Here is a 41,670-nt window from a genome sequence, read left to right on the forward strand (position 1 = left end):
TCACGCTCATTTTCCTCGCCGCCCCGAAGGACAAGGCCACCTCGTCGGCCAATCGCGCGCCCCCTTGCGCGGCGCATAGCCGCCGGGCAGGTCCGAGCGGTCGAAATGATAGCGGTTGCCGTCGTCGCCATTGGCAAAGCCGATGCCCCGCTCGGCGTCGAAATAGAGAACTTCCCCCTGCACCGTCCGTCCTTTCAAGGCCTGCCGCCCCGAGGAGGAAAATCCGGCGCAGGACGGGTCCTGTCAACCGACCTCCGGCCGCCGGCTTACAGAAAGCCGATGAAGCGGCCGGCGACGAGGGCGGCCGGCCACAGGACCAGCGATGCGACCGCCGAGAGACGTTCGGCGGCCGAGAAGCCGTCCTGGCCGGCAAGGCCAGAGTGACGGGGGGCGCGCAGGAACAGCGCCAGATTGACACCGGCCAGCGCGATGAGCGCGAGCTTGACCTGAAACGCCGGATTGAACGCGTATTCGCTGGCACGGATCGAAAACAACGCGACACCGGTCAGGACCGCGCCGAAAAAGGCGAAGCCCGCAACCGGCCTCATCGTGGCGACGAAGGCGCGTCCGTCGAGCCGCGAAAGCCGACCGAGCACCCGCAGGTCCATCAGCATGACCGCGGCGACCAGCATGCCGATCGACAGGATGTGCAGAGCGTTGACCATCGGATAGGCGACGAAGGACGTGCGCAACGCGACCGCCGGCGGCAAGCCTTCGATGGCCCGCAGCACGTCGAGGAGCGGCATCGCATCCAAGGCCTTCGTCCCGCCTCCCCCCCGTCGCGCTCAGGACGGGGCGCGGTAGGGGTAGACGTCGTAGGTCTGGCCGTTGACGATGAGACGCACCGCCTTCATGCGGTTCTCGCCCTCGTCCTGCGAGCGGTTGCCGATGGCGGTGACCTCGTCGCCCACGCTGGCGACACCCTCCGCAAATCCGGCGGCGATGGTGCGCGACGGCGGCGCCAGCTCGACGCGCCAGATGTCGCCCTCGACGTCGACGTCGATCGTGGCGTGCGGATTGCCGATGTAGATGTCGGCGATCACGCCCTCGAGCTGGAAGAAGCCGTCCTGTGTCCACGACCAGCCGTGATGTGCAAGCGCGGCCACCGGCGCCAGCGTGGCGAGGACGAAACCGGCCGCAAGGCCACGCAGCCGCCAGGATGAGATGTCGATCATTGCCGTTCCTTCCCGAAGAGAGGTTTCCCCCTGCAGATGGGTCGTCTTGCCGGCGGGTCAAATCACGCCGGGTTGATGACGGCGCTGGCCTGGCCCGGCGCGTTTGCATCTTGAAGGGCGCATCGCTAGATCGGACGCGACCCGCGCGAAGGGCGACAGGGAGCGTTCGGACATGATTTCACGCGAAACGGTGACGGCGCAGGCCGAGCGGCTGGGGCGATCGGCTGTCTTGCTGGCGAACCGAACCAGGGATGCCGCCGCGCCGCGTCTGAAGCTCCTCGCCTTCAACACGTCGGCGGCCTTCCGTTTTGCCCGCCGCCGGCTGGAGGCACGGCCCGCATTGCGCGACCGCCATGAGCCGTGGCGTCGTTTCGCGGTGGTGACGATCGCCCTGGTGGCCTTCGCGGCCGCCTATTTCGATCCCGTTTTTGCGGCCGTGCCGCGTGCATGGCGGAGCCCCGTCCACGGGCTCGGCCAGACGATCACCGATTTCGGACTTTCGGGGCCCTACCTGATCCCCCTCGCGATCTTCCTGATCTGGACCGCGACCGTCGACTGGTCGGCCTTCGCGCGGCGCTCGCGGCTGCACCTGTTCAACGGGACGGCCGCGGCCTGGTACGCCTTCATCTCGATCGCCGGATCGGGCCTGCTGGTGACGCTGCTGAAGCAGCTGTTCGGCCGCGCCCGGCCGAGGCTGGCCGGTGAGCTGGGCGCCTTCCATTTCGACCCCTTTTCGTTCGATGCCGCGCATCTGAGCTTCCCGTCGGGCCATGCGACCACGGTTGGCGCGGTATGCTTCTGCATCGCGATCCTGTTTCCGCGCCTGCGGCTGGCCGCCATCATCGCCGCGCTCTGGTTCGGGTTCTCGCGCTCGGTGGTCGGCGCCCACCACCCGAGCGACGTGGTCGCGGGCCTCCTGATCGGCGGCTGGTTCGCCTATTGGGTGGCGATCCGCTTCGGCAAGGCCGGGCTGGTCTTCCTGCTGCCGGAGGGACGCTTGCCGCAAAGACGCCGATCGTTCCACCTGCTGCCGCTCGACGCGCACCGGAGGTTCAGGCGGTTCGTCCACCGGACGGAGGCGCAGGCGCACCGCCTGTCGGGAAAGCGTTTCGACGGGCTCTGATTGACTTTGCGGCACGGTTGTGGCTATGAGCAGCACGTTTGCGGAGCATGACATGCGCGGCCTGACCATGGCGTTTCTTTCCTTCGGCCCGACCGGCTTCCTTGCCGGCTTCGGCCGCATGCGCGCGCTCGTCTCCCCCACCAAAACCGCGGCCAAAACGACGACCACCACGGTCTGACCACCTCGGCCTGCTCGCCCCTCTCCCGGGTCCGGCCCGGGGAAAATCCGCCAAGGCCGGCGGGTTCACCAATCCAGGCGAGAGGCGAGGACAGGAGTTTCCAAGATGGGTTTCAAGATCGCAGTGGCCGGCGCGACCGGCAATGTCGGGCGCGAGATGCTCAACATTCTCGAGGAGCGCGGCTTTCCGGCGGACGAGGTCGTGGCGCTGGCGTCGCGCCGCTCGATGGGCACGGAAGTGTCCTATGGCGACAGGACGCTGAAGGTGAAGGACCTCGCGAACTACGACTTCTCCGACACCGACATCTGCCTGATGTCGGCCGGCGGCAACGTCTCCAAGGAATACTCGCCGAAGATCGGCCGGCAGGGCTGCGTCGTGATCGACAACTCCAGCGCCTGGCGCTACGACCAGGACGTGCCGCTGATCGTGCCGGAGGTGAACCCGGACGCCATCACCGGCTTCACCAAGAAGAACATCATCGCCAACCCGAACTGCTCGACCGCGCAGCTGCTGGTGGCGCTGAAGCCGCTGCATGACGCAGCCACCATCACGCGCATCGTCGTGTCGACCTACCAGTCGGTGTCGGGCGCCGGCAAGGACGGCATGGACGAGCTCTTCACGCAGACCCGCGCGGTCTATGTGGCCGATCCGGTCGAGAGCAAGAAGTTCACCAAGCGCATCGCCTTCAACGTCATCCCCCACATCGACGTCTTCATGGAAGACGGCTACACCAAGGAAGAGTGGAAGATGATGGCCGAGACGAAGAAGATGCTCGACCCGAAGATCAAGCTCACCGCGACCTGCGTGCGCGTGCCGGTCTTCATCGGGCACTCGGAAGCCGTCAACATCGAGTTCGAGAAGCCGATCTCGGCCGATGAGGCACGCGAGATCCTGCGCGAGGCGCCGGGCTGCCAGGTGATCGACAAGCACGAGGACGGCGGCTACATCACGCCGGTCGAATCGGCCGGCGAGGATGCGACCTTCATCTCGCGCATTCGCGAGGACATCACGGTCGAGAACGGCCTGTCGCTCTGGATCGTCTCCGACAATCTGCGCAAGGGCGCGGCCCTGAACGCCATCCAGATCGCCGAACTGCTGGTGGCGCGCGGCCTGATCCAGCCGAAGAAGAAGGCGGCCTGACCGGCTGCTGGCAGGGCCGGACTCCACCCTCGACATCGACGCCCGAGGCGGGGCAGGCGGAACGCCGCCTGCTCACTGGCAGAGCCGAAAGCCGCTGCGGCGCGCGGCGACGTCCAGGTGCAGGTGATCGTCGTGGAAGGCGTCCGATCCCGGACCGAGCACGGTGGTGAAGTGCAGGCAGGCGCCCGCCTGCACCGTGCGCTGGAAGGCTTCCTCGATGTTGCCCTGGCCCTTGCGCGGGACGATCGTCAGCGGCTCGTGGCCGTCGAACAGGAAGCGGCTGATGTCGATGGCGCCGCCCGTTGCGTGTTCCGATATTCTGGCACCCGGCTGGCCGTTGCGACCCCGGCAGACATAGGTCGAGGCGTGCGCGAGACCCGTGAGCGCAACGCCTTCGCCGAGCGCGCGTGCGGCCGGCTGCGCCACGTCGCGCACCCAGCGCGCCGTGGCCAGCGCGACCGGGCAGGTCACCTGCGTGTCCGGCTCCAGCGTGACGCCGGGCGCCGGTTCCGGCAGGTCGTAGGGCTGCGGCACCCCGCAGCCGCCCTCCCCCTCGATCGGGTCCAGCCGCATGAACACCGCGCCGAGGCGGGTGAGTTCGGCTTCGCAGGCCGCGAGCTCGGCGTCCGACAAGGGTTCGGGCGGCGGCGCATCGGCGATCGGGTCGGGCTTTTTCTCGGCTGCGTCGGGAACGGCCTCGTCATCCTTTGCCTGATCGGCTTCGGCCTCGTCGTCCGGCGGCGTGGTCTCGTCCGGGCTGGCCGGCGCGGCGGGACCGGCGTCCGGTTCGGCTGGCGAGCGCGCCTCGGCCGGTCGCGGATCGTCGGTCGGCAGCGGCGCCTCGTCCGGGAGGTCGACGGCCGCCATCACGAGGAGAAGTGCGGGCAGCAGGAAGAGACCCTTGGAAAACCGCATGATCGGCGCCCCCCCCTCGATCGGATGTGAGAAGGCAACGCGCAGGGACCGGATTGGCTCCCGCGACGGCGCCTGCAACGCCGATCGACCGGCCGGGCGCGTGAAGCCTCAGAAATCGAAGAACGCGCTGCCGAGCCAGTAGGCCGCGACGACGAGCAGGAGCGGCAGCGACAGGTCGACGATGCGCCGCCCGAACCCCTTCAGCGGCCTGTTGGCGGGCGCAGCCGGCCGCTCCGGTTCCCAGCCGATGTTCTTGGTCATGCGACGGCCTCCTCTGGTGGCTCCCCGTCATTCCTGCGATGACGGTAGCGAAACCGGATTAACCATTGCTTGTCGGGACCGCGCAAAACTTGCCGACGGGCCGACGAGGCCCGAAATCCGGCGCGCGGGAACTCAAGCCGGATCAGACGCGCGAGGGAGAGGTGGTCGGGCCGAAGGCGCCGACGCGCTCAGGTGCCGATGTCGTCGTCGGACCGGCGCTTGTGGGCCGCCAGCGCCATCAGCCGGCGATCGCGCCAGACCTGGCGCTCCGCCAGGCGGTCGGCCGGGAGTTTCGCGCGGCGATCGGCCTCGACCGTCTCCAGCACGGGGCCGGCCCAGTCCACCCGCCGCTGCATCTGGTGAAACATGGTCTCGTAGATGCCCTGGTAGCGCTCGACATAGTCGCGCACGCCGGCCGGCGCGTTGAGGTCGATCGTCTCGAACGGTCCCATGAACGACCAGCGCAGGGCGAGCCCGTCGCGGATGCCGATGTCGACGTCCTCGATGCTCGCATAGCCGTCGCCAACCAGCCGGAACGCCTCCTCGAGCAACGCGCCCTGCAGCCGGTTCATGATGAAGCCGTCGAGTTCGCGCTTCATCACCAAAGGGGCGTGACCGGCAGCCACGAGCAGCGCCCGCGTGCGCTCGACAGTCTCGGCCGAAGTCCAGGGCGATGGCACCACCTCGGCCGCCGGGATGAGATAGGGCGGGTTGAGCGGATGCACGACGAGGCAGCGATGGCGCCCGGCGAGATGCTCGGTGAAGCTCGACGGCAGCAGCGCGGACGTGGAACTCGCGATCACCGCGTCCGGTGGAGCCAGTCCGTCGATCAACGAGAAGACCTCGCGCTTGACGTCGCGCTTTTCAGGCGTGTTCTCCTGGACATGGTCCGCGCCGGCCAGCGCCTGGCCGATGTCGGACGTGACGGATATCCGCGAAAGAACCGCTTCGGGCGACTGCCCGCGCAACAGGTCGTTGCCCTGCAGATCGCCGAGCACGCCCTCGATGAAGCCGAGCGCACCCTCGGTCGCCGCAGCGACCTGGTCCCACATCGCCACCTCGTTGCCTGCCCGCGCGAAACTGATCGCCCAGGCGCGCCCGATGAAGCCGCTGCCGATGATCGCAATTCTTGCCATGAAAATCCTCCCCGTAGCATGCCCGAGGTAGCGCGGCGGCAGCCCCGTTGTCGACCCGCTATGGAGCGACCTTGGCCCTGTTCGTGGCGTAGTCGAGAAAGCCCTGCACGATCATGTGCTGGTCGCGGGTGGCCAGAAGCGGCGGATGCTTGCCGGCGAGGCTGTCGAAGACCGTGATGTCGCGCCCGCTGTTGCGCAGCATCTCGATCGTCGCCGGATCGCGATGCCAGCTGTCGACGCCGTAGAGCATGGCCACGGGGCCGTTCATGCCGAGGATGTTGTCGGTGAGATCGAAGCGGGCGCCGGAATTGTCGCGAATCACGTCGGCGATGACCGGATCGATCTTGAAACGATAGCGCGACCCCTCTTGGCGGACGTAATTGTCGCCGAAGAACGCGGCATCCAGGCTGGCCGGAAGGGGACCGAGCGTCCTGTCGAGCAGGGCATGTCCCCAGCGCCCGGCCTCGTCCAGGCTGTCGAACTCGGCGTTGCACATCTCGATCAGGTGGTCGCGGAACTCCAGGTTGGCGCCGCTGCTGGTGGCCGGGATGTCATTCAGGATCAGGCCATCGAATTTTTCCCGGAAGGCCTGGACATACATAATCGCCATGATGCCGCCCCATGACGTGCCGAGCAGGAACCGGGGCCGGCCGGGGAACGCGCTGAACACGGCGTGCAGCGCATACATCATGTTGCGCGGCGAATAGACCTCCTTCTGGCCGAAATACGTGCTCTCGCCACGGCCGATCAGATCGGGCACGACGACACGGTAGCCGTTGCGGGCCAGATGTTCGGCGATGAAGCCGTACTCGCTGCCGATGTGACCGATGAAGCCCGGCAGGCAGAACAGCACCGGCGCATCGCCGGACGGCGACCACACCCGAACCCTCATCGTGCCGACGAGGGAGCCGAAACGGATGGCGATGTCGTGCTGGGTCTTGCTGATCACGGGACGGACCTTATGACCTCGGAGCGCCCGTCCGGGCTCATCCGCTTCCAGTAGACCGGCAGTCCGTTCGACCGCGTCTTCGCCTTGCGGATCAGAGGCAGGATCAGGCTCGGCGAATGGACCGCGATGATGGTCACGACGATCGCCTCGGCCTCGACCGCCGGCCGCAGGATGCCTTCGGAGGTCTTCCAGTCTTCCACGATCTGGCGCGACGTCAGGATCCAGCCCATGTAGCCGGCCAGTCGCTCGCGCTCGATGGCGAAGAGGCAGGTATTCTGGTCGATCTGGAACTGAACGCTGCGAACGATGCGCTCGAGCTCGAAGTCCTTGAAGGGCGGCGTCGCGGCCAGCAGGTCCATGGTCGAGGTGAACAGGACCGGACGCTCGAACGCTGTGTTGTCTACGATGTCGGCCAAACCGATCTCCAATCCGTCAACGGAACCCTGTGTCGTCAGTGCAGCGGCCTGAACCGGATGCTTTCCCAGGTGGCTGGATTGAGCGTCAAGCCGTAGTCGAATGCAAGCCGCGCGATCGGCTGTTCGATCTGGAAATTCTCGGTCAGGTGAAGCACGGCCTCGCGAATCTCGTCCGCCGCCAGCCGGGCGCCCGCACAGGTGCGCGGGCCATGGCTGAAGGGGATGAAGGCGCCGTGCCTGTAGGTCTTCTCCCGGAACTCCCGCCGGCGATAGTCGAACAGGAACGGGTCGTCCCAGTTGCGCGCATCGTGATGGACGCCGATGATCGAGATCATGACCGGGCGCCCCTTCGAAAAGCGCCGCCGACCGATGGTCACGTCGGCTTCGGGCGTGCGGACCAGCAGCGGAACCGCCGGGAAGCGCCGCATGATCTCGTTGATGAAGACGCCGACCAGTTCGCGCCGTTCAGCCCGATCCTGCTGGCGCAGTATGGCCTGGTACTGAGCCCCGCGTCCCAGCAGTTCCATGCACCAGAGGATGGTCGAGGCCGTCGATTCGACGCCTCCGAAGAGCAGCATGGCGAGTTCCTCGAGGGTCTTGCGCTCGTCCCCGAGGCGCTCGATCCCGGCGGAGACCATCGGGAAGCCGGCCGGAAGGATGGCGCCGAGTTCGTCGAGCAACGGATCCTTCCGCGAGGCGATCACGTCCGCGCCCGGCGCTCCCGCCAGCGTGAGGAGCTGCAGTTCCTGGACGAAGACCCGAATCCGCTCGACCCAGTCGACGAAGCCCTCGGGAACGGCATCGCAGCCGAACATCCGGAAAAGATTGCCCGCGGCATAGGAAATGACATGGCCCCGCAGGCCCTTGCCGCCGAAGTCGACGTCGCGATGAAAGGCGCCGGCCGCGGCCTTGCTCATCTCGTCGGAGAAAGCGGCAGCCTTCACGCCGCCGAAATAGGGCTGCGAGAGGCCACGCCTCGCGTGCCAGTCCTCGCCATCCGTGTTGAAGCGGCTGAGCGTGAAGTCGCTGATCAGTCCATAATCCTTGCGGAAGATCTCGCTGCGAACGATTTCGGCGACGATCGCGTCGTCGGCGACGATGTCGCCATCTGCTTCCCCGGCGCGGCTCTGCCGCTCGGCCTCTGCATAGAGCCGGAGAATCAGTTGTTCGGTGATACGCATCCAGGCCCCGGCTCACCGTGAGCGGCCATCGCGAAGGAAGCGATGGCCGACGTCGGCGGGCATCGATTAGCGCAGGAATCGAGGGCCAGGCAATATGAAGCCGCACGCTTGTTCCGCGGCTGTTGCACTTCCGCCACGCCCCGAAAATTTTCATCGGCCCATCCTCGCCCGACGCGCACGGGACTTGTGTCCTCTTCGGACGGCGCGCATGGTCTGACCACAAATCTCTGATGCGGGAAGAGAATCATGGAACGTCGCGACGGCATGTCTGGAAGAACGATCAAGCTGGTTGCCGCGGGTGCGGCCGTGGTGGCCGGGCCGGCCGTTGCTTCTGCGGAAAGCAGCTATCCTTCTCTGGAAATCATGACCGAGGGCGGGTTGACCCTGTCCGACTATTCGAAGGCGATCGGCAAGGTGGGCGGCGGCCCGCTGTCCTTCGACAACGACATCGGCGGCTATGGTTCGATCTCGGTCGGCCGGGCGTTCGATGCGACCTCGCCCTATGATTGGCGCATCACGGGCACCGTGACGCAGTTCCTCGACAACGACGTCAGCTACAGCGACTCCTTCAACGGCGGCGTCGGGTCTGCCGGACTGAACACCGGTTTCGGCATGCAGACGCTCGACTTCGACATCGGGCGCCGGACGAAGCAGGACAATTTCGAGGCTCGTTTCTTTGCCGGCGTTCGAGGCATGCATCTGAAGCAGGAACAGGGGCTCTCCTTCTCGGCTTTCGACGCCGACAACTCCTACGCCACAAGCAAGGTCGGCACGACGGAGTTTCTCGGTGTCGGCCCGCGTGTCGGCGTGGATGCCCGCTATGGCGGCACCTGGGGCGTGGTCGGCGCGGTCTCCGGCTCGGCCATCTATGGCCGCCGCAAGACCAGCCTCAGCTTCGAATACCAGGCGAGCTACGAGGATGAGCAGTACGGCCCCTACCAGTTTGGCGGCAGCGCCAGCGAGAACGACTGGCTGGCGGAGATCACGGCATCGGCCGGCGTGTCCTACAAACCCAATGAGGGGACCGAGGTGATCATCGGCTATCGCGGCCAGCAGCTTTGGAACGTGACGTCCGAGAACTTCGGGGAAGACGACATCCTCATCCATGGTCCCTTCGTCGGCCTCAAGCTGAAGTTCTAGCGGCACCTTTCGCCCGGAATCGATGGTGGCTTCGGATCGACGGGAACATCGTTTCCAGAACCGCGGCACGACGGTAGCCTACAGGACCATCGGCGACGGTGGTCCTGTTTTCGTTTTCCTGCATGGCTTCCCGGACTTCTGGGAAAGCCTGATGCCCCTTGCCGAGCGGATCAACCCGACCGGTACGAGCGTGTTTCTCGATCTGCGCGGATACAACGCGGCCGGACAGCCCGACGAGCCCGGGGCCTACGGCATCGTCGCCGTGGCCAGCGACGCGGCCGCATTGGCCAGGGCGCTCGGCCACCGCGACATGATCTTCGTCGGCCATGACTGGGGCGGCGCCGTCGCGTGGTGGCTCTGGATGCAGGGCGCCGCCGGGTATCGCGGCTACGTCTCGATCAGTGCGCCGCATCCGTCCGCCTTGCTGGCCGGCATGCAGGACGACGGGCAATGGCAGGCATCGGCCTATGCGCGCGCGATCGCCGCCGACGGCGGACGCACCGGTTTCGACCGGATGCAGCTGGCGCAGTGGTGCGAGGATCCGTCCCACCGGGCACGGCTCGTCGCTGCGCTGGAGCGGTCGTCCGCCTTCGCCATGGCCAGCTATTATGCCCGGAACTACCCAAACGCGCGTGATGCGCGACTGGATGGACTGCCGGCCGGGCGAACGCCATTCCTGCTGGTCTACGGCGCGACCGACCCTTACATGATGGCCGACACCTTCGAGCGGTCGAGGGCCCTTGGTGGAGACCGGGTCTCGGTCGCGGCCGTCGAGGGAGGCCATTTCGTCCATTTTTCCCAGACCGCGGCGGTTTCGGAATCCATCAAGCGCTGGCTCGACCATGTCTGACAAAACGCCGGAAATCTCGTTCGTCACGACCTGCAAGGGTCGGCTCGAGCACCTGAAGCAGACGTTGCCGCAACTGGCGGCGTTCGACGGCTGCGAGGTCGTGGTGGTCGACTTCGATTGCCCGGACGGCACGCGCCATCATGTCCGGGCGAATTTTCCCGCGGTCGAAGTCGTGGAGATCGACGAGCGCCCGCTCTTCAACGCGTCGCAGGCACGCAACGCCGGCGCCGCCCGCGCCCGCGGCGCGAAGCTCGTCTTCGTCGATGCCGACATCGTGCTTGCGCCCGAATTCGTCGACATGGTGGCGCAGATTCCCGCCGGGCGCTACGCGGAGTTCGATTTCCGCAACGACGTGCGCGGAACCTGCGTCATCGACCGGACCGCGTTCGACGAGGTGGCGGGCTATGACGAGGTGATGCAGGGCTACTGCGGCGAGGACGTCGATCTCTATCATCGGCTCCATCTGATGGGATACCAGCGCCATGTCCTGCCGCAGGCGGGCATTGCCCGGGTGATCGAGCACTCAAACGACGAACGCGTCGCCAATTACGGGGTCGGGCGGAAGCTCTCCTTCGCCAAGGGTAAGCTCTACCGCGAGATCAAGAGCCTGCTCATGCGCTTCGAGATGAAGGCCGACATCGACATTCGCTTCCGCCGGGAACTGTGGAAACGCGTCGACGACCTGTTCCGCTCGAAGGACGTCTTCAGCGACGGCGCCTTCATCGAAATCCCGCTGCCCAAGATCGAATCGCCGCCGTTCATCGCCAACTGTTCCTTCGAGCGCTCGCTGCGCTTCACGGTGAAGGTCGACCTGAGTTGACGCGTCTCGACATACACCAGCTGGTCTCGCCGCATTTCGACAGGGATGAGGGACCGGCGCGGAAGGCCATCTATCTGTGCACCACGCCGCGCACGGCCAGTTTCACGCTTTGCCGCTACATGGTGGGGCAAGGCTGGGGCATCCCCAACGAGTACTACAGCCCGCATGTCGCCAGGATACTGGCCGCGCGGTGGGGTGTCGCCGGCGATCTGCGGACCGACGAAGCCGCGCGCGTCGCCTATGGACAGGAACTCCTGCGCCGTCGCGCCGCCGGGGGCTTCTTTGCCGCGAAGCTGATGGCCGCCCAGACGCGGTTCTTCAACCAGGTGCATCCCTATGGCTTCGACGCGACGGTGGAGAACCATTTCATCCATCTACACCGCGACGGCTTTGCCGCGCAGGTGGCCAGTCTCGTCGCGGCGGCGAACACCAACCGGTGGTCCTTCTCCGACGCGAAAACGAGTGTCCGCATTCTCGACCTTCGCCTCGATCGCGAGTCCGTCGAACGTGCCTGCAGGCTGGTGATCAACAGCGAGCGGTTCTGGATGATGGCGTTTGCGGAGCAGGGCATCCGGCCGCTCGAGGTGTCGACCGAAGCGCTCGTGACCGATCCGCGCGGGGTCGTCGAATCGATCGCCGAGCGGATCGGCCGCCCCGTCAACGAGGCGGTCCTCTCGGACCTGATCGGGCAGGAACGGGGAAACGCCTATCCGGTGGACCGCGCGCTCAAGCAGGACATCATCACGACCTATGGCGACGTGCTGGAGCGTTTCGCAGCCGAACGCCGGGCTGCCTACGAACCAGGAGCGGCGGCCCCGCGGCCGTAGGGCTATTCGCCGAACACGGCGGCGTGCAGGCTGGCCTTCTGCCGGTCGACATGGCGCCGCAGCCGCGCGGTCACGACCGCCTGGTGATTCGTGTCCCCCACCGTCTCGAGGCATTGCCGGGCCAGGTCCTTCACGGTCTTGTCGCTGGACGAGGTGAGATGGATGATCTCCTGGTGCACCAGATTGCGGCGCGCGAAATGCTGGCTCATCAGGATTTCCTTCTTCTTGTCGGCGAGCGTCGTTTCGGTGGCCGCCGTGCCGCGCGCAAGGCAGAGCAGCGGAACACCCTCGCGCAGCGCCGTCACCGCGACATGATAGATGTCGGTCACCACGAATGCGGCGCTGCGAATGTCGAGAATCTTCTGGTCGATCTCCAGCGGCTGCGTCCGGTCAAGCCAGCCCAGATCATGGGTGCTTCGCCCGGCCATTCCCGCGAGCAGTTCGGTGAACCCCTTGTAGAGCATCGTCGAGCCCGAGCGGCCGAAGGCGTGGACGACGCGCCCCGACTGCTCGTGGCGCTGCTCGCCCGCCGCCTCGCGCGTCTTGAGGAAGAAGGCGCAGTCGCACCCCAGATAGTCGCGACCGTCGCCGACGAGCTGCGCGGCAAAGCCTGCCGACAGGACGTCTCGCAGCCGAACCAGCCGTGCATTCGCGTAGAGCGCCGAGAGCGCGGCCGTGTAGCGGGCATCGACGAGATCGGTGCCGGTGAGCGCATAGACCGTGGAGCCGAAGATGATCGACTTGCGCTGGAGATCGACCCGACCCTCCAGCATGATCCGCTCGTACCAGGCATCGAGCACCGCCGAGGGGGCGCTTGCCGCGCCGCTTCTGGTCATTCGTGGCACGACATCGCAAAGAATGTAGTTCTTCCAGTGCAGGAAGTCGCCCCAGAACAGGATTCGGTCGTAGCCGTCGAGCCGGTCGGCGCGGTCGAGGCGATTGTAGTCGATCGAGATGTAACCGAGGTCGAGCGTGAAGGCCTTCTCCAGGCAGAAGAAGTCGATGTCGCACGCGACGCCGGCGTCCTGGAGGACGTCGACCAGCGCCCGGTCGACGGTGATCATGCCGGGATTGGCCAGGAAGGGAAAGGCCGAGACGACGGCGATCCTCATGGCGCGTCTCCCGCAGCGATGCTTGTCCGGGCGGTCGGCCGACGGAGCCCGCGTCCCCATTCTGATGTCAGTCGTTGCATGTGACGCCGAGTTCCCGCACGGGCGAGCCATCCTCGAAGGAGGCGCCCGCCAAGCGCATGCTGCCTTCCCCGCGCGCCGCAGACAAGCGGTATCGATGGCGCTTGGCGGCGGGGCCGTGGGGCGCAACGCGAGGCGGCTTCGTGCCGGCAAGTTCGCGGGCGAGGCCGGAACCGTCAGCCGGCCACGGGTTGGCCTTCGATCATGGCAGAAGGTCGCGTCGACGGGTCCGACCCGGCAACGGTCCCTTCATGGACGATCTTCTGGATGAGGATCGCCGTTTCGGGGGAGGAAACGGCATCGCCGTGGGTTTCGCCCGACATGACCACCCGCCGGTTGGGCAGCAGACGGTTGATCGGGTAGTCCGGATCATCGAACGGCGCCGATCGCGCGAGGCTGGAGATGAAGGTGAACGGATAGTCGGACGGGCTCGGCGCATAGGATCGATAGGCGAGCTTGAGGCTCGCGGACGTGACCGCCGCAGCCTCGCTCGCGTAGACATCGGCCATCGAAGCGGCGTCCATGCCCGGCGATCCCTGCTCCGGCGAAGCGTCCAAGGCCTTCAGCTTCGAGGCGGCGCGCTTTTCGTTGCGACGGCGCATCCGCGAGACCAGATGGCGGTGGACGGCTGGATCGTCGAGCGCCGCTGAACCATCGACGTGCCGGAAACTGCCGGTGCTGACGAAAAACCTGATCCGACGCGTGAGGGCGCGCCCCGCATTGATGAGGCCCACGGCAGAATCCGGAAGCATGGGCAGCCGCAGCGTTCCGATCCGGGGCCGCTTCAGGCTGTAGTCCTTGCGCATGCCCAAGGGAAGATTGGTATCGACGAGGACGACGCTTCGCGGCACGAGCCCCTGGCGCTGCATCTGCTTGACGAGCTCGACGGCAATCCAGCCGCCAGCGCAATAGGCAACCAGGTTCCACGGTGGCCCCGGCTGGATTTCCAGGATGGAGCGGAGATAGTCCGCGGCGATCTTCTCGACGCTTCCAAGCGGAGCGGCCGTCCCGTCATAGCCCCGCGCCTGGAAGAGGTAGACCGGCTGTTCGGGATCGAGAGCGGCGCGGAAACGCGGCTGCAGGAACACGATGCCCGCCGCGCCATGGATCATGAACAAGGGTGCGCGCTTCCCGCCGGGATTGACCGCGATGACGTTGGCGGGAAGCTTCGCGCCTCCGGCCGCGTTCGAGGCGACGAAGCTCGCCAGGAGCCTGCGCGGCGTGCAGAGATCGGCCAGCTGGCTTTCGCGGAGCTTCACGCCGAAGGCGGCATGCACGGATGTGACCATCGTCGTGGCCAGGAGCGAGTCGCCGCCGAGTTCGAAGAAGTCGTCGTCGAGCCCGACGCGGTCCAGATCGAAGACCTCGGCCCAACAATGGAGCATCCGCGTTTCCGCTTCCGAGGATGCGGCCACGTAGGGAGCCGACAGCTCCATCGATTCCCGGTTCATCTGACGTCCCACCCGCTACCGCCCGGAGGCGGACGAACCTGCCTGAGCCTGGCACAAGAAAACGCGGCACCCCTGCCGGTCCAAGTTTCAATCCCATCAGGGGAAACACGTCGACGATCGTTCGTCTTTCCCCTGCCCCCGCTTCGAACGATAGCGGCCACGCATGACTGCAACAACCCGTCCCGTGACGTTTTGGTGGTCATGCCATGTACAAAACACATCTTTCACGAGTGGAGAGCCCGAATGGGTCGCGTCAATTTCCCAACCGGAAACCCATGTCCATGCCGACGCGGCGACCGCCGACATATTCGCTCTATTCTGACTGGCCCTGACGACGAGCCATCCCGGCTTCGAAAAACTTGTCCTCGTCGACCGATTGCCTCTGCCAGGGCACGACGATATGGGTTTCCGGTTCGTATCGTGTCGGTCAGACCTCATTGATCGGAGCATCCATTGCCAGGCGCAGTCGCGAAAGCCGTCATCGAAACATTGTCTGGCGATCTCGATCGGCCGGTCATTTCCGGCGAGGTCGATCTCACCGCCGGCGAACTGCTGCGCCGGTCGGCCGGCTTTGCGCGAATGCTCGAAGCCCACGGCTGCGGTCAGGACAGCCGCGTGGCGCTGTACCTTCAGTCGAACGTCGACCTTTTGGCCGGCATGATCGGCGGCTGGATGGTCGGCGCCTGTGTCGTGTTGATGGATTTTCGCACGCCCGGTCCCCAACGATCGGCAGTCGCCAAGTCCATCAACGCCACGCTTTCGGTCGAAAGCCGACGCATGCCCCGGTCGGCCGACGATTATCCGACTGTCCTGTTCGACGATGCGTGGCGCCAGCCCGCGCCGTGGGCCGATTTCGCCAACGGCCCCGCAAGCCCCGGCTCCTTCGCTCTCTGCGCGCTCTCGTCAGGAACGACGGGCGTGCCCAAAATCTACCTGATGAGCCACGAGGTCACCATGAGGCGGCTGCAGCATGGCATCAACACGAAGATGTCGGCGAACAGCCTGTTTCTTGCGCCCATGAGCCTGTCGATCTCGGCGACCCGCGCCCGCGTGCTGAGCTTCCTGATCCGGGGTGGACAGATCCGCTTCATGCCGCCCCTCGCTTCGGCCGGCGAACTGATCGAGACCCTGTCGGCGACCCGGGCTGCGGCAACGGCCTTGCCGCCGAGCATCATCGCCACGATGGTCCGCGAGATCGGCGTGCGACCCGAACCCTACTTCCCGCATCTGAAGATGCTGCGCAGCACGGGCGGCCCGGCGCTGCCCGAGGACAAGATCGCCGCCTACCACAACCTGACCCCCGGCTACCGGATGGCATACTCGTCCAACCTGACCGGAACGGCGACCATTCTGGCTGGCGAAGACGTCCTCAAACGCCCTGAGAGCGCCGGACGCGCGGTCAGCGGCGTCACGATCGAGATCATCGACGCGCTGACCGGCGCGCGACTGCCGAACGGTCAAGCCGGGCTGATCAAGGCCACCACCCCGTATGTCGGCGACGTGACGATCGAACCGGCGGGTGGGTCCTACGGTGGCGGCGAGCAGCGCGGCGACGACTGGGGCATCCCCGGCGATGTCGGCTTCCTGGACGACGAAGGCTACCTGACGATCGTGGGACGCAGCGCCGACATGATCATACGCGGCGGCGTCAACGTGGCGCCGCAGGAAATCGAAGCGGTCCTCGTCCAGCACCCGGCGGTCATCGACGTCGCTGTGACTGGGATCGACGATCCGATCTACGGGCAGGAGATCGTCGCCGCGATCGTTTCGAAAGACGGAGACGAAGACGAGTTCCGGGCCTTCTGCATCCGCAACCTGGCCCCGGAAAGGCGCCCGCGCATCATCCGGATCGTCGACAGCCTGCCATACAATGCCGGCGGAAAGCTGCAGCGCTCCAAGGTCGCGGACATGCTGTCAGAAGGCTGACCCCGCCGCTTCGAGCAGGCTTCGCGGCCAGGGCGTGGAGATCAGCCGGTCGAAGACCAGGTGGACGATCAGGGCGACCGCGGCACCGGTGGCTGCCGAGCGCACGAGGCTTTCGCCTCCCCAGCGCATCATGCCGGCGACGATCAGGCCGCTGGTGGCAAGAGGACCGACCAGGAAGAGACCGCCGACGAAAACCGGTATTCCCATGACCATGGCAGCGCGGGTCGGCGTGATCAGGGGATCGGCCGGCGGGCCGGCGCCATCGTACGCGACGCCTGTGTTGCCGGCCGGCAACAGTCCCCGGACGACCATGGACGCGGCGATGACCAGCAGGAAGGTCGCCGTGATCGATGGGAACAGGGCGGCCTCGGCGGGCAGCGACATGCCCGTCAGGAGGATGAAGCTCGCGATCGCGAACACAGAGGCGGGGCTCCAGATGTCTCGCGCCTTCGACGGCGCCGAAGACGGCCCCCGCTTGCGCCGACCAGCCAGATACCAGCCGATCTGGACCGCCAGCAACATGGCCACGAAAAGGAAGCTCGGCCGCAGGAAGGTCGACCAGCCGAAAATCTGCCACGACAGGAAGAAGTTCCGCTCCACCAGTTCGCCCAGCACGAAGCCGAGCGCAAGCGCCGGACGCGGCCAGTCCCGGGCCTTCATGACCATGCCGACGACCCCGAACCCGGCCAGGACCACGAGATCGTTGACGCTCGCGGACGACTGGAAGGCACCCAGGATCACGAAGACCAGTGCGATGGGGGCGATGATGTGCGAACCCACCATAGTGATCCGCGAGAGGGGATTGGAAAGGGCGAGGCACAGGCCGGCGCCGACGACGTTCGCCACCGCCAGGCTGAAGATCATCGCGACCGTTACCGGTGCATTGGATTCCAGCATGTGCGGGCCTGGCACGACGCCATGGACGATCAGCGCCCCCAACAGGAGGGCCGTGCCGGCGCCACCCGGGATGCCCAGCGCGATGGTGGGGATGAGGGAGCCGCCCTCGTTGGCGTTGTTGGCGCTCTCGGGCCCGATGACGCCACGAATGTTGCCTTGCCCGAACTCCGGGCCGTCGCCGCGCTTGCGCCTGGCGAAGCCGTAGGCGATCCAGCTGACCACCGAAAGGCCAACGCCCGGCAGGGCCCCGAGAAGCGCGCCGATGCCGCTGCACTGCAAGACCAGGCGCCATTCGCGCAGCGTGTTCCTGATCCCCTCCCCCACCCCGCCGGCCACGGCCCCGCGTTCGGCGATCGCGGTCCTCGACAGGATCGAGGCCACTTCGGGAATTCCGAAAAGCCCGAGAAACACCGCACCGAGCGGCAGGCCTTCCCACAGGTAGATCTGGCCGAAGGTCCAGCGATGCGCGGCGGTCTGGTCGTCGACGCCGACGAAGGACAGGATGATGCCGATGCCCGCGGCGGCCAACCCCTTGAGCGGGTCGCGGCCGACCAGCAGCGCGACGAGCGAAAGGCCGAGCAGCGTGATCGCCAGGAAATCCGGCGTTCGCAGCATGAGGAGGAGCGGTTTCAGCAATGGCAGACTGACCGCGAGCACGAACGCGCCGAACAATCCGCCCAGCAGGGAAGCGGAATAGGCCGCGCCGAGGGCGCGTCCGGCTTCGTTGCGCCTGGCGAGCGCGTGACCGTCGACGACCGTCGCCATCGACCCCACCGTACCGGGCACCCCGATGAGCACGGCGGGAATGGTATCGGAGGTGGTCGTCACCGCCGACATGCCGAGGAGCAGGGCGATGGCCGAATAGGGATCGAGGCCAAAGGACAAGGGGATCAGCAGGGCCATGCCGAACAGCCCGCCCAGTCCGGGGATGACGCCGATGACCAGCCCCGTGCAGACGCCGACCAGCAGCATCACGAGCCGCAAGGGCTCCATCATCTCGGCCAGGGCAGCGAGAATGACGTCCATTGCGATGCCCGCGCGCGATGCTCGGCGCTACTCGATCATTTCGCGCGCCCTGGCGACCGTTTCCGGCGGGCTGGCGTAGAAGGTCTTCACGATCTCGTCGATGTCCGCACCACTGGTGGCCGAGATGTCGGTGTTCATTCTCTCCGCATCCGCGAGGAATTCGGGGTCCGCCACCATCTTCTCGAATGCCGCTCGGTACTTTTCGACGATCTCGGCCGATGCGGCCGAGGGAAGGAGGAGAGGCTGATGAAACCGCAGCGTCCCGGTTACGATCTCGGCGGCATCTCGATCACGCGGCGACGAGGCGAAATCGGATAGCATCGGAATGTTCAGCGCATTGGTATGGTCGTCCGAGACGACCGCCACGATGACGTTGATGCCGTCCATCAGTCCCAACGCCCGCAGCGACGAGAAGGAGGCGCTGCAACGGCCGGCGATCTCGCCGCGCTGGATCGCCGCGTCGATGTCGCTCACGCCCTGGAAGCCGGTGACGATGGTATATCTTGCGCCGAGCAAGGTCTTTGCGAGCGCAGCATGCAGGTAGGTGGTGCTGGCCTTGCCGGACGCGCCGATCAGGAATTCGCCGGTGCGGAACTCGTCCACCGTGTCGATGCCGCTGTTCTTTCCGGTAACACAGACGGATGCTTCGTTCCGGAGCCCGCCGATCCAGCGGAACTCCGAGACCCGCAATTGATCCAGGGCCGGGTCCAGAAGCGGCCCCGTGGCCATGGTGGGGCTGACCGTCCCGATGACCGAGCCATCTCCGGGTTCGGAGTCCTGCAGCATCTCGGTCAGTTTCAGGCTTCCCCCACCGGGCACGTTCTGCACGACGATCGACGGATTGCCTTCGAGGAACCGCCCCAGATGACGGGCGGCGAGCCGCCCGTACAGATCGAAACCGCCGCCAGCCGGATATCCGATCTTCAGCGTGATGGTTTCGGCCGCCGATACCGGCAGCGGGAGCAGCCAGACCAGGGCCGCAGCCGCAACCGCGCGCGCGCGGTTTCCAAACAATGCCGTCATCTTCCCCGCTCCGCCTCGTTCGACCGACGCCCGCGTCCGCAGTCGAGAGACCGTGAGGTCGGCGGTCGGCGTCGTCATCGTCGGCACACCGTAGACTGCCATCCATTTCGGAAGCAAGACGGCGCAAGGGATGGCTGTGGACACAGAAGAGAGCCGCGGTCAGGCTTTCTGCTGCTCGGCCTCACTTCTGGCGAAACGAATAGTGGAAGGACTCCACCAACGGCCCGACGAGATAGTCCAGCGCGGTCCGCTCGATCGTCGTGATCATCACCGCGGCGGGCATGCCGGGATAGAGCTGGATCTGGGGTGCTTCGCTCAGGTCGTCCGGATCGACCTCCACGAGCGTCAGATAATAGGGCACCTGGGTGCGCTCGTCGACGAAGCGGTCGGCCGACACTTCCTTGACGCTGCCGTTGAGACGAGGCGTGATGCGCTGCTTGTAGGAGGGGAAGAGGACCTCCGCGATCATACCGGGGCGAATCTCGGAAATGTCTTCGACGGCGATTCTCGCCTCGACGACGAGGGACGTCTCATCCGGCACCACGTCGAGAAGCCGTTCGCCGGGGCCGATGACACCGCCGATGGAGAAGACGTTGAGCCCGACCACGGTGCCGCTGTAGGGCGAAACTATCTCGGTGCGGGTCCGCCGCGCCGTGGTTGCGCGCAGTCGGGGGCTGATGTCCGACAGCTTCGATTCCACCTCGGACTTCAACTGCACCGCATTGGCATAGGCTTCCTTGTTCAGCTGATCGATGCGGGTCCGGGTTTCCTCGATGGCCTGCTGCGTCTGCGCCAGCGACGCAAGCGCGCCTTCCATCTGTCCGCGCAAGCCCTCTGCCGTCCGCTGCAGCTGGAGGATTCTGGGCCGGGTGACCAGCCCCTTCTTGACCAGATCGGCGAGGCTTTCTTCCTCGGCGATCACGGAGTCGAGCTGTCTCTCGAACGTGATGGCCTGGGCGCGCTCGCCTTTGACCTGTTCTTCCATCTGGGCGATCCGCCGTTCGAGGGTGGCCAGCTCCGCCTGGCGCGCCGCGCGGCGGCTACCCAGTTCGGCCTGCTGGCTCGCCATCGCGGCACGAACGGAGTCCTCGTCCCATCGCTCGAACAGAGCGGCCGGGATGACGATTTCATTGGCTCCCGAAATCTCCGCCTCGAGCCGGGCCTGGACGGCGAGCAACGTGATCCTCTGCTGGTCGAGGACTTCGAGGTCCGCCTGCGCCGCCCCCTCGTCGAGGACGAGGACCACGTCGCCCTGGGTGACGCGATCGCCTTCCCGCACGCGGATTTCCTTGACGATCCCGCCTTCCAGGTGCTGGACGCTCTTGCGATTGCCGTCGACCTTGACCACGGCCTCGCCGATCACCGCCCCGTTGAGCGGGGCGGTGGCCGCCCAGGTGCCGAAGCCGCCGAAGAAGACGAACACCACCAGCCAGCCGAAGCGCACCGCGCCGCTTGCTGAATCGTCCGGCATGTCGGCGCCCTTGCGGACCTTCTGGGGCTGGGTGGCGGCTATCGCTTTCATGGTCATTCCGCTCCTCCTGCGGATCGCTTCTCGTCGGGGTTGCGCCTGGGGGGGGCTATGGCCCCTCTGTCGGACTGTACCGATACGGTCGATGGTCTGATCATCCGCTGCAGGATTTCATCGCGCGTGCCGAACAATTCCACGACGCCGTCGCGCAGAACCAGCAGTTTGTCGACTGCCGAAAGGGTCGCCGGACGGTGCGAAATGATGATGACCGATACGCCGCGCTGCTTCAAAGCCGCCACGCAGTTGCCCAGGGCGTCGTCTCCCGTGCTGTCCAGATTGGAGCTGGGCTCGTCCAGCACGACGAGGCTGGGATCGCCGTAGACGGCCCGCGCCAGGGCGATGCGCTGCCGGTAGCCGCCCGAGAGGACGTGCCCGCCCTCGCCGATGACCGTGTCGTAACCTTGCGGAAGCTGCAGGATCATCCCGTGCACCCCGGCAAGCTTGGCCGCCTGTACGACCGCGTCGTCCGCGCCCTTCGCGAAACGCTTGATGTTGTTGGCCACCGTGTCGGAAAACAGCTCGATGTCCTGCGGGAGATAGCCGAGATACTGGCCCAGATCGCGGTTCTGCCAGTCGTAGATGTCGGCGCCGTCGAGACGCACCGCGCCCATGGTCGGCTTGAGCACGCCGACGAGAAGGCGCGCCAGCGTGGACTTGCCGGCACCCGACGGTCCGATCACGCCAAGCGCCTCGCCCGCCTCCGACCGGAACGTCACGTTGCGCAGGATCGGCTTCTGGAGCGAGCCCTCGACATAGGTGAGATTCTGCACGGTGACGAGGCCCTTGGGACGGGGCAGCACCAGCCCCGCGTCGCGCTGGGGATTCTCGAGCAGGAGCTTCCTGACGCGCAGATAGGCGCTCCTTGCGCTCAGGAGCGAGCGCCAGCCGGTGACGATCTGCTCGACCGGCTGCAGGGCACGCCCGAGCAGGATGGAGGAGGCAAACATCGCGCCGACGGTCGCCAGCCTCTGGATGGCGAGAAACGCACCGATTCCAAGCATCAGCGACTGCATGGAGAGCCGCGACAGCTTGATCATGCTGGACATGAAGCCGGAGCGGTCGCTGGCCGCGATCTGGGCGCGCAGCATGCGGTTGCGATCGTCGCTCCAGCGCCGCAACAGGCCGCGGGTCATGCCCAGCGCCCTGATCACCTCGGTGTTGCGCAGGCTCGTTTCGGTGAAATGATAGCTCTGCGTGGCCGCGTCGCTGGCCTCGGACGACAGCCGCCGCACCAGGAGCTCGTTGATCACGGCCATGATGATCAGGACGACCACGCAGCCGCCCGCGAAGATGCCGAGCGCGGGATGGAGCATGAAGATGACGCCGATGTAGACGGGCACCCAGGGCAGGTCGAAGACGGCGTGGATGCCCGGGCCGGAGACGAACTGGCGGAACGTGTCGAAGTCGCGCAGCGGCTGACTTCGGCTGGTGTCGCGAATGCCGAGCGCCAGCGTCGACTCCACCACGCGTTCGGCCAGCAGCGCGTCGAGGCGCAGCCCCGCGCGTGCCAGGATGCGGCCGCGCACGACGTCGAGCGAGGCGAGGGCAAGATAGGCCAACAGCAGCGCCACCGTCAGCATGAGGAGCGTGGTGGTGCTGCCGCTGGCGATCACCCGGTCATACACCTGCAGCATGTAGAGCGGGCCGGCCAGATAGAGGATGTTGATCGCGAAACTGAACGCGCCCGCCGTGACGAAATAGCTGCGGCAGGCCTCGAAGACCGTGCGCAACTCGTTTTGTTTCGGCCTGGAAGCCATTTCAGTGCCCCGCATGATACCCGCTGCAACGGGTCGTACAGTACCCCGGCCAGGTTAACATCCATTCTATTTAAAAGGCAGCAGATCGTGGCTATCGCAAGGCTGTATTCATGTTTGAATATTTTCACCCTCAAGTTGCAACGGCCGGCCGAGGATTAACCCTGCTTGGGAATATCTGGAGAACAACTTAGGGTGCATGGACGCTTCAACCACAGGGGAATAGAAATGTTAACAGAGCGTTAACGGCCAGATCGGGGCAAGGGCTGGCAACGTTTCACGCGAACCGGGCTCGGCGTAACTGAATGCCCGGCAGTTCAAACAGTGAGGTTACGACAATGGCGACTTACACTTGGGAATATGGTGGGGCTGGCACCGGCCTTCATTTCACGATCGTCTATGACATCGACGCAGGTACGTTCACCGTCAACTCGCTGGAGGGCAAGTTCGACCTGAACGCGCTCTGGTGGGACGACGGCGAAAACGACGGCTCGGGCGTGAAACTGTCGAAGACCGACAACAGCCTGAACATGAACGGCTCGGACTCGGACGACTGGGACGGCATGGCGAAGCTGTCCAGCGCCGGCCTCGGGAAGGAAGGCGAGAACAAGTCCAGCTTCATCTCCGAGGGCGAGACGGCAACCTTCTCGCTGGCGGATTTCGGCATCACGGGCGATTTCGACGTGGCGAATGGCGGCACGCTCGGCGTTCGCGCCACCAGCGTCAACGGCGGCGACAGCATCAAGCTGGTCGACAAGGAACCAGTGTACACCCCCGATGAGGTCAGCCCGCCGGCAGACGATCACTTCCCCGAGTGGGACAGCCCCAGCATCTCGCACGTGACGTTCTACTTCGAGACGGGAACCGATCCGTACTATGCGGGTGATGACAGCGGCATTGTCGGCTCGAAGGGCGCAAACGACCCGGACGGCTGGTACACGGTCAAGTTCGACGTCGACACCGAGGTCAGCAACGATCTCGACGACTGGGTGAACGACGCTCTCGCGCTGATCTACGCGGACAACCCCGATCTCGATCAGACAACCCTCGCCGGCGTGTCCATCAAGGGCGGGACGACGGAGATCTGGTACGATTTCGACAACGATCCGAACGATGTCGACACGCCGCCCAGCGTCTGGATCGTAGAGAAGCAGGAAGTAGACGACACCTACTCCACGGCGGATCTCCCGATCGCCTGATCCAAGGCCCGATCGATTGCCCCCGGCGCCCCGATGCGCCGGGGGATCGAATTTTCTGGCACGGCGAGAAACCTCACGCATGGACCTGGAACATGTGGGAACCGGCCAGCCGGGTTCGACGGCCGACTCTGCCGACGGCTACATCAGCGACGTCGCCTACACCCTCGGCTTCCATCGCGAACTGGCGCCCACCTTCCTCGACCATGTGTGCCTGACGACTGGGATCGAGCCGCCGTCGGGAGCGAAGCGACGGCTCCGCTATTGCGAGCTCGGTTGCGGGCGCGGGTTCCAGACCGTGCTTCTGGCCGCCGCCAACCCGGACGTCGAGTTCGTCGGCATCGACTTCAATTCGGAGCACATTGCCGAGGCCACCGACATGGCCGGCCGCGCCGCAATCGCCAACGTGCGCTTCATCGAGGCGGGGTTCGACGAGGCCGGAACCGATGCCGAACTCGGCCTGTTCGACTACATCGTGCTGCACGGTGTCTATGCCTGGGTCGCCCCGCCGGTGCGCGACGACATTCGCGCCTTCATCCGCGCCCGCCTGCATCCCGGCGGCGTCGTGCATGTCAGCTACAACACCCATCCCGGCTGGACCCGCGCCATCCCCACCCAGAAGCTCCTGATCGAGGCGGCGAAACGGGCCGAGGGCGACAGTCTCGCACGCCTCGACAAGGCCATGCAGGTGCTGCGGATGCTGGCCGAGGAGCCCTCCGGCCAGGTGGAGAGGCGCGGCGCCATCTCTCGGTCCAGCGTTCGCGATCTCGCGAAGAAGGACCGACGCTATCTCGCCCATGAATATCTGAGCGCCGCATGGCAGCCGCTGTTCGTCACCGACGTCATCGCCGCCATGGCGTCCGCCGGCCTGGATTATGCGGGCTCGGCCAGCCTTGCCGAAAACCGGCTCGAATTCTGTGCGCCGCCCAAACTGGCGGCGATCATGAAGAGCGCACCCGACGAGGCCATGCGCGAACTGATCAAGGACATCGCGATCGGGCAGGCGTTTCGTCGCGACGTGTATGTGAGGCAGCCGCGGCGGCTCGACCTCCAAGACAAGCGCAACCGCCTGCTGGCCCAGGATTATGCCGCCTACCCCCACACCAAGGCGATTCCGGAAAAACTCCGCGCCCCGGCGGGCGAGATCGGACTGGGCCACGATCTGAGCGAGGCGGTCTGGCGTTGCATCGATGGGCGCATCGTCAGCGGGGCTGGACTGGTTTCAGCCGGCCGCTCGGTCGGTGAGCGGGAAGAGCGGATGCTGGCCGTCATCGAGCTTCTGGTTCATAACGGCGTGCTCCATCCCGCTCGACCTGGCATCGTCGAGGCTAACCGCGGCCCGTCGCAACGCTTCAACGAGGCGATCTTCGAACTGAGCAAGGCAGGCGACACCCATCGCTATCTGGCGTCGCCGGTTCTGGGCACGGGTTTCACCACCAAGTACCCGGAGAGGATCCTGCCGCCGCTGATCGCCGCGACGCCGCTGGCCGACGACCGGGCCGTTGCGGAGGCCGCGTTCGACCAGGTCCTCGCTGCCGGCCAGCATTTCCTCCGTGACGGCATTTCCGTCGACAAGGACGAAGACAGCCTTGGCGAGCTGTCGCGGTTCGTCGGCGAATTCCGCGCCCATCGCCTTCCGCGCTGGCAGTTGCTGGGAACCATGTCGGGGGCGGCCGCAGCCGACTGACCGCCAGCCTCTGTCCCGAGGCTGGTATCATCGGACCGGGCGATCCGGCGGCCTTCGCGCCGTGCGCGGGTCAGTCCGAACGCGGCGCCGGCAGCGGCTCGGACCGCTCCGCAGGGGCCTCGCTGATCGCCCGGAACTCCAAGGGCGGCGACGTCCAGTCCCAGGGCGCCTTCGGCACCGCATCCGTACAGGGCGTGAACAGAGACATGCCCTCCGCGTTCCTGATTTCGAAGGCAACCCCCGGCCGCGCCAGTTCCCCGCAGCGCCGCCATTCACCGATCGGCATCCATTCGCTCATCGTATTCTCCCCATGGCTCGGTCCCGCGAAAACGGCGCCGCCTGCCAGCGCCAGAGCCGTGATACCCACCGTTGCCCGACACGTCATGCCAGATGGAACTCGCTGTAGGCTGACGCCATGTAGTCGGGCAACCCGGCTGCGCCGTGACCATGATCGTCGAAATCATGCAGCTTGATGTGCTTCTGTCCGCCACCGAGCCCTTCGACCGACTTCATCAGGTCCGCGAGAAGCGCAAGCTTCGGGTGCTCGCCCGACGACGCCGACGCAAACTCCGCGATTTTGGACTTGGCGAGGAGGAACGGCAACCAGTCGGCATTCTTGTCCGTCAAGGACACCGGCGCCGGGATCTGATCGTCGCCGACGTGGTGATCATGGTCCGCCGCACCCTTGCTGGCCTTGCTGCCCTTGGCCGCCGCTGCGCCGACGACCAGCGTGACCGTCGTCGTCGCCGAGGTGGATTCGCCGTCGCTCGCCTTGTAGGTGAACGAGACCGTTCCGGTGAAATTCTTCGCCGGCGTGTAGACGAAGGATCCATCGGCCTTCAGCGACAGGGCGCCCTTTGCCGGCCCCTTCACCAGCGTGGCCGAAAGCGTGTCGCCGTCGGCGTCGAAATCGTTCTTGAGGACGCCGTTCGCCGCCGTCACCACGAGCTTCGTGTTCTTGGCAGCCGCGTAGCTGTCGGCATAGGCGACGGGCGCGGCGTTCACGACGACGGGCTGATCCGGCTGCTGGTCGGGCGTGGTCTGGCCGCCGAGCGCGATCACGCCATCGGAAAACCGCAGGTACTCGATGTTCTTCAGCGTATCGATGCCATCGCCGTTCGAGCGCTGGTCGGTGATCGTCCAGGTGCCGTCGGACCCCTCGACCCGCAGGTAATCGGAGGTGAGGCCGGTGTAGATCACCGTGTCCTGACCAGCGCCGCCGTCGATGTAGTCGTTGCCCTTCCCGCCGACGAAGGTGTTGTCGGCGGCGTTGCCGATGAGCCGGTCGTTGCCGGAGCCGCCGATGACGTTCTCGATCAGCGAGGCGGGGTTGTTCTCGAAGAGCAGTGCGTTGGCGATGTTGCCGACGGCGACCTTGCCGCTGCCGAGGCTCGCGAGCTGCGTGGTGGACGTGGTCGTCCAACCGCCGGGGTTCAGGTCGACGCTCAGGTTCGTCGAATAGGCGGAGAAATCGTAGGTGTCGTTGCCGCCGCCGTCCCAGACCGTCATGAAGATCTTGTTGCCGGCCGGTGCGCCTTGGCCCACCCCGTTGATGGACATTTCGCCCGTCGCGGGGTTCCATTTGTAGACCGTGTCGCCGGCATTGGTGGTGAAGTTGGCGCCGTACATCTTCTGCAAGGCGGCGATGTCGAGCATCATCAGCGTCTGCGGATAGCTGGTGGAGGCGTTGGTGTAGCCCGAGGTCGTCGAGGCGCCGATGAAGGAGCGATAGCTCATCACGGAGTATTCGAGCGAATCGTATTCCGCCGACAGCGCGCCGAACGATCCCCGCGCCTCATGCGGATGCTTCAGCCCGAGCGCGTGGCCGGTCTCGTGCAGCATCGTCAGCCAAGCATAGTTGCCCTTGGCCGGATTGTCGTACCAGTTTTTCGAATTGTTGAACCAGGCATCGCCGCCGGCCGCGCTGGTGCTGGGATAGTAGGCCCAGGCCGTGCTCGGCGAATCCGACTCCGCGTACCGGAGGTCTCCGTGGACCGTCGAACTTTCGGTCACCTCGAAGAACTTCAGATTGGTGACCTCCGAATAGGATTTGAGGATCGTGCGGATGGCGTCCTGCTGGAGAGGCGTGAAGGCCTCGAAATTGTTCAGGTGCTCACCGTTGCCATACGTGCTGCCGTAGAAGGATCCGCTGGTCGGAAAGCTGAAAGTGAGTGTATCGACGCCCCAGCGGATGCCGCTGAGAAGTCCGTCGATCCGGATATCGCCTGTCGGAGATACAGATGCAGTCGCTGGCATGCTTGGGCCCCCTACGTTTCGCCTTGTTGACCGACGATACGAACCAAAGCTGAAAGCCCGATTGAGGGGGTACCAACGATTTTAATCGAGTGTGCAACGTGCCGGGAATCAACACGAAATCGTCGACGAGGACCGTGCGGACAGGGGGAGCCGGGGGTATCGTGGCGCGAACCGAATGAAGCACTGCCCGGGAAGGTTGGTACGCCCAAGGGGAATCGAACCCCTGTTTGCGCCGTGAGAGGGCGCCGTCCTGACCGCTAGACGATGGGCGCGTCCAAGATGGAGGCTATGTAGACGGCCCGGGCAGAAATTGCAACCGGGTGGAGGACGAGGTTTTTTCTTTTCCGCACTCGCGAAATCGTGACTCGGGCCTGCCGGTCCGCCGTGGCGTAATGGCGGGCCATTCCCCCAGACGAAGGAGACCGCCATGCCCCTCCCCCGCACCGCAGCCGTCGTCGCAGCCGCCTTGTCTGCGGCCTCTCTCGTCTGGACGAGCGCGCCGGCGCAGGCCCAGTCCGACCCCGTCCCGTCGAAATGCATGGCGATCGCGCAGGCGTTGCCCTTCGTGACCTTTGCCAGCTACACGCCGGCCCAGGCGACGCGCGCGTCGGGAGACGTGACCATCACCTATGCCGGGCACTCCACCTACGTGATCGAATCCCCCGGCGGCGTGCGCGTGGCCACCGACTATTCCGGCGTCTATGGCCGAGACCCGCTGCCGCGCGTGATCACCATGAACAAGGCGCATTCCACCCACTTCACCAACAATCCGGATCCCGGCATCGAGTACGTTCTGCCGGGCTGGAACCCGGATGGCGGCGAGCCTGCGCGGCATGCCCTGGTGGTGGATGACGTCTACATCCGCAACGTGACCACCGACATCCGCCGCTTCGGCACGATGGAGGAGAACGCCAACTCGATCTTCATCTTCGAGGTGGCGGACCTGTGCATCGGCCATCTCGGCCACCTGCACCACGCTCTGACCGACCAGCATTACGGCGCGATCGGCCGCCTCGACATCGTGATGGTGCCGGTCGACGGCGGCATGACGCAGTCGCTCGCCAACATGAGCGAGATCACCACGCGGCTCTATTCCTCGATCGTGCTGCCGATGCATCGCCATTCGACGCCGATGGGCGAGTTCGTGGCGATGATGGGCGAAGGCTTCGCGGTGGACCGACGCGCCGAGCGCAGTTTCACCGTGTCGCTGCGCGAACTGCCCAGACGGCCGACGATCCTGATCCTCCAGGGTGTGTGACGACCCGCCGGGAGACGGCGGCCATCAGCCCAGGGGGCCCTGGTCGACCGTGTCGACGGCCTGGCGCCGCAGGCGCTTGCGGCGCGCCATCATGTTGAGCGCCTCGACCAGCGCCGAGAACCCCATGGCCGCGTAGATGTAGCCCTTGGGCACGTGGAAGCCCATGCCGTCGGCGATGAGCGTCATGCCGATCATCAGCAGGAAGCCCAGCGCCAGCATGACGATGGTGGGGTTGCTGGCGATGAAGCGCGACAGGGGCTCGGCCGCGATCAGCATGACCGTGACCGCGCAGATGACCGCGATGTACATGATCGCGATCTCGTTGGTCATGCCGACGGCCGTGATGATGGAATCGATCGAGAAGACGAGGTCGAGCAGCAGGATCTGGACGATCGCGGCGCCGAACGTCAGCGACACGGCCTGGCCGACCATGTTTTCCTTCGGATCATGCGGATCGACGGAATGATGGATTTCCTTCGTGGCCTTCCAGACGAGGAACAGCCCGCCCGCGATCAGGATCAGGTCGCGCCAGGAAAACCCGTGGTCGAACAGCGTGAACAGCGGCGAGGTGAGCGTCACGATGAAGGAGACCGTCGTGAGCAGGACGAGGCGCAGAACCAGTGCCGCGCCGATGCCGACGCGGCGTGCATTCTTCTGCCGCTCGGGAGGCAGACGGTTGGTCAGGATGGAGATGAAGATCAGATTGTCGATGCCGAGCACGATCTCGAGCACCACCAGCGTGCCCAGCGCCACCCAGGCGGTCGGATCGGCAAGCCAGTCCAGATGCGAGGCGAAAACATCGGCGAGCGGCATGGAACGGATCCCGGATGGAGGCGGCGGCAAGGACGGTAGCGACCGAGAACGATCGAGGTCAATGTCCGTTCCAGAAGCCCGGAACGGTTTCCTCGAGACGCGGCCCGAGGCGCAGCGGCGCGACCTTTTCGGCCAGGCCCGTCCGGTCCGAAATCTCCACCCCGAGCCCGCAGATCGTCGCCGGTCCGTTCGCCGCCTCGAACCGTCCGCGCGGCACCTTGGACAGGAAGCGGTTCAACGGCTCCTCCTTGTCCATGCCGAGCGAGGAATCATAGTCGCCGCACATGCCGGCATCGGAGATGTAGGCGGTGCCGCCGTTCAGGATCTGGTGGTCGGCCGTCGGCTGGTGCGTGTGGGTGCCGACCACGAGGCTGGCCCGCCCGTCGACGAAATGGGCAAAGCACATCTTCTCGCTGGTGGCCTCGGCGTGGAAGTCGATCACCACGGCGTCGGCCTGCTCGCCCAGCGGACAGGCGGCGAGTTCGCGCTCGCCGGCCTGGAACGGGTCGTCGAGCTCGGGATGCATGAAGACGCGGCCCATGATGTTGGACACCATCACGCGGGCGCCGTTCCGGGCGACGTAGAGCCCGGACCCGCGGCCCGGCGTGCCCTTGGGGAAATTGGCCGGGCGCAGGAAGCGCTCCTCGCGCGGGGCGAAGGCCAGCGCCTCGCGCTGGTCCCAGACATGGTTGCCGGTGGTGACGACGTCGGCGCCGGCATCGATCGTGTTGCGGAAGATCTCCTCGGTGATGCCGAACCCGCCGGCCGCGTTCTCGCCGTTGACGATGACGAAATCGAGCCTGAAATCGGCGATGAGGCCGGGGAGGCGCTGCCAGACCGCCGTGCGGCCGGCGCGGCCGACCATGTCGCCGAGGAAAAGAAGTCTCATGGACGTGCTTTAGCCCTACAGCGAGAAGCTCCGCAAGCCGCTATCCGTGAGGATCGCCGACAGCGGCACGTCGTGCGGTTCGTCGGGAACGTGCTCGACCTCCTGGCAGTCGAAAGCGATGCCGACGAGTCGCGGAAAGAGCCGCCGGGCATGAAGCCTCGCGATGGCGCGGTCGTAGTGGCCGGCGCCGTAGCCGATGCGATGGCCGCGGGCGTCGAAGGCGGCGAGCGGCACGAGCATGACCGTCGGATCGAGCACGGCCGCATCAGCGCCCGGACCGACGGTGCCGAAGCCGGTGTCGACCATCGGCGCGCCGCGCACCAGTTCGCGGAACTCGATGGTGGTCTTGTCGAGGATCGCCGGCACGCAGAGGCGCGCGCCCCTTTCCGCCAGAGCGGCCATCAGCGGCCGCGTGTCCATTTCGCTGCGGATCGGCAGGAAGCCGGAGACGACGTCGCCCGGCTTGATCGCGATGGCCGCCGCGCCGGCCTCGGCGATCACCAGCGCCGCTTCGATGCGCGTGTGCGGGTCGAGCGCGTCGCGCCGCGCGAGCGCGGCCAGCCGCAGGGCTTTCTTGACGTCGCGATTGGTGGGCGGGTGCGGCTCGGTCATCGCCCAGCCTTGGACGATGGACGGCGCGGGTTCAATCCGGCAGGCGACGGATAGATGACGATCCACGACAACCGGTGGAAAAGTTGATCCCGGGTGCCTACAACGTAGGTGGGCGCCGTATGAGAGGACCCACGGGTCCCCCCAGGGACAGCTCCCTTGGGATCAGTAAGGCCCCGGGGAATGTTATTCCTGCCGCGAAGCGCAGACCGCCAATGCCAATATAGGGCGTCAGGAATTGCCGCGCCATCCCCTTCGCGCGATGCGCGCCTGCCAAAGCACCACGAGTGGAACGGCAACGAGTTCCATCGCGAGCCCCAGCCCATGGCCGGCCGAGGGAAAGCCGACGAGCGACACGGAATAAAGCCGAGCCAATCCGCCGACGGCCGTCATCAACGCCAGCAGCCGCAGCCGCGCGCCTTTCGTCTCGATGGCGGGAATGCAACTCCACCATCCAAGGCCGACGACCAGAAACACCCCCGACAGAAAGCGGAAGTGACTGTCGAGGTCGGCCGGCCACGGCGGGGTCGATCCGGCAAGGCCCGGCCCGGCGACCACGCCCGCGATGCCGGCGAAGACGGGAAGAAGCCCGGCGACGGCGATGAAGGCCTGCAGCGCCCGTCTCTCGGTCGATCGCCGGCCTCCCGCCGGTCCTTGAAGGGATGTGTGCATCATGAACGGGGAACGATCGGACGGTGGGCGAAGTTTCGCATCCCCGCCGTGACGGGCCTATGCCCTTGCGCCTGTCCATCGGCTTGCCTACGGTTTGCGACAAGTCTGAACAATCATCCGGGACAACCAAGCATGCGTTTTGAAGGCACGGCAGCCTATGTGGCCGACAAGGATCTGATGGTGGCGGTGAACGCCTCCATCGCGCTCGAGCGGCCGCTCCTGGTCAAGGGCGAGCCAGGCACCGGCAAGACCGAGCTCGCCCGGCAGGTGGCCGGCGCGCTGGGGCTCGACCTGATCGAGTGGCACGTGAAGTCGACCACCAAGGCGCAGCAGGGCCTCTACGAATATGATGCCGTGTCGCGCCTGCGCGACAGCCAGCTGGGCGACGAGCGCTTCAACGACATCCGCAACTACATCAAGCGCGGCAAGCTGTGGGAGGCCTTCGACGCCGGTCGCAAGGTGGTGCTTCTGATCGACGAGATCGACAAGGCCGACATCGAGTTTCCCAACGACCTGCTGCAGGAACTCGATCGCATGGAGTTCTTCGTCTACGAAACCGGAGAGACGGTGAAGGCGGCGCAGCGGCCGATCGTCATCATCACGTCCAACAACGAGAAGGAACTGCCCGACGCCTTCCTGCGCCGCTGCTTCTTTCACTACATCCGCTTTCCCGAGGCCGAGACGCTGCAGAAGATCGTCGAGGTGCACTATCCGGGCATCAAGCAGAACCTCGTGCGCGCGGCGCTGACCCAGTTCTACGAGGTGCGCGAGGTGCCGGGGCTGAAGAAGAAGCCCTCGACGTCGGAAGCGCTCGACTGGATCCGCCTGCTGGTGGCCGAAGACGTCGACCCGGCCGACCTGCGCGCCGACGCCAAGAATGCCCTGCCGAAGCTGCATGGCGCGCTGCTCAAGAACGAGCAGGACGTGCACCTGTTCGAGCGGCTGGCCTTCATGGCGCGGCGACAGGGTTGAGAGGCGATACCGGGGGGAGGACACGACGCCTGACCGAGAAACTCAACCTTTATTACGACCGCGCGGCCTGTTCGCTCGGCGTCCGCATCGCACTGGAGGCGGCGGGGGCCGACTACGCGGACACCCGCGTCGCCATCCGCAAGGGCGAGGCGCAGGCGCCGGAGTACCTGAAGGTCAACCCGGCCGGCCGCGTGCCGTCGCTCGCCATCCCCGGCGAGACCGAGGCGCTGGGGGAACTGGTTGCGATCTTCTCCTGGCTGGCCGAGCGCTTCCCGGATGCCGGCCTGCTGCCACCCTCGGGCATCGAGCGGGCGCGGGCCTTGTCCTTCCTGTCGATGCTCGCCACCCATATCCATGCCTCGGGCTTCGGCCCCTTCTTCCGGCCGCAGCGTTTTGCGGCGGGCGACGAAGCGCAGAAGGACGTGCAGGCGCAAAGCCTCGCCACGGTGGCCGACGGCTACCGGCAGATCGAAGCGAGGCTCGGCTCCGACGGCTTCGCCATGGGCGCGCAACCGAGCGCCGTCGACTACATGATCTACGTCTATGGCCGCTGGGGCGCCGCGACGCCGATCAAGGTGGCGGAGGATTATCCCCGCATGGCCGCGCTGATGGCCCGCGTCGAGGCGCTGCCGCAGACGAAGGCGGCGCTGGAGAAGGAAGGCCTGCCGACGGTGGCGGGCTGAGGCCTCGCCTCGGCTCCAGACGCAATCGCACGCCGTCGGCTGGCTCTTGCGCCGGCCGATGTCCGGCATGACACTGGACGACAACCGGAGAACGCGTCATGACACCCGCCCTCGTCGTCCGCCCGCTCGAACGCGCCGACCACGCCGCCTGGCGACGGCTCTGGACGGACTATCTCGTCTTCTACGAGGCGAGCGTCTCCGAAGAGGTCTACGCCTCTACATGGGAGCGCCTGTTCGACCCGGGTCCGTTCGAACCCAAGGGGTTTCTCGCGCTCGTCGAGGGCGAGCCGGCCGGGCTGGTGCACTACATCTTTCATCGCTCCTGCTGGTCGGTCGAGGGCAACTGCTATCTGCAGGACCTCTTCACCGAGAAACAGGCGCGCGGCGGCGGCGTGGGCGCAGCCCTGATCGAGGCGGTGCGCAAGGCGGCGGCCGGGCGTGGCGTCGCCGACGTCTACTGGATGACGCACGAGACCAACGCCACCGCACGCAAGCTCTACGACCGCGTCGCGCGGCGGACGGGCTTCATCGAGTATGATTTGCGGTAGTTGCAAGAACGTTCATGCGCATTATATTGCGCAGATGGAGCCGACAGGATGCCGGTCTTCGAGACAAGCACGAGGAAGATCGTGGCTCGTCTGGAGCGGGAAGGCTGGCGCAATGTCGGTGGAGGCAAGCACGACCGGTATGAGCACGCTGATCATCCGGACATCCTGATCGTGGTGCCGCGTCATCGGGAGCAATCCCCGGGCGTCGCCCGCTCGATCGCCAAGCTCGCAGGATGGATCTGACAATGACCCACTATGTTGGTGTTCTCGATGGAATGGACGACGTCTGGGGCGTCAGAGTCCCCGACCTGCCTGGCTGCCACGGCGGCGGTTCCACGCCCGAGCAGGCCATATCCGATGCGGTTTCCGCTGCCCGCGACTGGACGGAAGCCTGGACCGCGACAGGACGCAATCCGCCTGAACCGCGCACCGTCGCCCGAATGCTGGCGGATGGAGAGATCGATACGGCCGCCGGAGAATCCGCGGTGATGATCCCACTCATCGTCGATACAGGCAGGCCGGTTCGCGCAAACCTCTCGATCGACGCCGGCCTCCTGGCCGCGATCGACGCGGAAGCTTCGCGGCGCGGGCTGACGAGATCCGCCTTTCTCGCCGGCGCCGCCCGTGAAAAGATCGAAGGGCTGAGATAGCGGACCCATGTTCATACCCTTCTTCCTCGAGCTCAAGGCCGCCCGCGTTCCCGTCTCGCTGCGCGAATATCTCACGCTGCTCGAAGGCATGGACTCGCATCTCGTCGACTACGACGTCGAGGGTTTCTACTATCTCGCCCGCGCGACGCTGGTGAAGGACGAGCGCCACATCGACCGCTTCGATCAGGTGTTTTCGCTTGTCTTCAAAGGCGTGGAAGCCGTGGGCGGCGAGAGCCCGATCGACGTCGCCACCCTTCCTGAGGAATGGCTGCGGCGGCTCGCCGAGAAGCACCTGACCGACGAGGAGAAGAAGCTGGTCGAGGCCCTGGGCGGCTTCGAGAAGCTGATGGAGACGCTGAAGCAGCGGCTGGAGGAGCAGAAGGGCCGCCATCAGGGCGGCTCGAAGTGGATCGGCACGGCCGGAACCTCGCCCTTCGGGGCCTATGGCTACAATCCCGAGGGCGTGCGGATCGGCCAGCACGAGAGCCGCCACCGCCGCGCGGTGAAAGTGTGGGACAAGCGCGAGTTCAGGAACTTCGACGATTCCGTCGAGCTCGGCACGCGCAACATCAAGGTCGCGCTGAAGCGCCTGCGCCGCTGGATCCGCCAGGGCGCCGACGAGGAACTCGACATTCCCGGCACGATCCACGCCACCGCCGAGCACGGCTATCTCGACGTCAAGACCAGGCCGGAGCGGCGCAACGCCGTGAAGCTGTTGATGTTCTTCGACGTCGGCGGCTCGATGGACGACCACATCAAGGTGGTGGAGGAGCTGTTTTCGGCCGCGCGTGGCGAGTTCAAGCACATGGAATATTTCTACTTCCACAACTGCCTCTACGAAGGCGTGTGGAAGGACAACCGCCGCCGCCATTCGGAGGTGATCCCGACCTTCGACGTGCTGCACAAATATGGCCACGACTACAAGGTCATCTTCGTCGGCGACGCCTCGATGAGCCCTTATGAGATCGCCTATGCCGGCGGCTCGGTGGAGCACTGGAACGCCGAGCCCGGCATCGCCTGGCTGAAGCGCGTGCTCGACCAGTGGCCGAACGCCGTGTGGATCAACCCCGTGCAGCAGAAGCACTGGGGCTACACGCACTCCATCGGCATGATCCGCGAGATCTTCGCCGAGCGCATGTACCCGCTGACGCTGGCGGGGCTGGAAGGCGCGACGAAGGAGCTGTCGCGGCGACACTGATGGACCGGATCGGCATCAACTGCCGGTGAGGACCACCAATGGCTCTTTGCCGGCCGGCCCGGCAGGCCTACATTCAGACACGAAACCGCATGGAGCCGCCCATGGACGTCCACACCTATCCCGTCACCCGCACCGACGCCGAATGGCGCGAGCGGCTGACGCCCGAGCAATATTATATCATGCGCGAGCACGGCACCGAGCGGCCGGGAAGCTGCGCGCTGCTCTACGAAAAGCGCGCCGGCACGTTCCGCTGCGTGGGCTGCGACAGCCCGCTGTTTGAATCGACGCTCAAGTTCGAGAGCGGCACCGGCTGGCCGAGCTTCAACGATCCCGTGCCGGGCTCGGTGGCGACGACCGTCGATCGCAGCCACGGCATGGTGCGAACGGAGTGTCATTGCGCCACCTGCGGCAGCCATCTCGGCCACGTGTTCCCGGACGGCCCGCCGCCGACCTATCAGCGCTACTGCATCAACGGCGTGGCGCTGGCCTTCGAGCCGGCCGAGTAGTCAGCGTCCTTCGCCCGGCGGCGTGGCAGGGCCCACCGGGCGGCCCGGGTTCCGGCGGCCGGCTTGCGCGCCATGAGATCGAGCAGCGCCGACAGGCCGGCATGGCCCGGCCGTGATACATCATGCCGACGCCACGGCCGGCAGCGGCGGAGGAACGGTTGAAGCATACTCGAATGGACCTCCGGAATGATCACGGTGGCTCTTGCCCGGAGATCAATCCGGGCGGAATAGCCCACGACGCCAGGGTGGGCGACGAAGCGGCACGGCTCGACGTGGCGCGACGCCGGCCGTTGCGGGCAGGATGAGACGCGCGGAATTTTCAGATGAAGATCAGAAGCATAGAAACGTTCTCCGGCCCCGAAGTCGCCTTCGTCAAGGTGACGGCGGAGGACGGCGCCATCGGCTGGGGACAGGTCGCGCCCTATCATGCCGACATCACGGCGCTCGTGCTGCACCGGCAGGTCGCGCCATGGGTCCTCGGCTGCGACGTCCATTGCGATCTCGACGACCTGATGGACCTGGTGGGCGAGCGCGAGCACAAGTTCCCGGGCTCGCATCTGCGCCGCGCCATGGGCGGCTTCGACACCGCGCTGTGGGATCTGCGCGGCAGGCTTGCCGGCAAGCCGGTGGTCGAGCTTCTGGGCGGCAAGCCGACCACGCTGCGCGCCTATGCCTCGTCGATGAAGCGCGACATCACGCCCGCCGACGAGGCGGAGCGGTTCAAGCGCCTGCGCGGCGAGCAAGGCTTCGACGCCTTCAAGTTCCGGGTCGGGGCCGAGGTCGGCCGCAATGCCGACGAATGGCCCGGCCGCACCGAGGAGATCATCCCGACGATCCGCCGCGCGCTGAGCGATGGTGTCGACCTGCTCGCCGACGCCAACAGCTGCTACTCCCCCGCCCGCGCCATCGAGGTGGGCCGGCTCATGGAGGCGCACGGCATGGTGCACTACGAGGAGCCCTGCCCCTATTGGGAACTGGAGCAGACGCGGCAGGTCACGCAGGCGCTCGACATGGACGTGGCGGGAGGCGAACAGGACTGCGAGTTCTCGGTCTGGAAGCAGATCATCCGCGATCGCACCGTCGACATCGTCCAGCCGGACGTTCTCTATCTCGGCGGCATCGCCCGGTCGATGCGGCTGGCGTCGATGGCGGCGGCGGCGGGAATGCCGGTGACGCCGCACGCGGCTAACCGCAGCATGGTGACGATCTTCACGATGCACTACCTCGCCGCGATCCCCAACGCCGGCAAGTACCTGGAACTGTCGATCGAAGGCGAGGATTATTACCCCTGGGAAAGGGGCCTGTTCCTCACCGATCCCTATCGCGTCGAGGACGGCCATGTGCGAATCTCGGACGAACCCGGCTGGGGGATCGAGATCTCGCCGGAATGGCTGGACAAGGCCACCTATCAGTCAAGCAGGGTCGACGCATGAAGCAGGAACTCGACGCACTCGTCGCACGCTACCGTTCGAGCGGTGAGGTTGACGGACTGCCGACGATGCACTTCATCGCGGGGCAATGGACGCCGTCATCTTCCGGCGGCACGATGGAAAGCCTCGACCCCGGCACGGGCAAGCCGTTTCACGCCTTTGCCGCCGGCGACGCCGAGGACGTGGACCGCGCGGTGCGCGGTGCCGATGTCGCGCTGAAGGGCGCATGGAGCCGGGTGTCGCCCGCCGAGCGCGGTGCCATGCTGGCCCGCGCCGCCATCCTGATCAGGGAAGCAGGACCGCGGCTCGCCTTCGCCGAGACGCTCGACAGCGGCAAGCCGCTGCAGGAAGCGGAAGGCGACGTGCTGGGGGCGGCGCGCAACGTCACCAGCGTGTTGCCCGAACTGGGCGGAAAATCGCCGGTGGTCGTGCTGCGCGACGCCGACATCGATGCCGTGGTGGACGGCGTGGTGGGTGCGATCTTCGAAAACGCCGGCCAGATCTGTTCGGCCGGCTCGCGCCTCGTGGTGGAACGCGCGGTTCACGCCGATCTGGTCGAACGGCTGGTGGCCCGCGCCCGGGCGATCAACCTCGGCCACGGCCTGCGCCGCCCCGACATGGGGCCGGTGAGTACGAAGGAGCAGCAGGCGAAGATCGCGGGTTTCGTCGACGATGCCCGCGATCGGGGACTGGAGATCGCCACCGGCGGGCGCGCGACGACGGACCCGGAGACGGGGCTCGGCTGGTTCTACGAGCCGACCATCGTCGACCGCGTTCCCGTCGACGACCAGATCGCCCAGGAAGAAATCTTCGGCCCCGTGCTGGCGGTGCAGGTGGTCGAGGACGCAGAGGAAGCGGTCGAGGTCGCCAACTCGACCCGCTTCGCGCTGGTTGCGGGCGTCTACACGCGCGATTTTTCGGCCGCGCACGACCTGGCGCGCCGGATCGACGCCGGGCAGGTCTACATCAACGAGTATTTTGCCGGCGGGATTGCGCTTCCCTTTGGCGGCAACCGGATGTCGGGCTTCGGCCGCGAGAAGGGAACCGACGCCTTGCGCACCTACATGAAGCTGAAGAGCGTCGCCGCGCGGGTGACCCCTTCGACCCGATGACGGCGGTGGCCGCCGAAATCTTCACCGCCGACTTCAAGACCGATCCCTACTGGTGGGAGGCCTCGCCGCGCCACGACCTGCCGGACGTGCCGCTGCCCCGAAGTGTCGACGTGCTGGTCGTCGGCTCGGGCTACTCGGGCCTCAACGCCGCGCTGGTGACCGCGCGCGCAGGCCGCTCGACGCTGGTGCTGGAAAAGGACCGCGTCGGCGAGGGCTGCAGCACGCGCAATGGCGGGCAGATCAGCACCAGCGTGAAGCCCTCCTTTGCCGAGTTGTCGAAGCGCCATGGGCCGGACACCGCCCGCGCCATCCTGATGGACGGACGCGAGGCGCTGCGCTGGATCGGCGAATTCACGCAGGAAGAAGGCATCGACTGCGGTTTTTCCGTCTGCGGACGGTTCCATGCGGCGCACTCGCCAAAAGCCTTCGAGACGATGATCCGCGACGCCAAGCAGCAGACGCCCGGTCTCGAGGTGGACCTGGACGTGGTGCCGCGCGCCGAACAGCACCGGGAGATCGGCACCGACGCCTATCACGGCGGCATCGTCCTGAAGCGCCACGCCGTGCTGGACCCCGGCCGCTACCATGCCGGGCTGCTGGCCCGCGTCCGCGAGGCCGGCGCGACCGTGGTCGACCGCTGCGCGGCCACCGGGATCGAGCGCGACGGGAAGGGCTTCGTCGTCACCACGCTGCGCGGGCGGGTGTCGGCGCGCGAGGTGGTGATCGCCACCAACGGCTACACCGGCGCCGTCACGCCCTGGCTGCGGCGCCGGGTGATCCCGATCGGCAGCTACGTGATCGCCACCGAGCCGATGCCGCGCGAAACCATGCAGTCCGTCATCCCGAAGGACCGCATCGTGTCAGACACCCGCAAGGTGGTGTATTACTACCGGCTGTCGCCCGACGGCACGCGGATGGTCTTCGGCGGCCGGGTCAGCCAGGCCGAGACCGACCCGCGCGTCAGCGGGCCGCTGCTGCGGGCCGAGATGGCGCGGCTCTTTCCCCAGATCGCCAAGGCCCGCATCAGCCATTCCTGGATGGGTTTCGTCGGCTATACGTTCGATACGATCGCCCACACCGGCAGCCATGACGGCATGCACTATGCCATGGGCTATTGCGGCTCGGGCGTGTCGATGGCGAGCTATCTGGGCATGCGGACCGGTCAGAAGGTGCTGGGGCTGAAGGAAGGGCGCACCGGCTTCGACGCCACCACCTTCCAGACCCGCCCGCTCTACACCGGCAATCCGTGGTTCCTCGCCGCGTCGGTGCGCTACTATCGCTGGCTCGACGCCCGGAGCTGAGGCGCAGCCAGGCCCTACGCGTCAGGCGAAGGCCGAGACGAGTTCCTTCGTGTAGGCGTGGCCGGGGTTCGTCAGCACCGCACGGGTGGCGCCGGTCTCGACGATACGGCCCGACTGCATGACGGCGACGCGGTCGCAGATGCTGGCGATCACCGCGAGGTCGTGGCTGATGACGAGCATGGACAGGCCGAAGGCCTCGTGCAGGTCCATCAGCAGGTTGAGGATCTGCGCCTGCACCGACACGTCGAGCGAAGCCACCGGCTCGTCTGCCACCAGCAATGCCGGTTTCGTGACGAGCGCCCGCGCGATCGCGATGCGCTGGCGCTGGCCGCCGGAGAACTCATGCGGATACCGGGGCGCGGCGTCGGGGTCGATGCCGACCCGGCCGAGCATGTAGAGCACGGCGGCCTTTCGAGCCGCGCCGGCCAGACCGGACGCGGCGAGCAGCGGTTCGGCCACGCTCCAGCCGATGGAGCGGCGCGGATCGAGCGAGCCGAAAGGGTCCTGGAACACCATCTGCATGCGCGTGCGCAGGCGCTTCAGCTCGCCTCGGGCGCAGCGGTGCGGATCGACCCCGTCGATCAGGATCGTCCCGCCATCAGGCCTCTCCAGCCCCATGACCATGCGCGCCAGCGTCGATTTGCCCGAACCGCTCTCGCCGACCACGCCCAGCACTTCGCCGCGTCCGACGACAAGGCTCGCCTCCTGGACGGCGGCAAGGCGCGGCGCCGGCGCAAGGAGGCTGCGTCGCGGCAGCCGGTAGTGGCGCGACACGGCATCGACCGACAGGATCGGATCGTCGAGGCTCATCGGACGGCTTCCGGAGCGCGGCCGGTAGCTGCGGCGGGAGCGGCATCGTCTCGCGGCTCGGCGTCGGCGAGCCGGTGGCAGGCCGCGCGGACGCCGTCCGCGAGATCGAGCGTCAGCGGTCTTTCGCCCGCGCAACGCGGCAGTTCGACCGCGCAACGGCCGCTGAACGGGCAG

General features: G+C 66.3%; 43 protein-coding genes, 1 tRNA gene and 1 other RNA gene. 21 read left to right on the top strand and 24 right to left on the bottom strand.

The window, feature by feature from the left end; genetic code table 11:
* Positions 1 to 6 precede the first annotated feature (6 nt).
* The 3 genes from EJC49_RS25570 to EJC49_RS05395 all read right to left on the bottom strand — a co-directional run bounded on the left by EJC49_RS25570 (position 7) and on the right by EJC49_RS05395 (position 1,175).
* The gene (locus EJC49_RS25570) at positions 7 to 183 is read right to left on the bottom strand and encodes a hypothetical protein (RefSeq protein WP_170314624.1); all 177 of its coding nucleotides are present in this window, start codon (positions 181 to 183) and stop codon (positions 7 to 9) included.
* Positions 184 to 266: 83 nt separating this feature from the next.
* The gene (locus EJC49_RS05390) at positions 267 to 746 is read right to left on the bottom strand and encodes a DUF6644 family protein (RefSeq protein ID WP_126698445.1); all 480 of its coding nucleotides are present in this window, start codon (positions 744 to 746) and stop codon (positions 267 to 269) included.
* Positions 747 to 785: 39 nt separating this feature from the next.
* Positions 786 to 1,175 (bottom strand): DUF6152 family protein, encoded by a 390-nt coding sequence (locus tag EJC49_RS05395; RefSeq protein WP_126698446.1) that lies wholly within the window; start codon positions 1,173 to 1,175, stop codon positions 786 to 788.
* Between the two features lie 172 nt (positions 1,176 to 1,347).
* Here EJC49_RS05395 and EJC49_RS05400 point away from each other — a divergent pair, with 172 nt between their 5' ends.
* The 3 genes from EJC49_RS05400 to EJC49_RS05405 all read left to right on the top strand — a co-directional run bounded on the left by EJC49_RS05400 (position 1,348) and on the right by EJC49_RS05405 (position 3,616).
* Entirely contained in the window at positions 1,348 to 2,298 is a 951-nt protein-coding gene (locus tag EJC49_RS05400; RefSeq protein ID WP_126698447.1) for a phosphatase PAP2 family protein, read from the top strand.
* Between the two features lie 52 nt (positions 2,299 to 2,350).
* Positions 2,351 to 2,476 (top strand): hypothetical protein, encoded by a 126-nt coding sequence (locus EJC49_RS26190; RefSeq protein WP_280959999.1) that lies wholly within the window; start codon positions 2,351 to 2,353, stop codon positions 2,474 to 2,476.
* 105 nt (positions 2,477 to 2,581) lie between these two features.
* Positions 2,582 to 3,616, top strand: a complete 1,035-nt coding sequence (locus EJC49_RS05405; protein ID WP_126698448.1) for an aspartate-semialdehyde dehydrogenase — start codon at positions 2,582 to 2,584, stop codon at positions 3,614 to 3,616.
* Positions 3,617 to 3,688: 72 nt separating this feature from the next.
* On the opposite strand, the gene EJC49_RS05410 is transcribed toward EJC49_RS05405, so the two are convergent.
* From EJC49_RS05410 to EJC49_RS05430, 6 genes are all read right to left on the bottom strand, one after another.
* Positions 3,689 to 4,531: an extensin-like domain-containing protein gene (locus tag EJC49_RS05410; protein ID WP_126698449.1), complete on the bottom strand. Its 843-nt coding sequence runs from the start codon at positions 4,529 to 4,531 to the stop codon at positions 3,689 to 3,691.
* A 108-nt stretch (positions 4,532 to 4,639) separates the two neighbouring features.
* Positions 4,640 to 4,792 carry a hypothetical protein gene (locus tag EJC49_RS25575; RefSeq protein ID WP_170314625.1) on the bottom strand — a complete coding sequence of 51 codons (153 nt, stop codon included), beginning with the start codon at positions 4,790 to 4,792 and terminating at the stop codon, positions 4,640 to 4,642.
* A gap of 188 nt (positions 4,793 to 4,980) precedes the next feature.
* Positions 4,981 to 5,928 (bottom strand): 3-hydroxyacyl-CoA dehydrogenase, encoded by a 948-nt coding sequence (locus EJC49_RS05415; RefSeq protein ID WP_126698450.1) that lies wholly within the window; start codon positions 5,926 to 5,928, stop codon positions 4,981 to 4,983.
* 58 nt (positions 5,929 to 5,986) lie between these two features.
* Positions 5,987 to 6,877: an alpha/beta hydrolase gene (locus EJC49_RS05420; RefSeq protein WP_126698451.1), complete on the bottom strand. Its 891-nt coding sequence runs from the start codon at positions 6,875 to 6,877 to the stop codon at positions 5,987 to 5,989.
* The gene (locus EJC49_RS05425; RefSeq protein ID WP_126698452.1) at positions 6,874 to 7,293 is read right to left on the bottom strand and encodes a hypothetical protein; all 420 of its coding nucleotides are present in this window, start codon (positions 7,291 to 7,293) and stop codon (positions 6,874 to 6,876) included. The genes EJC49_RS05420 and EJC49_RS05425 overlap by 4 nt, the downstream gene beginning before the upstream one ends.
* Positions 7,294 to 7,328: 35 nt before the next feature.
* Positions 7,329 to 8,474, bottom strand: a complete 1,146-nt coding sequence (locus EJC49_RS05430) for a cytochrome P450 (RefSeq protein ID WP_126698453.1) — start codon at positions 8,472 to 8,474, stop codon at positions 7,329 to 7,331.
* 246 nt (positions 8,475 to 8,720) lie between these two features.
* Between EJC49_RS05430 and EJC49_RS05435 the strand changes: the two genes are divergently transcribed.
* Genes EJC49_RS05435 through EJC49_RS05450 form a run of 4 tightly spaced genes read left to right on the top strand, consistent with a single transcriptional unit; the run spans position 8,721 to position 12,111 of the window.
* The gene (locus EJC49_RS05435) at positions 8,721 to 9,614 is read left to right on the top strand and encodes an Lpg1974 family pore-forming outer membrane protein (protein WP_126698454.1); all 894 of its coding nucleotides are present in this window, start codon (positions 8,721 to 8,723) and stop codon (positions 9,612 to 9,614) included.
* A 22-nt stretch (positions 9,615 to 9,636) separates the two neighbouring features.
* Complete coding sequence (locus EJC49_RS05440; protein ID WP_126698455.1) at positions 9,637 to 10,464, top strand: alpha/beta fold hydrolase; 828 nt, start codon at positions 9,637 to 9,639, stop codon at positions 10,462 to 10,464.
* Entirely contained in the window at positions 10,457 to 11,284 is an 828-nt protein-coding gene (locus EJC49_RS05445; protein ID WP_126698456.1) for a glycosyltransferase family 2 protein, read from the top strand. Before EJC49_RS05440 ends, EJC49_RS05445 begins: the two co-directional genes overlap by 8 nt.
* Complete coding sequence (locus EJC49_RS05450; protein WP_126698457.1) at positions 11,281 to 12,111, top strand: Stf0 family sulfotransferase; 831 nt, start codon at positions 11,281 to 11,283, stop codon at positions 12,109 to 12,111. The genes EJC49_RS05445 and EJC49_RS05450 overlap by 4 nt, the downstream gene beginning before the upstream one ends.
* A gap of 2 nt (positions 12,112 to 12,113) precedes the next feature.
* Here EJC49_RS05450 and EJC49_RS05455 read toward each other — a convergent pair whose 3' ends face one another.
* Together EJC49_RS05455 and EJC49_RS05460 are read right to left on the bottom strand one after the other, a co-directional pair.
* Positions 12,114 to 13,223 carry a polysaccharide pyruvyl transferase family protein gene (locus EJC49_RS05455; RefSeq protein WP_126698458.1) on the bottom strand — a complete coding sequence of 370 codons (1,110 nt, stop codon included), beginning with the start codon at positions 13,221 to 13,223 and terminating at the stop codon, positions 12,114 to 12,116.
* Between the two features lie 254 nt (positions 13,224 to 13,477).
* The gene (locus EJC49_RS05460; protein WP_126698459.1) at positions 13,478 to 14,752 is read right to left on the bottom strand and encodes a thioesterase domain-containing protein; all 1,275 of its coding nucleotides are present in this window, start codon (positions 14,750 to 14,752) and stop codon (positions 13,478 to 13,480) included.
* Between the two features lie 453 nt (positions 14,753 to 15,205).
* On the opposite strand from EJC49_RS05460, the gene EJC49_RS05465 reads away from it, so the two are divergent.
* On the top strand, positions 15,206 to 16,678 hold the full coding sequence (locus EJC49_RS05465; RefSeq protein WP_126698460.1) for a class I adenylate-forming enzyme family protein: 1,473 nt from the start codon (positions 15,206 to 15,208) through the stop codon (positions 16,676 to 16,678).
* Here EJC49_RS05465 and EJC49_RS05470 read toward each other — a convergent pair.
* The 4 genes from EJC49_RS05470 to EJC49_RS05485 form a co-directional block, all read right to left on the bottom strand.
* Positions 16,667 to 18,601, bottom strand: coding sequence for a tripartite tricarboxylate transporter permease (locus tag EJC49_RS05470; protein WP_126698461.1), 1,935 nt, complete (start codon positions 18,599 to 18,601; stop codon positions 16,667 to 16,669). The two genes, EJC49_RS05465 and EJC49_RS05470, sit on opposite strands and share 12 nt — an antisense overlap.
* A gap of 27 nt (positions 18,602 to 18,628) precedes the next feature.
* The gene (locus EJC49_RS05475) at positions 18,629 to 19,624 is read right to left on the bottom strand and encodes a Bug family tripartite tricarboxylate transporter substrate binding protein (protein WP_126698462.1); all 996 of its coding nucleotides are present in this window, start codon (positions 19,622 to 19,624) and stop codon (positions 18,629 to 18,631) included.
* A gap of 181 nt (positions 19,625 to 19,805) precedes the next feature.
* Positions 19,806 to 21,152: an HlyD family type I secretion periplasmic adaptor subunit gene (locus EJC49_RS05480; RefSeq protein ID WP_126698463.1), complete on the bottom strand. Its 1,347-nt coding sequence runs from the start codon at positions 21,150 to 21,152 to the stop codon at positions 19,806 to 19,808.
* A complete protein-coding gene (locus EJC49_RS05485) occupies positions 21,149 to 22,924 on the bottom strand; it encodes a type I secretion system permease/ATPase (protein ID WP_245453278.1) in 1,776 nt (591 codons plus the stop codon). The genes EJC49_RS05480 and EJC49_RS05485 overlap by 4 nt, the downstream gene beginning before the upstream one ends.
* A 320-nt stretch (positions 22,925 to 23,244) precedes the next feature.
* Between EJC49_RS05485 and EJC49_RS05490 the strand changes: the two genes are divergently transcribed.
* Complete coding sequence (locus tag EJC49_RS05490; protein ID WP_126698464.1) at positions 23,245 to 24,105, top strand: hypothetical protein; 861 nt, start codon at positions 23,245 to 23,247, stop codon at positions 24,103 to 24,105.
* 79 nt (positions 24,106 to 24,184) lie between these two features.
* On the top strand, positions 24,185 to 25,789 hold the full coding sequence (locus EJC49_RS05495) for a class I SAM-dependent methyltransferase (RefSeq protein ID WP_126698465.1): 1,605 nt from the start codon (positions 24,185 to 24,187) through the stop codon (positions 25,787 to 25,789).
* A 70-nt stretch (positions 25,790 to 25,859) separates the two neighbouring features.
* Here EJC49_RS05495 and EJC49_RS05500 read toward each other — a convergent pair whose 3' ends face one another.
* The 3 genes from EJC49_RS05500 to EJC49_RS05510 form a co-directional block, all read right to left on the bottom strand.
* Positions 25,860 to 26,087: a hypothetical protein gene (locus EJC49_RS05500; protein WP_126698466.1), complete on the bottom strand. Its 228-nt coding sequence runs from the start codon at positions 26,085 to 26,087 to the stop codon at positions 25,860 to 25,862.
* 83 nt (positions 26,088 to 26,170) lie between these two features.
* Positions 26,171 to 28,045, bottom strand: a complete 1,875-nt coding sequence (locus tag EJC49_RS05505; protein WP_126698467.1) for an Ig-like domain-containing protein — start codon at positions 28,043 to 28,045, stop codon at positions 26,171 to 26,173.
* Between the two features lie 197 nt (positions 28,046 to 28,242).
* Positions 28,243 to 28,317: transfer RNA gene (locus EJC49_RS05510), tRNA-Glu, on the bottom strand.
* Between the two features lie 155 nt (positions 28,318 to 28,472).
* Here EJC49_RS05510 and EJC49_RS05515 point away from each other — a divergent pair.
* The gene (locus EJC49_RS05515; RefSeq protein WP_126698468.1) at positions 28,473 to 29,303 is read left to right on the top strand and encodes an MBL fold metallo-hydrolase; all 831 of its coding nucleotides are present in this window, start codon (positions 28,473 to 28,475) and stop codon (positions 29,301 to 29,303) included.
* 24 nt (positions 29,304 to 29,327) lie between these two features.
* On the opposite strand, the gene EJC49_RS05520 is transcribed toward EJC49_RS05515, so the two are convergent.
* From EJC49_RS05520 to EJC49_RS05540, 5 genes are all read right to left on the bottom strand, one after another.
* Positions 29,328 to 30,116, bottom strand: a complete 789-nt coding sequence (locus EJC49_RS05520) for a TerC family protein (protein WP_126698469.1) — start codon at positions 30,114 to 30,116, stop codon at positions 29,328 to 29,330.
* A 58-nt stretch (positions 30,117 to 30,174) separates the two neighbouring features.
* Complete coding sequence (locus EJC49_RS05525; RefSeq protein WP_126698470.1) at positions 30,175 to 31,005, bottom strand: TIGR00282 family metallophosphoesterase; 831 nt, start codon at positions 31,003 to 31,005, stop codon at positions 30,175 to 30,177.
* Between the two features lie 15 nt (positions 31,006 to 31,020).
* The gene (locus EJC49_RS05530; RefSeq protein WP_126698471.1) at positions 31,021 to 31,617 is read right to left on the bottom strand and encodes a 5-formyltetrahydrofolate cyclo-ligase; all 597 of its coding nucleotides are present in this window, start codon (positions 31,615 to 31,617) and stop codon (positions 31,021 to 31,023) included.
* 55 nt (positions 31,618 to 31,672) lie between these two features.
* A non-coding RNA gene (ssrS, locus tag EJC49_RS05535) (6S RNA) lies at positions 31,673 to 31,828 on the bottom strand.
* A gap of 17 nt (positions 31,829 to 31,845) precedes the next feature.
* On the bottom strand, positions 31,846 to 32,289 hold the full coding sequence (locus tag EJC49_RS05540; protein WP_245453279.1) for a DUF4345 domain-containing protein: 444 nt from the start codon (positions 32,287 to 32,289) through the stop codon (positions 31,846 to 31,848).
* Positions 32,290 to 32,418: 129 nt separating this feature from the next.
* On the opposite strand from EJC49_RS05540, the gene EJC49_RS05545 reads away from it, so the two are divergent.
* From EJC49_RS05545 to EJC49_RS05590, 10 genes are all read left to right on the top strand, one after another.
* The gene (locus EJC49_RS05545) at positions 32,419 to 33,258 is read left to right on the top strand and encodes an AAA family ATPase (RefSeq protein ID WP_126698472.1); all 840 of its coding nucleotides are present in this window, start codon (positions 32,419 to 32,421) and stop codon (positions 33,256 to 33,258) included.
* Entirely contained in the window at positions 33,255 to 33,941 is a 687-nt protein-coding gene (locus EJC49_RS05550; RefSeq protein WP_126698473.1) for a glutathione S-transferase family protein, read from the top strand. The genes EJC49_RS05545 and EJC49_RS05550 overlap by 4 nt, the downstream gene beginning before the upstream one ends.
* Before the next feature lie 98 nt (positions 33,942 to 34,039).
* Entirely contained in the window at positions 34,040 to 34,489 is a 450-nt protein-coding gene (locus EJC49_RS05555) for a GNAT family N-acetyltransferase (protein ID WP_126698474.1), read from the top strand.
* 48 nt (positions 34,490 to 34,537) lie between these two features.
* Positions 34,538 to 34,732, top strand: a complete 195-nt coding sequence (locus EJC49_RS05560) for a type II toxin-antitoxin system HicA family toxin (RefSeq protein ID WP_126698475.1) — start codon at positions 34,538 to 34,540, stop codon at positions 34,730 to 34,732.
* A 2-nt stretch (positions 34,733 to 34,734) separates the two neighbouring features.
* Positions 34,735 to 35,139 carry a type II toxin-antitoxin system HicB family antitoxin gene (locus EJC49_RS05565; RefSeq protein WP_126698476.1) on the top strand — a complete coding sequence of 135 codons (405 nt, stop codon included), beginning with the start codon at positions 34,735 to 34,737 and terminating at the stop codon, positions 35,137 to 35,139.
* 7 nt (positions 35,140 to 35,146) lie between these two features.
* The gene (locus EJC49_RS05570; protein ID WP_126698477.1) at positions 35,147 to 36,337 is read left to right on the top strand and encodes a vWA domain-containing protein; all 1,191 of its coding nucleotides are present in this window, start codon (positions 35,147 to 35,149) and stop codon (positions 36,335 to 36,337) included.
* Between the two features lie 101 nt (positions 36,338 to 36,438).
* The gene (gene msrB, locus EJC49_RS05575) at positions 36,439 to 36,843 is read left to right on the top strand and encodes a peptide-methionine (R)-S-oxide reductase MsrB (protein WP_126698478.1); all 405 of its coding nucleotides are present in this window, start codon (positions 36,439 to 36,441) and stop codon (positions 36,841 to 36,843) included.
* Positions 36,844 to 37,166: 323 nt separating this feature from the next.
* Complete coding sequence (locus EJC49_RS05580; protein WP_126698479.1) at positions 37,167 to 38,276, top strand: mandelate racemase/muconate lactonizing enzyme family protein; 1,110 nt, start codon at positions 37,167 to 37,169, stop codon at positions 38,274 to 38,276.
* On the top strand, positions 38,273 to 39,385 hold the full coding sequence (locus tag EJC49_RS05585; protein WP_126698480.1) for an aldehyde dehydrogenase family protein: 1,113 nt from the start codon (positions 38,273 to 38,275) through the stop codon (positions 39,383 to 39,385). The genes EJC49_RS05580 and EJC49_RS05585 overlap by 4 nt, the downstream gene beginning before the upstream one ends.
* A complete protein-coding gene (locus EJC49_RS05590) occupies positions 39,382 to 40,686 on the top strand; it encodes an NAD(P)/FAD-dependent oxidoreductase (protein WP_126698481.1) in 1,305 nt (434 codons plus the stop codon). The genes EJC49_RS05585 and EJC49_RS05590 overlap by 4 nt, the downstream gene beginning before the upstream one ends.
* A 21-nt stretch (positions 40,687 to 40,707) precedes the next feature.
* On the opposite strand, the gene EJC49_RS05595 is transcribed toward EJC49_RS05590, so the two are convergent.
* On the bottom strand, positions 40,708 to 41,496 hold the full coding sequence (locus EJC49_RS05595) for an ATP-binding cassette domain-containing protein (RefSeq protein ID WP_126698482.1): 789 nt from the start codon (positions 41,494 to 41,496) through the stop codon (positions 40,708 to 40,710).
* Positions 41,497 to 41,670 lie beyond the last annotated feature (174 nt).

The sequence above is a fragment of the Aquibium carbonis genome, from assembly GCF_003970795.1.
Taxonomy (GTDB): domain Bacteria; phylum Pseudomonadota; class Alphaproteobacteria; order Rhizobiales; family Rhizobiaceae; genus Aquibium; species Aquibium carbonis.

What these genes read in the sequence shown, in the direction of transcription:
- EJC49_RS05390 (WP_126698445.1), bottom strand. Translation starts at nt 746, where the DNA reads ATGCCGCTCCTCGACGTGCTGCGGGCCATCGAAGGCTTGCCGCCGGCG.
- EJC49_RS05395 (WP_126698446.1), bottom strand. Translation starts at nt 1,175, where the DNA reads ATGATCGACATCTCATCCTGGCGGCTGCGTGGCCTTGCGGCCGGTTTC.
- EJC49_RS05400 (WP_126698447.1), top strand. Translation starts at nt 1,348, where the DNA reads ATGATTTCACGCGAAACGGTGACGGCGCAGGCCGAGCGGCTGGGGCGA.
- EJC49_RS26190 (WP_280959999.1), top strand. Translation starts at nt 2,351, where the DNA reads ATGCGCGGCCTGACCATGGCGTTTCTTTCCTTCGGCCCGACCGGCTTC.
- EJC49_RS05405 (WP_126698448.1), top strand. Translation starts at nt 2,582, where the DNA reads ATGGGTTTCAAGATCGCAGTGGCCGGCGCGACCGGCAATGTCGGGCGC.
- EJC49_RS05410 (WP_126698449.1), bottom strand. Translation starts at nt 4,531, where the DNA reads ATGCGGTTTTCCAAGGGTCTCTTCCTGCTGCCCGCACTTCTCCTCGTG.
- EJC49_RS25575 (WP_170314625.1), bottom strand. Translation starts at nt 4,792, where the DNA reads ATGACCAAGAACATCGGCTGGGAACCGGAGCGGCCGGCTGCGCCCGCC.
- EJC49_RS05415 (WP_126698450.1), bottom strand. Translation starts at nt 5,928, where the DNA reads ATGGCAAGAATTGCGATCATCGGCAGCGGCTTCATCGGGCGCGCCTGG.
- EJC49_RS05430 (WP_126698453.1), bottom strand. Translation starts at nt 8,474, where the DNA reads ATGCGTATCACCGAACAACTGATTCTCCGGCTCTATGCAGAGGCCGAG.
- EJC49_RS05435 (WP_126698454.1), top strand. Translation starts at nt 8,721, where the DNA reads ATGGAACGTCGCGACGGCATGTCTGGAAGAACGATCAAGCTGGTTGCC.
- EJC49_RS05440 (WP_126698455.1), top strand. Translation starts at nt 9,637, where the DNA reads ATGGTGGCTTCGGATCGACGGGAACATCGTTTCCAGAACCGCGGCACG.
- EJC49_RS05445 (WP_126698456.1), top strand. Translation starts at nt 10,457, where the DNA reads ATGTCTGACAAAACGCCGGAAATCTCGTTCGTCACGACCTGCAAGGGT.
- EJC49_RS05455 (WP_126698458.1), bottom strand. Translation starts at nt 13,223, where the DNA reads ATGAGGATCGCCGTCGTCTCGGCCTTTCCCTTCCTGGCCAATCCCGGC.
- EJC49_RS05460 (WP_126698459.1), bottom strand. Translation starts at nt 14,752, where the DNA reads ATGAACCGGGAATCGATGGAGCTGTCGGCTCCCTACGTGGCCGCATCC.
- EJC49_RS05470 (WP_126698461.1), bottom strand. Translation starts at nt 18,601, where the DNA reads ATGGACGTCATTCTCGCTGCCCTGGCCGAGATGATGGAGCCCTTGCGG.
- EJC49_RS05475 (WP_126698462.1), bottom strand. Translation starts at nt 19,624, where the DNA reads ATGACGGCATTGTTTGGAAACCGCGCGCGCGCGGTTGCGGCTGCGGCC.
- EJC49_RS05480 (WP_126698463.1), bottom strand. Translation starts at nt 21,152, where the DNA reads ATGACCATGAAAGCGATAGCCGCCACCCAGCCCCAGAAGGTCCGCAAG.
- EJC49_RS05485 (WP_245453278.1), bottom strand. Translation starts at nt 22,924, where the DNA reads ATGCGGGGCACTGAAATGGCTTCCAGGCCGAAACAAAACGAGTTGCGC.
- EJC49_RS05490 (WP_126698464.1), top strand. Translation starts at nt 23,245, where the DNA reads ATGGCGACTTACACTTGGGAATATGGTGGGGCTGGCACCGGCCTTCAT.
- EJC49_RS05495 (WP_126698465.1), top strand. Translation starts at nt 24,185, where the DNA reads ATGGACCTGGAACATGTGGGAACCGGCCAGCCGGGTTCGACGGCCGAC.
- EJC49_RS05500 (WP_126698466.1), bottom strand. Translation starts at nt 26,087, where the DNA reads ATGAGCGAATGGATGCCGATCGGTGAATGGCGGCGCTGCGGGGAACTG.
- EJC49_RS05505 (WP_126698467.1), bottom strand. Translation starts at nt 28,045, where the DNA reads ATGCCAGCGACTGCATCTGTATCTCCGACAGGCGATATCCGGATCGAC.
- EJC49_RS05515 (WP_126698468.1), top strand. Translation starts at nt 28,473, where the DNA reads ATGCCCCTCCCCCGCACCGCAGCCGTCGTCGCAGCCGCCTTGTCTGCG.
- EJC49_RS05520 (WP_126698469.1), bottom strand. Translation starts at nt 30,116, where the DNA reads ATGCCGCTCGCCGATGTTTTCGCCTCGCATCTGGACTGGCTTGCCGAT.
- EJC49_RS05525 (WP_126698470.1), bottom strand. Translation starts at nt 31,005, where the DNA reads ATGAGACTTCTTTTCCTCGGCGACATGGTCGGCCGCGCCGGCCGCACG.
- EJC49_RS05530 (WP_126698471.1), bottom strand. Translation starts at nt 31,617, where the DNA reads ATGACCGAGCCGCACCCGCCCACCAATCGCGACGTCAAGAAAGCCCTG.
- EJC49_RS05540 (WP_245453279.1), bottom strand. Translation starts at nt 32,289, where the DNA reads ATGATGCACACATCCCTTCAAGGACCGGCGGGAGGCCGGCGATCGACC.
- EJC49_RS05545 (WP_126698472.1), top strand. Translation starts at nt 32,419, where the DNA reads ATGCGTTTTGAAGGCACGGCAGCCTATGTGGCCGACAAGGATCTGATG.
- EJC49_RS05555 (WP_126698474.1), top strand. Translation starts at nt 34,040, where the DNA reads ATGACACCCGCCCTCGTCGTCCGCCCGCTCGAACGCGCCGACCACGCC.
- EJC49_RS05560 (WP_126698475.1), top strand. Translation starts at nt 34,538, where the DNA reads ATGCCGGTCTTCGAGACAAGCACGAGGAAGATCGTGGCTCGTCTGGAG.
- EJC49_RS05565 (WP_126698476.1), top strand. Translation starts at nt 34,735, where the DNA reads ATGACCCACTATGTTGGTGTTCTCGATGGAATGGACGACGTCTGGGGC.
- EJC49_RS05570 (WP_126698477.1), top strand. Translation starts at nt 35,147, where the DNA reads ATGTTCATACCCTTCTTCCTCGAGCTCAAGGCCGCCCGCGTTCCCGTC.
- msrB (WP_126698478.1), top strand. Translation starts at nt 36,439, where the DNA reads ATGGACGTCCACACCTATCCCGTCACCCGCACCGACGCCGAATGGCGC.
- EJC49_RS05580 (WP_126698479.1), top strand. Translation starts at nt 37,167, where the DNA reads ATGAAGATCAGAAGCATAGAAACGTTCTCCGGCCCCGAAGTCGCCTTC.
- EJC49_RS05585 (WP_126698480.1), top strand. Translation starts at nt 38,273, where the DNA reads ATGAAGCAGGAACTCGACGCACTCGTCGCACGCTACCGTTCGAGCGGT.
- EJC49_RS05590 (WP_126698481.1), top strand. Translation starts at nt 39,382, where the DNA reads ATGACGGCGGTGGCCGCCGAAATCTTCACCGCCGACTTCAAGACCGAT.
- EJC49_RS05595 (WP_126698482.1), bottom strand. Translation starts at nt 41,496, where the DNA reads ATGAGCCTCGACGATCCGATCCTGTCGGTCGATGCCGTGTCGCGCCAC.